The organism is Caulobacter sp. GW822-FHT07D08 (assembly GCF_058798735.1).
Genome location: NZ_JBXAKU010000004.1, coordinates 1 through 56680, shown reverse-complemented (window position 1 = coordinate 56680; position 56680 = coordinate 1). Strand labels below are relative to the sequence as shown.

48 protein-coding genes and 1 tRNA gene are annotated in these 56680 nt (G+C 67.7%); 26 read left to right on the top strand and 23 right to left on the bottom strand.

Annotated elements, in window-relative coordinates; genetic code table 11:
* Positions 1 to 131: 131 nt before the first annotated feature.
* Entirely contained in the window at positions 132 to 2531 is a 2400-nt protein-coding gene (lon, locus tag AC1RJ9_RS09060; RefSeq protein ID WP_492838617.1) for an endopeptidase La, read from the bottom strand.
* A 400-nt stretch (positions 2532 to 2931) separates the two neighbouring features.
* Positions 2932 to 4194 (bottom strand): ATP-dependent Clp protease ATP-binding subunit ClpX, encoded by a 1263-nt coding sequence (clpX, locus tag AC1RJ9_RS09055; RefSeq protein ID WP_492838619.1) that lies wholly within the window; start codon positions 4192 to 4194, stop codon positions 2932 to 2934.
* Between the two features lie 338 nt (positions 4195 to 4532).
* On the opposite strand from clpX, the gene AC1RJ9_RS09050 reads away from it, so the two are divergent.
* Complete coding sequence (locus tag AC1RJ9_RS09050) at positions 4533 to 5204, top strand: HAD-IB family hydrolase (RefSeq protein WP_492838621.1); 672 nt, start codon at positions 4533 to 4535, stop codon at positions 5202 to 5204.
* A gap of 84 nt (positions 5205 to 5288) precedes the next feature.
* On the opposite strand, the gene AC1RJ9_RS09045 is transcribed toward AC1RJ9_RS09050, so the two are convergent.
* The 6 genes from AC1RJ9_RS09045 to AC1RJ9_RS09020 form a co-directional block, all read right to left on the bottom strand.
* Complete coding sequence (locus AC1RJ9_RS09045; protein ID WP_492838623.1) at positions 5289 to 5921, bottom strand: ATP-dependent Clp protease proteolytic subunit; 633 nt, start codon at positions 5919 to 5921, stop codon at positions 5289 to 5291.
* A 176-nt stretch (positions 5922 to 6097) separates the two neighbouring features.
* Entirely contained in the window at positions 6098 to 7456 is a 1359-nt protein-coding gene (gene tig / locus AC1RJ9_RS09040; protein ID WP_492838625.1) for a trigger factor, read from the bottom strand.
* A 188-nt stretch (positions 7457 to 7644) separates the two neighbouring features.
* A tRNA-Leu gene (locus AC1RJ9_RS09035) sits at positions 7645 to 7729 on the bottom strand.
* 12 nt (positions 7730 to 7741) lie between these two features.
* Positions 7742 to 9211 (bottom strand): NAD(P)H-hydrate dehydratase, encoded by a 1470-nt coding sequence (locus AC1RJ9_RS09030; protein WP_492838627.1) that lies wholly within the window; start codon positions 9209 to 9211, stop codon positions 7742 to 7744.
* A 10-nt stretch (positions 9212 to 9221) separates the two neighbouring features.
* A complete protein-coding gene (locus AC1RJ9_RS09025) occupies positions 9222 to 9785 on the bottom strand; it encodes a histidine phosphatase family protein (protein WP_492838629.1) in 564 nt (187 codons plus the stop codon).
* 3 nt (positions 9786 to 9788) lie between these two features.
* Positions 9789 to 11327, bottom strand: a complete 1539-nt coding sequence (locus AC1RJ9_RS09020) for an acetyl-CoA acetyltransferase (protein ID WP_492838631.1) — start codon at positions 11325 to 11327, stop codon at positions 9789 to 9791.
* Between the two features lie 246 nt (positions 11328 to 11573).
* Here AC1RJ9_RS09020 and AC1RJ9_RS09015 point away from each other — a divergent pair, with 246 nt between their 5' ends.
* The 3 genes from AC1RJ9_RS09015 to AC1RJ9_RS09005 all read left to right on the top strand — a co-directional run bounded on the left by AC1RJ9_RS09015 (position 11574) and on the right by AC1RJ9_RS09005 (position 15842).
* A complete protein-coding gene (locus AC1RJ9_RS09015; protein WP_099577548.1) occupies positions 11574 to 11912 on the top strand; it encodes a P-II family nitrogen regulator in 339 nt (112 codons plus the stop codon).
* Between the two features lie 48 nt (positions 11913 to 11960).
* Complete coding sequence (gene glnA, locus AC1RJ9_RS09010) at positions 11961 to 13370, top strand: type I glutamate--ammonia ligase (protein ID WP_492838633.1); 1410 nt, start codon at positions 11961 to 11963, stop codon at positions 13368 to 13370.
* Positions 13371 to 13664: 294 nt separating this feature from the next.
* Positions 13665 to 15842 carry a TonB-dependent receptor gene (locus AC1RJ9_RS09005; RefSeq protein ID WP_492838635.1) on the top strand — a complete coding sequence of 726 codons (2178 nt, stop codon included), beginning with the start codon at positions 13665 to 13667 and terminating at the stop codon, positions 15840 to 15842.
* A gap of 61 nt (positions 15843 to 15903) precedes the next feature.
* Here the strand turns inward: AC1RJ9_RS09005 and AC1RJ9_RS09000 are convergent, their stop codons facing one another.
* Positions 15904 to 16305: a putative quinol monooxygenase gene (locus AC1RJ9_RS09000; RefSeq protein WP_492838637.1), complete on the bottom strand. Its 402-nt coding sequence runs from the start codon at positions 16303 to 16305 to the stop codon at positions 15904 to 15906.
* A 56-nt stretch (positions 16306 to 16361) separates the two neighbouring features.
* Positions 16362 to 16715 carry a Kazal-type serine protease inhibitor family protein gene (locus AC1RJ9_RS08995; protein ID WP_492838639.1) on the bottom strand — a complete coding sequence of 118 codons (354 nt, stop codon included), beginning with the start codon at positions 16713 to 16715 and terminating at the stop codon, positions 16362 to 16364.
* A gap of 124 nt (positions 16716 to 16839) precedes the next feature.
* Here AC1RJ9_RS08995 and AC1RJ9_RS08990 point away from each other — a divergent pair, with 124 nt between their 5' ends.
* From AC1RJ9_RS08990 to parE, 3 genes are all read left to right on the top strand, one after another.
* On the top strand, positions 16840 to 18321 hold the full coding sequence (locus AC1RJ9_RS08990; RefSeq protein ID WP_492838641.1) for an amidohydrolase: 1482 nt from the start codon (positions 16840 to 16842) through the stop codon (positions 18319 to 18321).
* Positions 18321 to 19673, top strand: coding sequence for an amidohydrolase family protein (locus AC1RJ9_RS08985; protein ID WP_492838643.1), 1353 nt, complete (start codon positions 18321 to 18323; stop codon positions 19671 to 19673). Before AC1RJ9_RS08990 ends, AC1RJ9_RS08985 begins: the two co-directional genes overlap by 1 nt.
* A gap of 119 nt (positions 19674 to 19792) precedes the next feature.
* Positions 19793 to 21904, top strand: coding sequence for a DNA topoisomerase IV subunit B (parE, locus tag AC1RJ9_RS08980; RefSeq protein WP_492838645.1), 2112 nt, complete (start codon positions 19793 to 19795; stop codon positions 21902 to 21904).
* A gap of 807 nt (positions 21905 to 22711) precedes the next feature.
* Here the strand turns inward: parE and AC1RJ9_RS08975 are convergent.
* Positions 22712 to 23452 (bottom strand): EcsC family protein, encoded by a 741-nt coding sequence (locus tag AC1RJ9_RS08975; protein WP_492838647.1) that lies wholly within the window; start codon positions 23450 to 23452, stop codon positions 22712 to 22714.
* Positions 23453 to 23628: 176 nt separating this feature from the next.
* On the opposite strand from AC1RJ9_RS08975, the gene AC1RJ9_RS08970 reads away from it, so the two are divergent.
* From AC1RJ9_RS08970 to AC1RJ9_RS08950, 5 genes are all read left to right on the top strand, one after another.
* Positions 23629 to 23973: a hypothetical protein gene (locus AC1RJ9_RS08970; RefSeq protein ID WP_492838649.1), complete on the top strand. Its 345-nt coding sequence runs from the start codon at positions 23629 to 23631 to the stop codon at positions 23971 to 23973.
* 245 nt (positions 23974 to 24218) lie between these two features.
* Positions 24219 to 24893 (top strand): hypothetical protein, encoded by a 675-nt coding sequence (locus AC1RJ9_RS08965; protein WP_492838651.1) that lies wholly within the window; start codon positions 24219 to 24221, stop codon positions 24891 to 24893.
* 257 nt (positions 24894 to 25150) lie between these two features.
* Complete coding sequence (gene hdaA / locus AC1RJ9_RS08960; protein ID WP_492838653.1) at positions 25151 to 25837, top strand: DnaA regulatory inactivator HdaA; 687 nt, start codon at positions 25151 to 25153, stop codon at positions 25835 to 25837.
* Between the two features lie 226 nt (positions 25838 to 26063).
* Positions 26064 to 28202 (top strand): RNA degradosome polyphosphate kinase, encoded by a 2139-nt coding sequence (locus tag AC1RJ9_RS08955; RefSeq protein WP_492838716.1) that lies wholly within the window; start codon positions 26064 to 26066, stop codon positions 28200 to 28202.
* Positions 28199 to 28591, top strand: coding sequence for a hypothetical protein (locus AC1RJ9_RS08950; RefSeq protein ID WP_492838655.1), 393 nt, complete (start codon positions 28199 to 28201; stop codon positions 28589 to 28591). Before AC1RJ9_RS08955 ends, AC1RJ9_RS08950 begins: the two co-directional genes overlap by 4 nt.
* Here the strand turns inward: AC1RJ9_RS08950 and AC1RJ9_RS08945 are convergent.
* Positions 28588 to 29583, bottom strand: a complete 996-nt coding sequence (locus tag AC1RJ9_RS08945) for a phosphotransferase (RefSeq protein WP_492838657.1) — start codon at positions 29581 to 29583, stop codon at positions 28588 to 28590. The two genes, AC1RJ9_RS08950 and AC1RJ9_RS08945, sit on opposite strands and share 4 nt — an antisense overlap.
* A 180-nt stretch (positions 29584 to 29763) precedes the next feature.
* Here AC1RJ9_RS08945 and AC1RJ9_RS08940 point away from each other — a divergent pair, with 180 nt between their 5' ends.
* Together AC1RJ9_RS08940 and AC1RJ9_RS08935 are read left to right on the top strand one after the other, a co-directional pair.
* Complete coding sequence (locus AC1RJ9_RS08940; protein ID WP_492838659.1) at positions 29764 to 31266, top strand: Ppx/GppA phosphatase family protein; 1503 nt, start codon at positions 29764 to 29766, stop codon at positions 31264 to 31266.
* Between the two features lie 156 nt (positions 31267 to 31422).
* The gene (locus AC1RJ9_RS08935) at positions 31423 to 31695 is read left to right on the top strand and encodes a hypothetical protein (RefSeq protein WP_492838661.1); all 273 of its coding nucleotides are present in this window, start codon (positions 31423 to 31425) and stop codon (positions 31693 to 31695) included.
* Positions 31696 to 31755: 60 nt separating this feature from the next.
* Here the strand turns inward: AC1RJ9_RS08935 and AC1RJ9_RS08930 are convergent, their stop codons facing one another.
* The 4 genes from AC1RJ9_RS08930 to rnd form a co-directional block, all read right to left on the bottom strand.
* Positions 31756 to 32154, bottom strand: a complete 399-nt coding sequence (locus AC1RJ9_RS08930; RefSeq protein WP_492838663.1) for a hypothetical protein — start codon at positions 32152 to 32154, stop codon at positions 31756 to 31758.
* Positions 32155 to 32195: 41 nt separating this feature from the next.
* On the bottom strand, positions 32196 to 33485 hold the full coding sequence (locus AC1RJ9_RS08925; RefSeq protein WP_492838665.1) for a serine hydrolase domain-containing protein: 1290 nt from the start codon (positions 33483 to 33485) through the stop codon (positions 32196 to 32198).
* Between the two features lie 129 nt (positions 33486 to 33614).
* Complete coding sequence (locus AC1RJ9_RS08920) at positions 33615 to 35300, bottom strand: response regulator (RefSeq protein ID WP_492838667.1); 1686 nt, start codon at positions 35298 to 35300, stop codon at positions 33615 to 33617.
* A 165-nt stretch (positions 35301 to 35465) separates the two neighbouring features.
* Complete coding sequence (gene rnd, locus AC1RJ9_RS08915) at positions 35466 to 36635, bottom strand: ribonuclease D (RefSeq protein ID WP_492838669.1); 1170 nt, start codon at positions 36633 to 36635, stop codon at positions 35466 to 35468.
* 135 nt (positions 36636 to 36770) lie between these two features.
* On the opposite strand from rnd, the gene purM reads away from it, so the two are divergent.
* The 3 genes from purM to AC1RJ9_RS08900 all read left to right on the top strand — a co-directional run bounded on the left by purM (position 36771) and on the right by AC1RJ9_RS08900 (position 39094).
* Positions 36771 to 37796: a phosphoribosylformylglycinamidine cyclo-ligase gene (gene purM, locus AC1RJ9_RS08910; protein ID WP_492838671.1), complete on the top strand. Its 1026-nt coding sequence runs from the start codon at positions 36771 to 36773 to the stop codon at positions 37794 to 37796.
* Positions 37796 to 38389, top strand: coding sequence for a phosphoribosylglycinamide formyltransferase (gene purN / locus AC1RJ9_RS08905; protein ID WP_492838673.1), 594 nt, complete (start codon positions 37796 to 37798; stop codon positions 38387 to 38389). Before purM ends, purN begins: the two co-directional genes overlap by 1 nt.
* A gap of 72 nt (positions 38390 to 38461) precedes the next feature.
* The gene (locus tag AC1RJ9_RS08900; RefSeq protein WP_492838675.1) at positions 38462 to 39094 is read left to right on the top strand and encodes a DedA family protein; all 633 of its coding nucleotides are present in this window, start codon (positions 38462 to 38464) and stop codon (positions 39092 to 39094) included.
* A 16-nt stretch (positions 39095 to 39110) separates the two neighbouring features.
* On the opposite strand, the gene AC1RJ9_RS08895 is transcribed toward AC1RJ9_RS08900, so the two are convergent.
* Positions 39111 to 39461 (bottom strand): PRC-barrel domain-containing protein, encoded by a 351-nt coding sequence (locus tag AC1RJ9_RS08895; RefSeq protein ID WP_492838677.1) that lies wholly within the window; start codon positions 39459 to 39461, stop codon positions 39111 to 39113.
* Between the two features lie 143 nt (positions 39462 to 39604).
* On the bottom strand, positions 39605 to 40195 hold the full coding sequence (locus tag AC1RJ9_RS08890; protein WP_492838679.1) for a YoaK family protein: 591 nt from the start codon (positions 40193 to 40195) through the stop codon (positions 39605 to 39607).
* On the opposite strand from AC1RJ9_RS08890, the gene AC1RJ9_RS08885 reads away from it, so the two are divergent.
* Complete coding sequence (locus tag AC1RJ9_RS08885; protein ID WP_492838681.1) at positions 40088 to 40318, top strand: hypothetical protein; 231 nt, start codon at positions 40088 to 40090, stop codon at positions 40316 to 40318. The two genes, AC1RJ9_RS08890 and AC1RJ9_RS08885, sit on opposite strands and share 108 nt — an antisense overlap.
* A gap of 9 nt (positions 40319 to 40327) precedes the next feature.
* Here the strand turns inward: AC1RJ9_RS08885 and ndk are convergent, their stop codons facing one another.
* Positions 40328 to 40747 (bottom strand): nucleoside-diphosphate kinase, encoded by a 420-nt coding sequence (gene ndk, locus AC1RJ9_RS08880; protein ID WP_492838683.1) that lies wholly within the window; start codon positions 40745 to 40747, stop codon positions 40328 to 40330.
* A gap of 94 nt (positions 40748 to 40841) precedes the next feature.
* On the opposite strand from ndk, the gene AC1RJ9_RS08875 reads away from it, so the two are divergent.
* Both AC1RJ9_RS08875 and AC1RJ9_RS08870 read left to right on the top strand, forming a co-directional pair.
* Entirely contained in the window at positions 40842 to 42704 is a 1863-nt protein-coding gene (locus tag AC1RJ9_RS08875) for an ABC-F family ATP-binding cassette domain-containing protein (RefSeq protein WP_492838685.1), read from the top strand.
* A 92-nt stretch (positions 42705 to 42796) separates the two neighbouring features.
* Positions 42797 to 43195, top strand: a complete 399-nt coding sequence (locus tag AC1RJ9_RS08870) for a hypothetical protein (RefSeq protein ID WP_492838687.1) — start codon at positions 42797 to 42799, stop codon at positions 43193 to 43195.
* Positions 43196 to 43247: 52 nt separating this feature from the next.
* Here AC1RJ9_RS08870 and AC1RJ9_RS08865 read toward each other — a convergent pair whose 3' ends face one another.
* The 4 genes from AC1RJ9_RS08865 to AC1RJ9_RS08850 form a co-directional block, all read right to left on the bottom strand.
* The gene (locus tag AC1RJ9_RS08865) at positions 43248 to 45722 is read right to left on the bottom strand and encodes an MASE1 domain-containing protein (RefSeq protein WP_492838689.1); all 2475 of its coding nucleotides are present in this window, start codon (positions 45720 to 45722) and stop codon (positions 43248 to 43250) included.
* Between the two features lie 91 nt (positions 45723 to 45813).
* A complete protein-coding gene (locus tag AC1RJ9_RS08860; protein WP_492838691.1) occupies positions 45814 to 46158 on the bottom strand; it encodes a peptidase inhibitor I78 in 345 nt (114 codons plus the stop codon).
* Positions 46155 to 46616: a DNA polymerase III subunit chi gene (locus AC1RJ9_RS08855; protein ID WP_492838693.1), complete on the bottom strand. Its 462-nt coding sequence runs from the start codon at positions 46614 to 46616 to the stop codon at positions 46155 to 46157. Before AC1RJ9_RS08855 ends, AC1RJ9_RS08860 begins: the two co-directional genes overlap by 4 nt.
* Before the next feature lie 121 nt (positions 46617 to 46737).
* A complete protein-coding gene (locus AC1RJ9_RS08850) occupies positions 46738 to 48219 on the bottom strand; it encodes a leucyl aminopeptidase (protein WP_492838695.1) in 1482 nt (493 codons plus the stop codon).
* A gap of 227 nt (positions 48220 to 48446) precedes the next feature.
* On the opposite strand from AC1RJ9_RS08850, the gene lptF reads away from it, so the two are divergent.
* The 6 genes from lptF (at position 48447) to rsmA (ending at position 56517) form a co-directional block, all read left to right on the top strand.
* On the top strand, positions 48447 to 49586 hold the full coding sequence (gene lptF / locus AC1RJ9_RS08845; RefSeq protein WP_492838697.1) for an LPS export ABC transporter permease LptF: 1140 nt from the start codon (positions 48447 to 48449) through the stop codon (positions 49584 to 49586).
* Complete coding sequence (lptG, locus tag AC1RJ9_RS08840; RefSeq protein ID WP_492838699.1) at positions 49583 to 50689, top strand: LPS export ABC transporter permease LptG; 1107 nt, start codon at positions 49583 to 49585, stop codon at positions 50687 to 50689. The genes lptF and lptG overlap by 4 nt, the downstream gene beginning before the upstream one ends.
* On the top strand, positions 50682 to 53114 hold the full coding sequence (locus AC1RJ9_RS08835) for an LPS-assembly protein LptD (RefSeq protein WP_492838701.1): 2433 nt from the start codon (positions 50682 to 50684) through the stop codon (positions 53112 to 53114). The genes lptG and AC1RJ9_RS08835 overlap by 8 nt, the downstream gene beginning before the upstream one ends.
* Before the next feature lie 179 nt (positions 53115 to 53293).
* Positions 53294 to 54661, top strand: coding sequence for a peptidylprolyl isomerase (locus tag AC1RJ9_RS08830; protein ID WP_492838703.1), 1368 nt, complete (start codon positions 53294 to 53296; stop codon positions 54659 to 54661).
* A gap of 11 nt (positions 54662 to 54672) precedes the next feature.
* Positions 54673 to 55674, top strand: a complete 1002-nt coding sequence (pdxA, locus tag AC1RJ9_RS08825; RefSeq protein WP_492838705.1) for a 4-hydroxythreonine-4-phosphate dehydrogenase PdxA — start codon at positions 54673 to 54675, stop codon at positions 55672 to 55674.
* Positions 55675 to 55686: 12 nt separating this feature from the next.
* Positions 55687 to 56517 carry a 16S rRNA (adenine(1518)-N(6)/adenine(1519)-N(6))-dimethyltransferase RsmA gene (gene rsmA, locus AC1RJ9_RS08820; protein ID WP_492838707.1) on the top strand — a complete coding sequence of 277 codons (831 nt, stop codon included), beginning with the start codon at positions 55687 to 55689 and terminating at the stop codon, positions 56515 to 56517.
* Positions 56518 to 56680: the final 163 nt, after the last annotated feature.

Below are 56680 nucleotides of genomic sequence, written 5' to 3'. Positions count from 1 at the left end.
AGCCTGAGCGGCGCCGTTTATTGCTTACGGCGCTTGGCTCGGCGAGGATTATGGCGGTTGAGAAAGCCTCGTCAAACGAGAGCGGCGCGGGAATCTCCCGCGCCGCCTAAGTTATCAACGATTAGTTGCGTTTAGTGGGTGAGTACGGCGTCGCTGTCGCCGTCATCCTTCTTCGCAGTCGCAGCAATCGGCTCGTCCGCCTCACTCCATTCGATCGGTGTCAGCGGGCCCGTAAGGCCGTGCTTGAGCACCTCGTCCATGGTCGAGACCGGAATGATTTCCAGGCCGTCCTTGACGCTCTGGGGCACATCCACGAGGTCCTTCTCGTTCTCCTGCGGGATCAGCACGGTCTTCACGCCAGAGCGCAGAGCCGCCAGAAGCTTCTCCTTCAGGCCGCCGATGGCGGTGACCCGGCCGCGCAGGGTGATCTCGCCGGTCATGGCGATATCCTTGCGGATCGGGATGCCGGTCAGCACCGAGACAATGGCCAGACCCATGGCGGCGCCGGCGGACGGACCGTCCTTGGGCGTGGCGCCATCCGGCACGTGGATGTGCACGTCGGTCTTCTCGAAGATCGGCGGCTTGATGCCGAACTGCACGGCCCGCGAGCGGACGTAGCTGTTGGCCGCCGCGATCGACTCCTTCATCACGTCCTTGAGGTTGCCGGTGATCTGCATGCGACCCTTGCCCGGCATCTTCACGGCCTCGATGGTCAGGATGTCGCCACCGAACTCCGTCCAGGCCAGACCGGTGACGATGCCGACCTGGTCGACTTCGTCGGTCTCGCCGTAGCGGTACTTCTTGACGCCCGCGTACTTGGCCAGGCGCTCGTCGTCGATGGTGATCGTGGTCAGCTTTTCGCGGGCCAGGTCACGCACCGTCTTGCGCGCCAAGGCGCCCAGTTCCCGCTCCAGCGACCGCACGCCGGCTTCCCGGGTGTAGTAGCGGATCAGGTCGCGGATCGCCTTGTCCGGAACGATGAACTCGGCCGGCTTCAGCCCGTGGTCCTTGGCCAGCTTCGGCAGGACGTGCCGCTTGGCGATCTCCAGCTTCTCATCCTCGGTGTAGCCGGGGATGCGGATGATCTCCATGCGGTCCAGCAGCGGCTGGGGCATGTTCAGGCTGTTGGCCGTCGTGACGAACATCACCTGCGACAGGTCATAGTCGACCTCCAGATAGTGATCGCCGAACGTCGAGTTTTGCGCCGGATCCAGCACCTCCAACAGGGCCGAGGCCGGATCGCCGCGATAGTCGCTGCCCATCTTGTCGATCTCGTCCAGCAGGACGAAGGCGTTGGTGGTCTTGGCCTTCTTCATCGACTGGACGACCTTGCCGGGCATCGAGCCGATGTAGGTGCGGCGGTGCCCGCGGATCTCGGCCTCGTCACGCACGCCGCCGAGGCTCATGCGCACGAACTCACGACCGGTGGCCTTGGCCAGCGACTTGCCCAGCGAGGTCTTGCCGACGCCGGGAGGACCGACGAGGCACAGGATCGGGCCCTTCAGCGAGTTGGTCCGGGCCTGGACGGCCAGGTACTCGAGGATCCGCTCCTTGACCTTGTCCAGGCCGTAGTGGTCGGCGTCGAGGATTTCCTCGGCCTCCAGCAGGTCGATCTTCTTGGTCTTGGCCTTGCCCCACGGGATCGACAGCAGCCAGTCCAGATAGTTGCGGACGACGGTGCTCTCGGCCGACATCGGGCTCATGTTGCGCAGCTTCTTCAGCTCGCTCTCGGCCTTGGTGCGGGCTTCCTTCGACAGCTTGGTCTTCTTGATGCGCTTTTCGAGATCGATCAACTCGTCGCGCGAGTCGTCAGGATCGCCCAGTTCGCGCTGGATCGCCTTCATCTGTTCGTTCAGATAGTACTCGCGCTGGGTCTTCTCCATCTGGCGCTTGACGCGCGAGCGGATCTTCTTCTCGACCTGCAGCACCGAGATCTCGCCCTCCATGAGGGCGAAGACCTTTTCCAGGCGCTTCACGACGTCGAAGATTTCCAGCAGGTGCTGCTTGTCGCCGATCTTCACCGACAGGTGGGCGGCGATGCTGTCGGCAAGCTTGCCCGGCTCGGCGATCTGCGGGATCGACGCCAGGGCCTCGGGCGGCACCTTCTTGTTCAGTTTGACGTAGTTTTCGAATTGCTCGACGACCGCGCGCGACAGGGCCTCGGCCTCGGGGCCGGCGCCTTCGTCCTCGCTGACCTCGCCAATCTGGGCTTCGTAGAAGGACTCCTGGTCGGTGAACTTCACGACGGCCGCGCGGCCCTTGCCTTCGACCAGCACCTTGACGGTGCCGTCGGGCAACTTCAGCAGTTGCAGGACGGTGGCCAGGACGCCGACGTCGAAGATGTCGCCCGGCGCCGGATCATCATCCGCCGAGTTCTTCTGGGTGACGAGCAGGATCTGCTTGTCGCCGCGCATCACTTCCTCGAGGGCGCGCACGGATTTGTCGCGGCCCACGAAGAGGGGCACCACCATGTGCGGGAACACAACGATGTCCCGCAGCGGCAAGACAGGAAGCGTACGTAATTCGGACATGTGCTCAATACTCCCGGCCTCGGCGCTTTCGAACGCCTGGCCATGCGGGCCGCCGTAACACCAGACGATGCGCCTGAGTCGAACGACCCGTCCGCCCGGGACTGGGCGGATGGTCGTTATTTATGTGGACGTTTTACAACAGGGTTCAAGCACACTCGCCTCACAGCGGCGACAAGTCGCGTGTGACCGGCGAAGCTGGCGCCTGCATGCCCCCAACGCGACCAACCGGGGCAAGTTCGCCCAAGGCCCGGACTTTTCTGGAGTTTCTCTCGCTCAAGCTGACCGTGGCGCCGAAGCATCATCGGTGGTCCGACAGGTTTGCGAAGCCCGTCGATCCACGAAAAAGGCGCGCCCCCATTCAAAAAGGCGCGCCTCGATTTCGCGATGAAGCTTGAAGGGGTTAGGCCGAAGCCGCCCCGCCCTTCTTCTCGGCGTAGATCAGCAGAGGCTGAGCCCGGCCCTCGACGACCTCGGCGTTGACCACCACTTCTTCAACGCCCTCGTAGCTGGGCAGTTCGAACATGGTTTCCAGCAGGATGCCTTCCATGATCGAACGCAGGCCACGCGCGCCGGTCTTGCGCACGATGGCCTTCTTGGCGACCTGATGCAGGGCGTCTTCCGTGAAGGTCAGGCCGATGTTCTCCATCTCGAACAGGCGCTGGTACTGCTTGACGAAGGCGTTCTTCGGCTCGGTCAGGATCTTGACCAGGGCGGGCTCGTCGAGGTCCTCCAGGGTCGCGACCACCGGCAGGCGGCCGATGAACTCCGGGATCAGGCCGAAGCGCTGCAGATCGTCGGGCTCGACGTTCCGCAGAATCTCGCCCGTGCGGCGCTCTTCCGGATCGGTCACCTTGGCGCCGAAGCCGATCGACTTGGCCGCGCCGCGCGCCGAGATGATCTTCTCGAGCCCGGCGAACGCGCCGCCGCAGATGAACAGGATGTTCGTCGTGTCGACCTGCAGGAACTCCTGCTGCGGATGCTTGCGCCCGCCCTGCGGCGGCACGGAGGCGACGGTGCCTTCCATGATCTTCAGCAGAGCCTGCTGCACGCCTTCGCCCGACACGTCGCGGGTAATCGACGGGTTGTCGGACTTGCGGCTGATCTTGTCGATTTCGTCGATGTAGACGATGCCGCGCTGGGCGCGCTCGACGTTGTAGTCGGCGGCTTGCAGCAGCTTGAGCACGATGTTCTCGACATCCTCACCGACGTAACCGGCTTCGGTCAGCGTCGTGGCGTCCGCCATGGTGAAGGGCACGTCGATGATTCGGGCCAGCGTCTGGGCCAGCAGCGTCTTACCCGTACCGGTCGGACCGACCAGCAGGATGTTCGACTTGGCCAGTTCGACGTCGTTGTTCTTCGAAGCGTGGTTCAGGCGCTTGTAGTGATTGTGCACCGCGACCGCGAGCACCTTCTTGGCGTGACCTTGCCCGATCACGTAATCGTCCAGGACTTCGCAGATCTCACGCGGCGTAGGGACGCCGTCCTTGGACTTCACGAAAGCGATCTTGTGCTCTTCGCGAATGATATCCATGCAGAGCTCGACGCATTCATCACAAATGAACACCGTCGGTCCCGCGATGAGCTTGCGCACCTCATGTTGGCTCTTTCCGCAGAAAGAACAGTACAGGGTGCTCTTGGTGTCGCCGCTCGCGGCTTTCGTCATGATCGCTTCTCACACTATGGCGCCTTACGGCTTAACGCCGTGACGCCCCTCCGAGCGCATACACCGCCACCGAAGCTGACAGGATATACGCCGGGAGTTGTCTAATCCTTGACATTCCCCGATCCGAGCGCGGTTCACAACCCTTGGCGGCTCCTTTGAAGCCTCAAACGTCAAACCGGCCGGATCGTGTCATGGCCTCGTCATCTAATTTGGGCGATTGGCGCGCCGGCGCAAGCGGCGAGCGTCTTGGGTCTTACCGCCGCCAGCGTAACCCCTTATGACGAGGCGAGGAATCGCATGGGAGGTCGAGCGCGGAAGCGCGCTCTTTGAGATGGTGGATGGGCAAGCGTTCGTGGATGGCCAAGGGTTTGAGCGCGTCGCGCCCGATGACCGGCGAGATGAGCCATGAGCTCGCGCTCGTGGCCTTCGACTTCGACGGCACCCTGACGGTCAAGGACAGCTTCAACGCGTTCCTGAAGTGGCGCGCCGGCCGGCGCTGGACGCGCGGCGTCATCCGCCTGACCCCCTCGCTGATCGCCTACGTGTTCGACCGAAACCGCGCCAAACTCAAGGCCGCCGCGATCCGCGAGTTCATGAGGGGCGCGACGGTCACGCAGATCGAGACCGACGCCCGCGCCTTCGCCGAGACCCACGCCCGCACCCTGCTGCGTCCCGACGCCCTGGCCGTCTGGCGCGCGTGGCGGGCCAGGGGCGCGAAGCTTGTCATCGTGACAGCCTCGCCCGAGATCACCGTCGCGCCATTCGCTCGGGGTCTGGGCGCGGACATGCTGATCGGCACGCGCCTGATGACCAACGAGGACGGCCGCATCCTGGGCGGACTCGACGGGAACAACTGCCGGGCCAAGGAAAAGGTGCAGCGCCTGCGCGAGGTCTTCGGCCCGGACGTGCGCCTGACGGCCGCCTACGGCGACACCTCGGGCGACACCGAGATGCTCGCGATCGCCGACGAGAAGGGCTACCGCGTTTTTCGAGGCAAGCCCGCCACCTGAGCGGATTTGTCGCAGGCGACGAGACGACAAAAAAGCCGCCGACCCGGGGGATCGGCGGCTTTCTCGTCTCAGTGAAGCTGTCGCCTATTCAGCGCCAGCCTCGGCGGCTTCGCGCGTGTCGTAGACGTGGTCGACCAGGCCCCAGTCCTTGGCTTCGTCCGAGCTCATGAAATGGTCGCGGTCCAGAGTGCGCTCGACCTCTTCATAGGTGCGGCCGCAATGCTTGACGTAGATCTCGTTCAGACGACGCTTGGTCTTGATGATGTCCTCGGCGTGGCGCTCGATGTCCGAGGCTTGGCCGCGGAAGCCGCCCGACGGCTGGTGCACCATGATGCGGGCGTTCGGCAGGGCGATGCGCTGGCCGGCGGCGCCGGCGGCGAGCAAAAGGCTGCCCATCGAGGCGGCCATGCCCATGCACACCGTCGAGACCGGGCTCTTGATGTATTGCATGGTGTCATAGATCGCCAGGCCAGACGTCACCACGCCGCCCGGCGAGTTGATGTACATGGCGATCTCTTTCTTGGGGTTCTCCGACTCCAGGAACAGGAGCTGGGAGCAGATCAGGCTGGCCATCACGTCCTCGACGGGGCCGGTCAGGAAGATGATCCGCTCCTTCAGAAGGCGCGAGAAGATGTCGTAGGACCGCTCGCCACGGCTGGTCTGCTCGACCACCATCGGAACCAGGTTCATCGCCGTCGAAACCGGATCGTACATCATTGGGGATTACCCTTTTCGTGTGTCTTTGGCGCGAAAACGAATCAGCCCCCGCGCGCCGTCGCTATCGCATATCGCGTGGCGCTTAACAGGTTGCAAGGAGCCGGCGGTTTCGTGGCGGTACGAAAAAGGCGCGACCCTCGCGGACCGCGCCTTGATCATCTCGACTTAATCGGGCCTTAGCCGCCGTAGCCTTCCGGCAGGTCGTCTTCCTCCAGGAGCTCGTCCTTGGAGACTTCCTTTTCCTCGACCTTGGCCTTGTTGAAGATCAGGTCGACGACCTTGTCTTCATAGATCGGGGCGCGCAGGGCGGCCTGCAGGTCGGCGCGCTGGCGGTACATGTCGAACACCTGCTGGGCTTGCGCGCCGTACTGGCGAGCTTCGCGCATGATGGCGTCGGTCAGTTCCTGGTCGGTGACGACCACGTCGTTCTTGCGGCCGATCTCGGCGAGCACCAGACCCAGGCGCACGCGGCGCTCGGCGATCTTGCGGTACTCGTCCTTCAGCTGGTCCTCGGTCTTGTCGGCGTCTTCCGGCGGCAGGCCGCCACGAGCCTTGTCGGCCTCGACCTGTTGCCAGATGCCGGCGAACTCGGCGTCGACCATGCGCGGCGGCAGCGGGAACTCGTGCTTGGTGTCCAGCACGTCCAGCAGGGCGCGCTTCAGCTTGAAGCGCGAGCTGTTTTCATAGCGGCTGCCCAGGTTCGAGCGCAGCAGCTCCTTCAGGGCGGCCAGGTCCGACAGACCCAGGCGCTTGGCCAGTTCGTCGTCGGCCTTGCCGTCGACCGGCGCGCGGACTTCGGTGACCTTGGTGGCGAATTCGGCGTCCTTACCGGCCAGTTCGGCGGCTTGGTACTCTTCCGGGAACTTCACCTTCACGACGATCTCGTCGCCCGGCTTGGCGCCGACCAGCTGTTCTTCGAAGCCCGGGATGAACTGGCCCGAACCCAGGACCAGTTCAGCGCCTTCGGCCTTGCCGCCGGCGAACTCGACGCCGTCGATCGTGCCGACAAAGTCGATCAGCAGTTGGTCGCCGTCCTTGGCCTTCAGGCTCTTGCCCGTGCGCGGCTCATAGGTGCGCGCTTGCTTGGACAGCTCTTCCAGGGCCTCGTCGACTTCCTCGTCACCGACCTTGTAGACCGGCTTGACCAGCTCGATCGTGGTCGGGTCGATCGGATCGAATTCCGGCATCACTTCGACCGCCAGGTCGAACGCCAGGTCGAGACCGCCGTCGATGACCTTGTCCATGTCCGACGTCGGGTTCAGTTCGGGCTGACCAGCCGGACGCAGCTTGTTGTCGTCGAGGACCTTCTGGGTGGTCTCGTTCAGCGCCTGCTCGATGACTTCGCCCATCAGGCCCTTGCCGTACAGACGGCGCACGTGAGCGGCGGGCACCTTGCCCGGACGGAAGCCCTTCACGTTCATCTGCGGAGCGACTTCGGCGATGCGCGCTTCCAGGCGCGTGGCCAGTTCACTCGCGGGCACCGTGACGCTAAAAACGCGGCTGAGGCCTTCGCCCGACTTTTCAACGATCTGCATCGACATTCTTATTTTCTCGGGTCCGGGACGCCGCGCGCCCGAGCTCCGCCCTGGGGGTCCAAAAGATCGACGCCGCCCCGCGAGAGCCGGGGGGCGGCGAAAGACCGCCCTTATGTCACGACGTGCGCGAGCATCCAAGAGCGGCGGCGACAAAACTCATCCGGGCCTGGAGAGCCAGGTGAGAAGAGTGGTGCGGATGAGAGGACTCGAACCTCCACGCCTCTCGGCGCCAGAACCTAAATCTGGTGCGTCTACCAGTTTCGCCACATCCGCGTGGGTGCGGGCTTACGGATTTGAGCCGGGCCGCGCAAGCCCGTAGAGTTCGGCGAGAACCGCGGGCGCGAGGCCCGGCAGGTCCTCGGCGATCAGACCCGGGCCGTGACGGGCGCCGCACTCGGCGTGGATCCAGGCTCCGGCGCAGGCGGCCTCGAAGCTCTCCATGCCCTGGGCGATCAAGCCGCCGATGAGCCCGGCCAGGACGTCGCCCGAACCGGCGGTCGCCAGCCACGGCGCTCCGTTCAGCGACACCGCCGCCCGACCATCCGGCGCGGCGACCACGGTGTCGGGCCCCTTCAACAGCACGACCGCCCCCGCCCGTCTGGACGCCTCCCGCGCGGCGGCGATGCGTTCGGAAGACTTGGCCAACAAGCCTGGAAAGATTCTCTCGAACTCGCCCGGATGCGGCGTCAGCACGTCGTCGCGATCGAGGCAGGCGAACAGGCTGGCCGGGTCGTGCCGGAAACTGGTCAGGGCGTCGGCGTCGACCACCAGAGCCGCGCCCGTGCTGGCCAAGGCCTGCAGGTTGCGGGCGGTCGCCTCCCCCACCCCGGCCGCTGGGCCAATGATCACGGCGTCGGCCTCCTCGGCGGCGACGGCAAGGTCGGCCTCCGCTCCGAACGGCGCCAGCATGATCGCTTCAAGATGCGCGGCGTTCACCGCCAGAGCTCCCGGCGGCGACAGCACGGTGACCGCGCCGGCGCCGACTCGTAAGCCCCCGCGCGCCGCCAGCCGCGCCGCCCCGGTGCTCCACATCTCGCCGCTAATCACCTTCAGCCGGCCGCGCGTATGCTTGTGGGCGTCGAGCGCCGGCCAGGGAAAGCGCTTGGCCCACAGGTCCGGATCGTTCTCGAACAGGTTCGCGCCCTCGCCGGTCCTCAGCCCGATGTCGGCCAGCACGACCTCGCCGCAGGCCTTACGCCCCTCGATCAGCACATGAGCGGGCTTGCGGCGATGAAAGGTGACGGTCAACTCGGCGCGAAAGGCGGCGTCGCCCAGCGGACGGCCGGTGTCGCCATGGATCCCCGAGGGCGTGTCGACCGCGACGATGGCCAGCGGTCGCTCCTGGCTGGCTCGCGCCAGGCGCTCGACCACCCCCTCCAGCGGCCGCGACAGGCCGGCGCCGAACAGAGCGTCTATATAAAGCGCATCCGGCGCGAGATCGGTCGACAGCGACCGCACCTCGCCCTTCCATCGCGAGGCCGCCCAGCGGGCGGCGTCGGTGGATGGCGGATAGGCGGCCTCGACCGCCACCTGCCAGCCGCGTCGGCGCAGATGCCGCGCGGCGACGTAGCCATCACCGCCGTTGTCGCCGGGGCCGCACCAGATCACCACGGGACGGCGGGCGTAACGAGCCCGGACGGCCTGGGCCACGGCCTCGCCCGCGCGCTCCATCAGCACGCGGACCGGCGTGCCGTGTTCGACGGCGGCGCGGTCGGCCGCGGCCATCTGGGCGACGGTCAGAATCTCTCGCGCCACGCCTACTCCTTCAAAGCACCTGGCTCTGAGCTTCGCGCCCTTTCTCCACCAGGATCAAGCGGTCGCCGTCGATCTTGAACACGGTGCGCGAGCAATGATCGGGGCGGAAGGCCACGACCTCGGCCTGACCGGTGGCGACGCCGACCGCCGCGTTCAAGGCGACGAAGTGGCTGAACACCGCCGCGCCAGGGTATTCGCGCAAGGCGGCGCCCACGCCTCGCGTCCAGGCGACATAGTCCAGGTCACCCTGGATCTCGCCCCAACGCCCCTCGAAAGCCCGCTTCAGCCAGGCGGGCCGCTCCTCGTGCGACAACGCCGTCGGAGTCGGGATCTCGCCGACGCGCGGGTCGATGATCAGGTCGACACCCAGCGCCCGCGCCAGCGGCTCGGCGGTCTCGCGACAGCGGCGCAAGGGCGAAGACACCACGCGCGTCGGCCGCTCGGCCAGAGCCAGGATCGCCTCGGCGGCGGCGTCGGCCTGGGCCTTGCCGATCGTGTCGAGACCGGGATCCTCGTCCGCTCCGCCCCAGGTCGCGGCGGGTTTTCCGTGGCGGATCACGTGGACAAGGGTCATGGTTCAATCCGGAATGAAGAGATTGCGGACGCCATCCGGATGCGGGCCGACCACGCCGGTCCGGCCCACGCCCTCCCGACTTTCCAGGTCAAGGAGCACCTCCGGATCGTCCGGGGTCTGGGCCACGAAGCGGTGGCCCCGCGCGTCACGGCCGATCACGATGCCCATCCGCGCGCCCTCGCGGCCGTGGACGACGGTGTAGGTCTCGATGGTCGCGGCCCCTTGCGGCGTCTCGACGATCTCGGGATGCGGCAGGGCGTCGATCCGGGCCTGGATCACCGACGGCGGCTGGCGCTCCCATTTTCCTTCGACGGGCCGCGTCGAATAGATACCCACCGACTGCTTGGTCAGGAACCAGCCGTTGGCGGTCGACAGGCCGTAGGCTCCAGGCCGTTCGCGCAGCTTGCCGACCATCTCGGCGATGGCGTGCAGGGCGTAGTTGTTTCCTGGTCCGCCGAAGTACGGCAGACCGCCGGTGATGGTCAGGCCACGCGGATCGTCCAGCGCCAGCCCGATCTCCTCGGCCCCGATCCGCACAGCGGATGGGAAGCAGGAATAAAGATCGATGAGCTCGAGATCCTCAACGCCGATCCCGGCCATCTCCAGGGCCCGCTCACCGGTCAGGCGCATGGCGGGGCTGGAGTGATAGTCCTGGCGTTCGAGCGGGTACCAGAGGTCCGAGGCGTCGGCGCAGCCGTGCAGGAAGACCCATTTGTCCTCCGGCACGCCCAGCTCGCGCGCCTTGCGGACGCTCGCGATCAGGACCGCCGCCGACTGGTCGACCTCCATGATGGCGTTCAGGTACTTCGGGTACGGATAACCGATCATCCGATTACGGTCGGTCACCGAGACCAGCTCCTCGGCCGAGCGCTCGACCGGGAACCAGGCGTAGGGATTGGCGGCGGCGACCTTGGTGAAGGGCGCGAAGAGCTCACCAAGCTGCTTCTGGTGATCTTCGAGCGATCGCCCGTCCCGCGCCCGCAGCGCATTCTCGAACAAGGGATAGGTGTTCACCGGATAGCCGAGACCGTGCGCGCCCTCCTGCTTGGTCACCCCCGGACGCGGGTCGCCGATCCGCCGCGGCGTGCTGGTAAGGTCGTCGCCCCAGCCCTCGAAGCCTAGGCCGCCCTTCATCCGCTTCATCAGCGATCCCAGGAACTCTGCCCCGGTGACCAGGGCGAACTCCGACTCGCCCCCCGCGATCCGCTCGCAGACGACATTGACCGCCTGCTGGGGGCTGTTGCCACCGGTCTGGGTGTAGACGCTCCAGGCCGGCGAGGCCGAAAACGCCCGCGCCAGGGATGCTGGCGGATCGGCCAACCTGGGCAACGGCAGTTTCGACAACCCTCCCGGCGCATCGATACTGAACGCCACGACCGCCAAAGCGTCCAGATCGGCAAGAACCGACCCTTTGAGCCCGGCATCCAGCACCGCTCGCTCCGCCGCAACTTTCAGCAGTTCCAGCGGGGATGGCGAATTTCCGGCGTCGCCCCGATACGTGAATTGGCCCGCGCCGATCAAAACCGGTGTGTCGTCGCGCATATCCGCCCCCGTTCAAACGATCGTTGGGCTCGATCGTAGGCGCGAAACCGCATGCCGCAAGGCTATTTGGCGGCCATTCCAGAAATGCATATTTCAAAGGCGCCAGGCGCCCAAACTTCAAACACATGCCCGCAAGACAACCAAACGGTCATAAATGTCTCCGGCGCTCGCTTGCGGCGCTGGGGTCAGCGTGATGGTTGCGCGCTCAGTGAAGCGGTTCGCCGCCCGGGCCCGAAAGTGGAACCGATGAAGAAGATCGAAGCCGTCATCAAGCCGTTCAAGCTGGATGAGGTGAAGGAGGCCCTGCAGGACATGGGCGTCCAGGGCATGACCGTGCTCGAAGCCAAGGGCTACGGCCGCCAGAAGGGCCACACCGAGCTGTATCGCGGCGCCGAGTACGTCGTGGACTTCCTCCCCAAGATCAAGGTCGAGGTCGTCGTCGAGGACAGCCAACTCGAGCCCGCTCTGGAAGCCATCACCCGCGCGGCCCGCACCGGCCGCATCGGCGACGGCAAGATTTTCGTCTCGGAGATCGCGGAAGTCATCCGCATCCGAACCGGAGAAAGCGGCCCGGCCGCCGTCTAACTAGGCCGGACCGTCAACACGCTTAAGCGCTCAAGAAGGGGATACGGAATGAGCACCGCCAAGGACATCCTGAACCTGATCAAGGAAAAGGACGTAAAGTACGTCGACGTCCGCTTCACCGACGTGCGCGGCAAGATGCAGCACGTCACGTTCGACATCGACCTGGTCGACGATGACTTCCTGAATGACGGCACGATGTTCGACGGCTCGTCGATCGCCGGCTGGAAGGCCATCAACGAGTCGGACATGAAGCTGCGCCCGGACCTGTCGAGCGCCATCATCGACCCCTTCTACCAGCAGACCACGCTGGCCCTGTTCTGCGACGTCGTGAACCCGGACGACGGCACCCCCTACAACCGCGACCCGCGCTCGATCGCCAAGGCGGCCCTGAACTACGTGAAGTCGGCCGGCGTGGGCGACACCGTCTATTTCGGCCCGGAAGCCGAGTTCTTCATTTTCGACGACGTCCGCTGGTCGACCGCGCCGAACAACACCGGCTACTCGTACGACTCGACCGAACTGCCGAGCAACACGGGCAAGGAATATCCGGAAGGCAACATGGGCCACCGCCCTGGCCCGAAGGGCGGCTACTTCCCGGTGAACCCGGTCGACTCGGCTCAGGACCTGCGCGGCGAAATGCTGGCCGTCATGGGCGAGCTGGGCATGAAGCCGGAAAAGCACCACCACGAGGTGGCTCCGGCCCAGCACGAACTCGGCCTGAAGTTCGACACCATGGTCGTCATGGCCGACCGGATGCAGCTCTACAAGTACGTCATCCACAATGTCGCCGCGGCCTACGGCAAGACGGCCACCTTCATGGCTAAGCCGATGTTCGCCGACAACGGCTCGGGCATGCACGTGCACCAGTCGATCTGGCAGGACGGCAAGCCGCTGTTCGCCGGTGACAAGTACGCCGGCCTGTCGCAGGAGTGCCTGTACTACATCGGCGGCATCATCAAGCACGCCAAGGCCATCAACGCGTTCTCGAACTCGACGACGAACTCGTACAAGCGCCTGGTGCCCGGTTATGAAGCCCCGGTGAAGCTGGCCTACAGCTCGCGCAACCGTTCGGCCTCGATCCGCATCCCGCACGTCGACTCGCCGAAGGCCAAGCGCCTGGAAGCCCGCTTCCCCGATCCGATGGGCAACCCCTATCTGACCTTCGTCGCCCTGCTGATGGCCGGCCTGGACGGCATCATCAACAAGATCGACCCGGGCGCTCCGGCCGACAAGAACCTCTATGATCTGCCGCCCCGCGAGCAGAAGAAGATCCCGGAAGTCTGCGGCTCGCTGCGCGAAGCCCTGGAAAGCCTGGACAAGGACCGCGCCTTCCTGAAGGCTGGCGGCGTCATGGATGACGACTTCATCGACAGCTACATCGAGCTGAAGATGGAAGAGGTGATGCGCCTGCAACTGCACCCGCACCCGGTCGAATTCGACATGTACTACAAGTGCTGATCGCGTAAGCGCTCAGAACAAGGACAAGGGCCGGAGAGCGATCTCCGGCCCTTTTTCTTGCGCCGCGAGGCCAGACCGCTCCGCGAGTAGAATGACTTATTACTTACTGGGCGCCGCCTGAACAAAATTGTCGCAACTTCGCAACATAACCGACGTAATCGGCTCGAAAGAGCTGTTTTCGATCAAGACGAGATATCCCGACGGCCGCTGTTTCGCCTATCGCAGCGCAACAGAAGCGCCGTTAACGCCCCGGTCAGAGTCGGCGAACGGCGCGCTCCATCACAGGATGTCTCCATGCTCCCCAACCGCTCTTTCCGCCGCGCCCTCACGGTGTCGTGCGGCCTGACCGCCCTCGTGGTCTCGCTGGCCGCCGGCTCGGCCGCCATGGCTCAGGACACCACTGTCGGCGAAGTCGTCGTCACCGCCCAGAAGCGTAGCGAAAACCTGCAGGACGTCCCGGTCTCGGTCGCCGCCATCTCCGGCGAGCGCCTGCAGTCGGTCTTCGCCGCCGGCGAAGACATCCTGACCCTGTCGGGCAAGGCCCCAGGCCTCTACGCCGAGTCCTCGAACGGCCGCGTCGCTCCGCGCTTCTACATCCGCGGCCTGGGCAACGCCGACTTCGATCTGGCCGCCTCGCAGCCGGTGTCGATCATCCAGGACGACGTCGTCCTGGAGAACGTCGTCCTGAAGAGCTCGCCGATCTACGATCTCGACCACGTCGAAGTCCTGCGCGGTCCGCAGGGCACGCTGTTCGGCCGCAACACAACGGCCGGCATCGTCAAGTTCGACACCATCAAGCCGAGCGACGAAACCAAGGGCCGCCTGGCGGCCACCTACGGCAGCTACAACACCGTCACCCTGGACGGCGGCTATGGCGGCGCCATCGTCCCGGGCAAGGTCGCTGTCCGCGCCTCGTTCCTGCTCCAGCGTCGCGACGACTACATCGACAACACCTACACCAAGCAGGAAAACGCCCTGGGCGGCTTCAACGAAAAGGCCGCTCGCGTTCAGCTGCTGGTCACGCCGAACGACAAGCTGAGCGCCCTGTTCAACGTCCACGGCCGCGACCTGGACGGCACCGCCGCCGTGTTCCGCGCCAACGTGCTGACCAAGGGCTCGAACAAGCTCAACGCCAACTACGACCGCGACAAGGTCGCCTTCGACAACACCGCCAACAACCCGCAGAAGTACAAGGGCTACGGCGCCTCGGCCAACATCGGCTACGACTTCGACGGCGTGAAGCTGACCTCGATCACCGCCTATGAAAACACCCACGGCTACAGCCTGGGCGACATCGACGGCGGCAACCCGGGCGGCCCGGGCTTCATCCCCTTCCAGTCGAGCACCCAGGACGGCATCAAGAACCTGTTCCAGTGGACGCAGGAAGTGCGTCTGGCCAGCGACACCGACGGTCCGCTGAGCTGGCAGGTCGGCGGCTTCTACTTCGACACCAAGTACGACATCCGCACCGACCCGTTCTTCATGCCAGCCACCACCCTGCGCCAGAAGAACAAGTCCTGGGCGCTGTTCGGTCAGGCCTCCTACGCGGTCAATGACCAGCTGACCCTGACGGGCGGCCTGCGCTACACCGACGACGACAAGGACCTGAACGTCGTGTCGGGCCCGAACCCGGCCCCGGCCGTCTCGGTGTCGGACTCCAAGGTCAGCTGGGATCTGTCGGCCTTCTACAAGATCGACGAGGACGTCAGCGTCTACGCCAAGGTCGCCTCGGGCTTCCGCGGCCCGTCGATCCAGGGCCGCGACATCGCCTTCGGCTCGCCCGCCTCGTCGGCCAAGTCCGAAACGATCATGTCGTATGAGCTGGGCCTGAAGAGCGAGCTGTTCGAACGTCGTGTCCGCCTGAACGGCGCGGTCTTCGCCTACAGCATCGACGACCCGCAGTTCAGCGCCGTTGGCGGCGGCAGCAACTCCAACCGTCTGATCAACGCCAAGAAGGGCGAGGCCTACGGCCTGGAACTGGACAGCGAATTCGTGGTCACCCCGAACTTCGTCGTCACGGCCGGCTACAGCTACGCCCACACCAAGATCAAGGACAGCACCCTGGCCGTCGCCCCCTGCGCCGCCTGCACGGTCACGGACAAGCTGAATGGCGCGGGCCTGGCCCTTGTGGACGGCAACCCCTTCCCGAACGCGCCGAAGTACACCTTCGACGTGACGGCGCGCTACTCCTACCCGGTCGCTTCGGGCGAGCTGTTCGCCTTCACCGACTGGAAGGTCCAGGGCTACACCAACCTGTTCCTGTACCAATCGAAGGAGTTCTACTCGAAGGGCGACTTCGAGGGCGGCCTGAAGGTCGGCTACGCCGACAAGGACGCCGGTTGGGAGCTGGCGGCCTTCGCCCGCAACATCACCAACGAGAGCAACATCAAGGGCGCGATCGACTTCAACAACCTGACCGCCTTCGTCAACGAACCCCGCGTCGTCGGCGTCTCGCTGAACGCCAACTTCTAGGACCTTCGGGTCTTCGAAACCGGAAAGGCCGCGGATCGCTCCGCGGCCTTTTTCTTTGCGTCTACGTTTTCAGGCCGTGGCCAGTGACCGGGATCGTCTCGAAGCGCTGCGGGAAGCCGGCGATGATCGGCCGCCCCTTGGTGATCGCCGCCTGCACCGACGGCAGCTTCAAGGAGGCGGCATGGGCGTCCTTGTCGGTCCAGACCTCGGTGATCCACAGCGCGTCGGCATGGGTCGGATCCTTGGCGATCACGTAGCTGAGGCAGCCGGGCATGTCGTTGGTCCCCTCGCCCAGGATCGCCAAGAGCTCATCGCGCTTGCCAGGCGCGGCCAGCATCTGTCCGATCAGTCCGTACATGGGCGTCTTCTCCTGGGCCAAAACACTCGAGGCGCGAGCGGCGGGCGCGAACGCGGCGACGGCGAGGCCGCCGGCCAGCACGTCGCGCCGGATGATCTGGGTCATGGATTTCTCCCCTCGACCGCACCTTGCGTCAGCACAGTCCGGATAGTGGCAGCAGCCTACTTCGCCTTGCACTCGCCCTGAGCCGAGACGCTGACTCCCGCCGCGCCCGCCTCGCAGGCGTTGCCATAGGTCTTGCCGTCGCAGCCGCAGACCGGCTGGTAAATCCTCATGCAGACCCGCGGCGCCTTGCGGCAGACGCCCGCCGCATCGGCGACCCGCCCGCAGACTCCGGCCTCCATCTGGCAGGCCAGGCCGGACTGGCATTGGAAACCCGCGAAGCCGCCGCACATGCCGCCCTCGGCGACCGGGGCGCGCGGCGACTGTTGCGGCGGTCCCGATGGTCCCGACGCGGTGGGCGCGGTGCAGGCGGCCAGCAGCGCGACGGCGAGACAGGCGAGCAGACGGCGCATGGACGACCTCCGAAGAACAGGCGGAACGATTTCGCCGGCGACCGGCTCCATTCGCTCTCCTTTGACTTGATAACGAGGTTCATTTCGTCTGTCCTTCCCGCCTCTTCGAGAGTCGGGGTTTTTCATGATCAGATGGCGTTACACGGCGATGGCCGTGAGCCTGCTCGCGCTTGGGCTTTCGGCCTGCGCGACGACCGGGACCGGCGGTCCCGCCAAACCGTCCAGCACGACCCAAAAGGATGGCAAGCCGGCCGAGAAGGCCGAGATCAAGCCGCTGCCCAAGGGCCTGGACGGCCAGGCTTCGACGGGCTTCCCGTCGACCTACAAGCCGTTCCCCTCGCAGGCCACGGCCTTTGTCGGCGCCACGGTGCTGACCGCCACCGGCCAGCAGATCGAGAACGGCGTCGTCGTCACCTCGGGCGGCAAGGTCGTCGCCGTCGGCGGTCCCGACACCGCGATCCCGGCCGACGCCGTCAAGGTCGATGCCACCGGCAAGTGGCTGACCCCGGGTATCATCGACGCCCACAGCCACCTGGGCGTCTATCCCTCGCCAGGCGTCCAGGCGCGCTCGGACGGCAACGAGGCCACTGACCCGAACACCGCCCAGGTCTGGGCCGAGCACTCGGTCTGGCCGCAGGATCCGGGCTTCAACCGGGCCCGCGCCGGCGGCGTGACCACCCTGCAGATCCTCCCCGGCTCGGCCAACCTGTTCGGCGGCCGCTCGGTGACGCTGAAGAACGTCCCCGCCCTGACCATGCAGGGCATGAAGTTCCCCGACGCCCCCTACGGCCTGAAGATGGCCTGCGGCGAGAACCCCAAGCGCGTCTACGGCGGCAAGGGTCGTTCGCCCTCCACCGCGATGGGCAACGTCTTCGGCTATCGCAAGGCCTGGATCGACGCGGCCGACTACGCCCGCAAGTGGGACGACTTCCGCGCAAAGCAGCAGAAGGGCGAGAAGGCCGATGCGCCGAAGCGCGACCTGCAACTGGAGACCCTGGCCGGCGTGCTGAAGGGCGACATCCTGGTGCAGAACCACTGCTACCGCGCCGACGAAGAAGCCACGATGATCGATATCGCCAAGGAGTTTGGCTACAAGATCACGATGTTCCACCACGCGATCGAAAGCTACAAGATCGCGCCCCTGCTGGCCAAGGAAGGCATCTGCTCGGCCACCTGGGCGTCGTGGACCGGCTTCAAGATGGAAAGCCTGGACGGCATCGACGCCAACGCCGCCATCCTCTGGAAGAACGGCGCCTGCGTGGTCATCCACTCGGACGACCCGATCATGACCCAGCGGCTGAACCAGGAAGCCGCCATCGCCATGACCGCCGGCAACAAGCTGGGCTACGGCATCAGCCGGGCCGAGGCGATCAAGTGGATCACCGCCAACCCGGCCAAGGCCATGGGCATCGGCGACAAGACCGGCTCGATCGAACCCGGCAAGGCCGCCGACCTGGTGGTCTGGAGCCGCGATCCGTTCAGCGTCTACGCCCAGGCCGAGAAGGTCTTCATCGACGGCGCGCTGATCTACGATCGCAAGGACGCGCGCTTCCAGCCCAAGTCCGATTTCGAGCTCGGCCAACCCGGCCAGGGAGCGTTCAACTGATGATCCGGTCACTGCTTCTCGCCAGCGCCGCCTGCGCACTGGCCCTTCCCGCGGCGGCCGAAACGGTCGCCATCGTCAACGCCCGCATCGAGCCGGTCTCCACCGCCGCGATCCCGAACGGGACCCTGGTGATCAAGGACGGCAAGATCGCCGCCCTGGGCGCCAGCGTCGCCGTGCCGGCCGGCGCCAAGGTGATCGACGCCAAGGGCGGGGTCGTCACCCCGGGCCTGGTCGCCTCGTCCTCGAACCTCGGCGCGTCCGAGGTCAGCGGCGTGCGCGAGACCCGCGATGACGGCACCGGCAATGCGCTCTCCGCCGCCTTCGACATCAGCTACGGCATCAACCCGGCCTCGACCTTCATCCCGTTCGCCCGGGACGGGGGCATCACCAGCTCGGCCGTCGTGCCGGTGCTGTCGGGAACCGGGGGCGGCGCTCACGAGCATGCCGACGACGGCGTGGTCGAGGAGATGACCGCCGGCAAGACCGGCGACGGCGATCCCTCGCTGTTCGGCGGCCAGGCCGCGTTCATCCGCCTGAAGGCCGGGGCGAGCGACATCGTCGAGGCCTCCAAGCTGGCCGTCACCGTCTCGCTGGGCGAGAGCGGCGCGCGGGCGGCCGGCGGTTCGCGCGGCGCCGACCTGATCCTGATCCGCTCGGCCCTGGAGGACGCTCGCGCCTTCGCCAGCCGCCGCGCGGCCTTCGAGCAGGGCGCGACCCGGGACTTCGGTCTCTCGCGCCTCGACCTGGCGGCCCTGATCCCCGTCGTGCAGGGCAAGACCCCGCTGCTGATCCGCGTCTCCCGCGCCGCCGACATCCGCCAGGCCCTGAAGCTGGCGGCCGAGGAGAAGATCAAGGTCATCCTGGAAGGCGTCGAGGAAGGCTGGCTGGTCGCGGCCGAGATCGCCAAGGCCGGCGTGCCGGTCATCGTCGATCCGCAGGCAGACCTGCCCGACAGCTTCGAGACCCTGGCCTCGCGCCTGGACAACGCCGCCCGCCTGAACGCCGCCGGCGTGAAGGTGGCGATCAACGGCTCGCGGGACTTCAATAACCTGCGCCAGGAACGGCTGAACGCCGGCCTCGCGGTGGCCAACGGCCTGCCCTATGCGGCCGGCCTGGCCTCCGTGACCCTGGTTCCCGCCAAGATCTGGGGCCAGGACGGCAAGATCGGCTCGCTGGAGGTCGGCAAGCTGGCCGACGTCGTGGTCTGGAACGGCGACCCGCTGGAGACCACCAGCTGGCCGCTGAACGTCTTCGTGGGCGGCGTCGAGCAGCCGCGGGACAGCCGCCAGACCCAGCTGCGCGACCGCTACGCGGCCACCGACCAGAGCGGCTATCCGCCCGCCTATCGCTAGGCTTTCCGCCTAGCTCTAACGATCCGCCCCCGGCTTAGCTGGGGGCGGATTTTGCTTTTCAGGGGACGGTCACGAGGCCATACGAGGCCCCCGCGTTCGAATCGCCTAGACTTGCCCCAATGTCATCTTCCGATAAGACCCCCTCGCTGTTCGACGACGACGCCCTGGCGCCCGTCCCCGCCGCGCCGTTCCAGACCAGCGTGGAGCCGCACGTCGAACCGACGCCGCGTCCGATCCCGCCGCCGCCCCCGTCGTCCAAGGCCGCCCCACAGCCTTCGCCGGCCAAGGTCAGCGCGCCCGGCGAATATTCGGCCGCCGACATCGAGGTGCTGGAAGGGCTGGAGCCGGTCCGCAAGCGACCGGGGATGTACATCGGCGGCACCGACGAGCGGGCGCTGCACCACCTGTTCGCCGAAGTCCTCGACAACTCGATGGACGAGGCCGTGGCCGGCTTCGCCAAGACCATCGAGGTCAAGCTGGACGCCGACGGCTACCTGTCGGTCAAGGACGACGGGCGGGGGATGCCCGTGGACCCGCACCCCAAGTACCCCGGCAAGTCGGCGCTGGAGGTCATCATGACCGTCCTGCACGCCGGCGGGAAGTTCACCGGCAAGGCCTACGAGACCTCCGGCGGCCTGCACGGCGTCGGCGCCTCCGTGGTCAACGCCCTGTCCGAGCGCGTCGAGGTCACCGTCTGGCGCGACGGCTTCGAGCACCTGCAAGTCTTCTCACGCGGCAAGCCGCTGGGCCCGATCCAGCAGGTCGGTCCCTCGCGCAAGAAGGGCACCATGGTGCGCTTCAAGCCCGACGACGAGATCTTCGGCGAGGGCGTCGGCTTCAAGCCGGCGCGCCTGTACCGCATGGCCCGCTCCAAGGCCTATCTGTTCCGCGGCGTGCAGATCAAATGGTCCTGCGATCCCTCCCGCATCCATGACCAGACCCCGCCCGAGGCCACGTTCCACTTCCCCAACGGCCTGGCCGACTTCCTGGCCGAGCGGACCAAGGGCCTCAACACCGTCACCCCCGAGAGCTTCTCGGGCCGCATCGAGCGCCAGGGCGAGGCCGGCGCGGTCGAGTGGGCCGTCAGCTGGACGCCCCAGGGCTTCGGCGAGCACGACGGCTTCATGCAGTCGTACTGCAACACGGTCCCGACCCCTGAAGGCGGCACCCACGAGAGCGGCTTCCGCGCCGCCCTGACCCGCGGCCTCAAGGCCTATGCCGACCTCAAGGGCGAGAAGCGCGGCACGATCATCACCGCCGACGACGTCGTCGCCCAGGCCGGCGCCCTGATCTCGGTGTTCATCAAGAACCCCGAATTCCAGGGCCAGACCAAGGAAAAGCTCTCCACCTCCGAGGCCCAGCGCTTCGTGGAAGCCGCGCTGCGCGACCCGTTCGACCTGTGGCTGTCGTCCAGCCCGAAGAACGCCCAGGCCCTGCTGGAGTTCGTCATCGAGCGGGCCGAGGAACGCCTCAAGCGCCGCAAGGACAAGGAAGTCACCCGCGCCAGCGCCACCCGCAAGCTCCGTCTCCCGGGCAAGCTGGCCGACTGCGCCGGCGGCGCGGTCGACGGGGCCGAGCTGTTCATCGTCGAAGGCGACTCGGCCGGCGGCTCGGCCAAGCAGGCCCGCGACCGCAAGTACCAGGCCATCCTGCCCCTGCGCGGCAAGATCCTGAACGTGGCCTCGGCCAGCGGCGAGAAGTTCACCGCCAACAAGGAGCTGTCGGACCTGATGCTGGCCCTGGGGGCTCAGGGCGGGAACAAGTATCGCGAGGAAGACCTGCGATACGACCGCATCATCATCATGACCGACGCCGACGTCGACGGCGCCCACATCGCCAGCCTGCTGATTACCTTCTTCTACCGCACCATGCCGGACGTGATCCGCCAGGGGCACCTCTATCTGGCCCTGCCGCCGCTCTACCGCATCGCCCACGGCGGCAAGAGCGAATACGCCCGCGACGACGCCCACAAGGACGAGCTGCTGGCCACGGTGTTCAAGGGCAAGAAGCCCGAGATCGGCCGCTTCAAGGGCCTGGGCGAGATGATGGCCTCCCAGCTGAAGGAGACCACCATGGACCCCAGGAAGCGCACCCTGGCCCGCGTGACCCTGCCGCGCGCCGAGGAGGCGGTGGAAAGCCTGGTCGAGACCCTGATGGGCCGCAAGCCCGAGCTGCGGTTCCGGTTCATCCAGGAGAACGCCGAGTTCGCATCGGCGGATCTGGATCTTTAAGCCCGAGCTGCCCCCCTCCACCGGCTTCGCCGGTCCCCCTCCCCCAACAGGGGGAGGAGAGACAAACCCTGGCGCGGGAGAGGCGGCTTCCTCTCCGCCCCGCTTGGGGGCGGACAGACCCGCGCTAGCGGGTCAGGTGGGGGCCTGTGCCGAGCCAGACATGCCTCCGCCCCCTCACGCGGCCAGCCGCTGAAGTCATGAAAAGGGACACGGAGCGCCGGACAGCGTCCGGAGTGTGAGTAGATAATACCGTTTCGACGAAGCCAGAGCGCTCCGCGTGGTCCGTTATCCGGAAGCCTTCGAGAGCGCGGGGTTTTAACCCGCTCCCGAGGTTTGGGCCCCCGACGGGCGGGCCAGGGCGACGAGCCCCGGTCCCGGACGCATGGGCGATTTCAGCCCACGCCTGCCGCGCTCGCCGAACCTTCGCCGCCAGGGCTTCGCCCCATGTTTCAGGGAACCCGCCGCTGGATCCGTCGCGAAGGCGCCTCCGAAGAGACCCCGACGAGCGCTTCCCGCTCAACCACCCCTGACGGCCGCCCAAGTCGTCGGCCGAACGCCCTTTCCACGCCGTCAGGTGAGAGCAGGATAAGGCAGGTTTTGAGGCCGGGGACGCAAGGGCGCGAATGCTCGTGCGCCACCCAAACCCTCTCTCTTAGAGAGAGGGAGGGGCCCATGCGCAGCATGGGAGGGTGAGTGGTTACACCGCCCGCCGATAAATCCTGAAAACTCAGTGAGATGTGCGAGCTGGGACGGGGCTTCGCCTAACCACTCACCCTCCCACGCCTGCGGCGCGGGCCCCTCCCTCTCTCAAAGAGAGAGGGAATTTCCACCCGTCACCGTCGAAGCACAAGCCCCCTGCTCGGCCCGCATCCGGTACGCCATCACCGCCGTGTGGCCCAGGCGCTCGACCAGCCGCCAATTGACGATCGCCCCCAGCGGCGCGCCGACCACGGGGATGAACTGGGCCAGTTTCGCCAGATCGATGTGGTCGCGGTACTGCTGCTGGAAGGCCCGCCAGTCGAAGTCGTCCAGGTGGGCCGGATGGGCCTTGGCGTCCCAGTCGTCCATCGCCGCCAGCACCCGGGCTCGGTGCGGAGCATCCGAAAACGCCAACTCGAAGATGTGCAGGATATACAGACGCTCGGGCAGCTGCGTCCCGTCGTGCCCGAACACGGCGGCGATCTCGAACAGCAGCTTGATCTTGAAGCTCATCAGCAGCGGGAAGTCGGCCGCCGCCGCCAGGAAGCCGCCGAACCCGGTGACCCCGCCCTCGGCCGCCGCCGCCGCCTTCCAGCCGTCGATCGCCTTGGTCGCCCTGGCCCGGCGCTCGTCCAGGGTAAGACCCATAAGAGGCGAGCCCGTCGCGTAGTCCGACCCGACCAGCAGCGCCCGCGTCATCCCCGCGATGGCGGCGGTGATGGCGGCGTGGACCTTCTCGGGGATGATCCGGTTGATCCGCTGCTGCGCGGCGCGGGCCAGGCCGTTCAGCGGGCCGGCGGGCCTGGTCAGCTCGGCGCGCCAGGCGAGGAGGTCGGGGGAGAGGGGCATGGCTCTGAGGTAGCCCTTCTCCCCCTGCGGGAGAAGGTGGCCCGCGAAGCGGGTCGGATGAGGGGTCACACCGCCCTGCCCGCCTGCGCGCCCCGGCGGCGGCGCCCGCCATCAACCCCTCATCCGGCGCTCCGCGCCACCTTCTCCCGCAGGGGGAGAAGGATCTAAGCTGCGCCATGACCGACGCCCAGCGCCTGACCCTCGTCCGCGCCGCCCACACGGTGATCTATGTGGTGATGGCCAGCGCCGCCCTGGTCGTGCTGGCCGCCGGGATCACCGGCGCGCGCGGTCCCTGGCTGTGGGTCGCGCTGGGCCTGACGGCGATCGAGAGCGCCGTCTTCGCCGCCTGCGGCTTCAAATGCCCCCTGACCGCCGTCGCCGTGAAGTACGGCGCCACCAAGGACGGCGCCTACGACACCTTCTTCCCGGAGCCCTGCACGCGCCACACGTTCCGGGTGTTCGGGCCGGTGATCTTGGTGGGGGTGGTGTTGTTAGTGTGGCGGTGGGCGGTCCGGGGCTAAGGACGTTTCACGCTCATCAGACACACCTCTCCAGCTCCGAAAAGCTAGCATAGGTGTCCACTCAAACTTGGGAGGATCAGCAGTGGGGCGGGCATTCGGTTTCGCCCCATAGTTGCCACTTTGGCCTGGGGATATCTATGCAGTTGTAGACGGAAATCGGTCGGATGACGGAGGCCAGACGAAGAAGGCGCAAGGGTCCAACACTGGCCTTTTTTCTTAGTCTTCTGTCTGTCTTAGCGGCTCACTTGGTGCTGTTCTTCGGTCTAGACCAGTGGCGGCAGACGAAGCCGGCCTGGGACGACTACGAAACGCCTTCAACGTTAGAACTATTGATTCTACCCCGTCCGAAGCCGCCTGAGCAGAAAGCGGCAGAAGTCAGTGTTAAGGCCGGGCGCGCGCAATTTACGCCGCAAGCCGCAGCGGCTTTGGATGCGACGCGCTTTGAGGCTCGGGTCCGGGCAGCGACGGCCGCGCCCCGTCGGCTCACGGATCAATTGAGCGTGCGTCCCTCAGGCACGCCTCCCTTACAAAGCCCGAGCAGCGGCGGAGATGGTCAAGCGATCAACCGTGGCCGTCTCTCTGGCGCCTTGAAGGGGTGGCAAAGATGTCGATTAAACGGTTCTCAAATAAGCGCCGAAGAGCGTCAGCAGTGCGATGAACGGCTCGGCGCGATGGCAAAAGAATCGACTGCGCTTGAAGGTGGGACCATGTCGCCCGAAGCGCGCGCCGAGTTCGATCTCGCATGGAAAGAAGATCACGCTCCAGCCAAATGGGCGCAGTTGGGCTGTCTTGTCCGATTTGGGCAAGGCAAGGTTGTGACCTACAAGCCAACCCGGGGCGTCAGTCTGGGTCCGTGCTTCTTCGCGACGCCGAAAGCGACGCTTCAACCCGTGAAGCCGAAGGCCAAAGGCTTTGACTAGTTAAGAGTGGAGTTCGCAGTAAACGGATGTCGTTGAAAGGTCTGAACCGCCCCGAGTTTGCCGTAGGCCATTTGGTTTGAGTCACGCGGCCATGGCGGGCTCCTGGCGCTCTGCCGCCGCTTTAGAATAAACGCCTCGCCTCCCCATCCACACTCCCTTCCGCCCTATCCCCACTATCCCCAACCGTCCCGCCTCGCCCTTCCCGCCAACGCGCCCTATATCCCTACCCAACCATTCACCACGCCGGGCTCCAGGGATTGTCGACCCAGTTCAGACTGCCGCTGACCGCGCCGCCGACCTACGGCCGGGAGGACTTCGCCGTCTCGGGCTGTAACGCCGACGCCGTGGCGCGGGTGGACGCCTGGCCGGCCTGGCCCGAGGGGCGGCTGGCCCTGGTCGGGCCGGTCGGCAGCGGCAAGACCCACCTGGCGCGGACCTGGGCGGCGCGGACGGGCGCGGTGGTGATCAACGCCGAGGCGACGCAGCCCCCGGACCTCCCCGCCCTGCGCGGCCGGGCCGTGCTGGTCGAGGACGCCGACCGGAGGTCGGACAGCGCCTCTTTGCATGACGAAGACCTGTTCCACATCCTCAACATGGCCGGGGTCGATGGCGGGAGCGTGTTGCTGACCGCCCGCGTCGCGCCGATCGCCTGGGGCTGCGCGGTGCCCGACCTGCGCTCGCGGCTGAACGCCCTGACCGTGGCGGAGATCGCCGAGCCCGACGACGTGGTGCTGCGGGCGGTGCTGGAGCGCGCCTTCCGGGCCGAGCACCTGAAGCCCGATCCGGACCTCTATCCCTATCTGATCGCCCGCCTGCCCCGCTCGGCCGCCGAGGGCCTGGCCGCCGCCAAGCTGCTGGACGAGGCCGCCTCGCAGCAGCACCGCGCGGTCAACAAGGCCCTGGCGCGCGAGGTGCTGGGGGATCTGGAGGGGGAAGAGGACTGACCCCCTTCCCCCTTCCAGGGGGAAGGGTTCAAGGTCGCTGTCGTCACCCCGTCACGGCCCTCCGCCACCATTGGGCCTTCACCCTCCGGAAAAATTCTGCGCTAGACTGAGGCCCATGACCGACGCTGCCGCCCTTCCGAACCCGACTCCGCAACTCGCGCCGCTGGCGCCCGCCGCGCCAGAGATCCCCGTTCCGCAGACCGGCCTTGTGCTCGACGCCGAGCTGATGGCCTCGCCGGAGCGGTTCTTCAACCGCGAGATCTCGTGGCTGGCCTTCAATCAGCGGGTGCTGGAAGAGAGCGGCAATCCGCGCCACCCGCTGCTGGAGCGCCTGCGGTTCCTGTCGATCAGCGCCAACAACCTGGACGAATTCTACATGGTCCGCGTGGCCGGCCTGAAGGGCCAGGTGCGCGAGGGCGTGCGGGTGATCAGCCAGGACGGCCTGACCCCCGGCGAGCAGCTGACGCGCATCAACGCCTCGGCCGCCGAGCTGATGGGCGAGCAGCAGAAGATCTGGCGCCAGGTCCGCACCGAGCTGCGGGACGAGGGGCTGAAGCTGCTCGACGCCAAGGACATCGAAAGCGCCGACCGGGCCAAGGCCGAGGACATCTTCCTCAGCCAGATCTTCCCTGTGATGACGCCGCTGGCCATCGACCCGGCCCATCCGTTCCCGTTCATTCCGAATCTCGGCTTCTGCCTGGCCCTGAAGCTGCGGCGGATCGCCGACGACAAGCACCTCTACGCCCTGGCGCCGATCCCCTCGCAGGTGCGGCGGTTCTGGGAGCTGTCGTCGGTGGTGACGCGCGGCAAGAAGCGCCAGCGCAAGATCATGGCGCTGGAAAGCTTCATCATCCTGTTCCTGGACCACCTGTTCCCCGGCTACGAGGTCGAGGGCCGTGGCCTGTTCCGCCTGATCCGCGACAGCGATCTCGAGATCGAGGAAGAGGCCGAGGACCTGGTGCGCGAGTTCGAGGCGCGGCTGAAGAAGCGTCGCCTGGGCCGGGTGGTGCGGGTCAAAATCCAGACCACCATGCCGCCCGACCTGCGCGACTTCATCATCGAGGGCCTGCGCGCCGAGCCCGAGGACGTGATCCTGGTCGACGGCAAGCTGGGCCTGGCCCAGATGTCGGAGCTGATCCCGCCGGACCGGCCGGACCTGAAGTTCCCGCCCTACAACGCCCGCTTCCCCGAGCGTGTGCGCGACCACGGCGGCGACTGCTTCGCGGCGATCCGCGAGAAGGACATTCTGGTTCACCACCCGTTCGAGAGCTTCGACGTGGTGGTGCAGTTCATCCGCCAGGCCGCGCGCGACCCGAACGTGCTGGCGATCAAGCAGACGCTGTATCGCACCTCCAAGGACAGCCCGATCGTGGCGGCCCTGATCGAGGCGGCCGACAACGGCAAGAACGTCACGGCCCTGGTCGAGATCAAGGCCCGCTTCGACGAAGAGAATAACCTCAAGTGGGCGCGCGACCTGGAGCGGGCGGGCGTGCACGTGGTGTTCGGCTTCGTCGACTGGAAGACCCACGCCAAGCTGTCGGTGGTGGTGCGCCGCGAGGGCGAGGGCCTGCGCACCTACTGCCACTTCGGCACCGGCAACTATCACCCGCAGACGGCGCGGATCTATACGGACCTGAGCCTCTTCACCTGCGACCCGGCCCTGGGCCGCGACGGGGGCAAGCTGTTCAACTTCATCACCGGCTACGCCCAGCCTGGAAGGCTGGAGAAGCTGTCCTTCTCGCCGATGACGCTGAAGCCGGACCTGCTGAAGATGATCGCGGCCGAGGCCGACAACGCCCGGGCCGGCAAGCCGGCGGGCGTCTGGGCCAAGATGAACGCCGTGGTCGATCCGCAGATCATCGACGCCCTCTACGCCGCCAGCCAGGCCGGGGTGCAGATCGAGCTGGTCGTGCGCGGCATCTGCTGCCTGCGCCCGGGGATCAAGGGGCTGTCGGAGAACATCCGGGTCAAGTCGATCGTCGGCCGCTTCCTGGAGCACTCGCGCGTGGTGGCCTTCGCCAACGGCGCGGCCATGCCCGGCGCCCAGACGCGGGTGTTCATCAGCTCGGCCGACTGGATGCCGCGCAACCTGGACCGCCGCGTCGAGACCCTGGTCCCGGTCGAGAACCCGACCGTGCACCAGCAGGTGCTGGACCAGATCATGGTCGCCAACCTCAATGACGAGGCCCAGAGCTGGCGCCTCGACAGCGAGGGCGACTATGCCCGCGACCCGGCCTGGAAGGCCAAGGGCGCGTTCTCGGCCCACGACTACTTCATGACCAACCCCAGCCTGTCGGGCCGCGGCCACAAGACCACCGACATGCCCCGGGCCTTCGACCACGTCGGCACCAAGCGCAAGCGTTGAGGCTTTCGGCGCTTCTGGTCCTGCCGCTCCTGGGACCGCTGGCCGCGTGCGGACCGGAGCCGGGGCGGCAGGCCGAGCTCTGCGCGATCCAGGCCCTGCCCGCCCGCCCCGGCGTCGACCGCTTCGGCGTCCCGCCGGGCGTCGAGCGCAGGGCCCAGGCGGTGGCCGAGGTCTACGGTCCCGGCGTGCTCGGCGACTACCACATCCGCTGGTGGGGCCTGTGCAAGCGTAAGGCCGACACCACCGACATGCTGCTGCTCGGTCCCGCGCCCTGGGCCCTGACCAAGGGCGGCCAGCGCGCCCACGGCCGCCAGGTCAGCTACGGCACCTGCTATCACCGGCGCGAGGGCGAGCGCTGGCGCACGGTGGCGTGCCGGATCAATCCCTAGGTCGCGATCGACGCGGCTTCCACGAAGGCGCCCGAAGCCAGGTTCGCCCTCAACACCCGCAGCCTCGCCAGCCCATAGGCCAGCCGCCCGTCCGGCGTCGCCAGCAGCGGCTCGCCCAGGGCCAGGCGCTGGTGGAGCGCGTCGAGCTCCGGCCCGTCCAGATGCTCCGCCCTCGCCCGCCCCGCCACGCCGGCGACGAACACCGCGGCGTGGAAGACGTGGCTGACCTGCCGGAACAGCCACAGCCGCGCCCGCTCGCTGTCCGTCGCCTCGCGCCCGAAATAGGTCCGCTGCAGCAGGGCCTCGCTGTCCGGATCGGCGGCGTAGGTGTTGGCGATGGCGGCCAGGTCGACATAGCGGTCGGCCCGGAACGCCGCTTCCCAGTCGACCAGCCAGATGCGCCGGCCGTCATAGACGAGGTTGCCGGGATTGAGGTCGTTGTGGCTGGACACCGGCTGCGGCGCCAGACGTTTGCAGACCTCGCGCAGCCGCGCCCAGTCGTCGAACGCGCCGATCGGGACGACGCCCGCGCGCGCCGCCTCATCGACCAGGGCGTCGAGGCCGTCCAGATAGTCGACCAGCGGCGGAAAACCTTCGATGGCGTGCAACGCCCGCACGGCCTGGGCCAGTTCAATCACGAGGTCGGCGCGGGTCCCGGCATAGTCCAGGGCCAGCGAGCGGGCCTCGATGAAGTCGCCGATCACCACCCCGTCGTCCGGATCGGCGTAGCGCACGCGCGGCGCCAGGCAGGCCCGCGCCGCCAGCTTCAGGCAGGCATAGCCGCGACGCGGGTCGCGCGGCCCGTCCCGCCCGGCCTCGATCCGCAGCAGATAGGCGATGCCGCCGACCCGGACCTTGTAGACCCCCGCCCCCGACAGCCCGCCGGACACCGGCGTCCAGCCGTCGAGAACCTCGGTCCCGAACGTGGCGCGCAGGGCCTTGCGGACGCCAGGACGCCGGTCGGGGGACAGCGGGTCGGGGAAAACGGACATCGGCGGAACCTCTTGAAGATCGCCGCCTTATTTACCCGGATAGAATATGAGTCAATATCGCCCGGATAATAATAGCGGAAATGATCAAGGCGTTTTCCGACAAGCCTTTCCGCGCGTTCTTCCTCATCGAAAACGATCGTGACCGCTTCCCCCAACCCGCGAATACGCTAAACCGTCCCCATGCCCTTCCAGGCGCCGCGCGACGCGGCCGTGATCGATATCGGTTCAAACTCGGTCCGCCTGGTGGTGTACCGGCTGGAAGGCCGCGCCATCTGGACCGTCTTCAACGAGAAGGTCCTGGCGGGCCTGGGCCGCGACCTGGCCAAGACCGGCCGCCTGTCGCCCGAGGGCGTCATCCAGACCCTGCAGGCGCTGAAGCGCTTCCGCGCCGTGCTGGAGGCGGTCAATCCCGCCGAGACCTTCGTCGTCGCCACCGCCGCCGCCCGCGACGCCAAGGACGGCCAGGACTTCATCGACCGCGTGCGCGACGAGACCGGCTTCATCGTCCGGGTGCTGTCCGGTGAGGAAGAGGCCCACTACGCCGCCGTCGGCGTGCTGGCCGGCGCCCCCGACGCCGAGGGCGTGGTCGGCGACCTGGGCGGCGCCAGCCTGGAGCTGGTCCGGCTGTCGTCCACCGGCGCGGGCCGGGGCGTGACCCTGCCGCTAGGCCCGTTCAGCCTGGCCGGCCCCAACGGCGCCGCGCATGGCGTCTTCGACGGCGAGCGCGTCCGCCGCCTGGCCCGCGAGCGTCTGGCCCCGGTGGCCGCCGACTTCCGGAGCGACACCTTCCACGCCGTGGGCGGCGCCTGGCGCAATCTCGCCCTGCTGCACATGCGGCTGTCGGGCTACCCGCTGCACGTCGTGCACCAGTACGAGATCAGCGCCGGCGAGGCCCTGGACGCCGCCCGCCTGGTCGCCCACCAGTCGAAGAGCTCGCTGGAGCGCATCGAGGGCATGAGCAAGAAGCGCTCGGAGACCCTGCCCTACGCCGCCGTGGTGCTGGAGGCCCTGATCGAACAGCTGCATCTCAAGCGCATCGAGATCTCGGCCTATGGGGTGCGCGAGGGCCTGCTGTTCGAGGCCATGCCGCCGCGCGTGCGGGGTTTGGACCCGCTGATCGAGGGCTGCTACGCCCTGGGCCACCGCCAGGGCGTCGCCGACGACCTGGGCCAGGCCCTCGACGCCTGGATCGCGCCCGCCTTCCGCACCCTGCCCGCGCTGTTCGGCGAACGCGACAGCATCCTGGTCTCGGCCGCCTGCCGCCTGTCGGACGTCGGCGCGCGCCTGCATCCCGATCATCGCGCCGACCTGGTGTTCGAGCAGGTGCTGCGCGCCCCGATCGCCGGCCAGAACCACGCCGAACGCTGCTTCGTGGCGGTCGCCTCTCACGCCCGTCACGCCACCAACTTTCACCCGCCCGAGCTTCCGACCCTGGAGCGCCTGCTGAGCCCCGCCCAGCTGAAGCGGGCCCGCGCCCTGGGGGCCACGATCCGCCTGGCCTGCGACCTCTCGGGCCGCAGCCCCAGCCTGCTGGCCCGCTCGCGCCTGACCCTGGACAAGACGCATCTGATCCTGGCGGCGGAGCCCGGCTATGCCAATCTGCTGCTCGGCGAACAGACCAGCAAGCGCGCCAACACCGCCGCGCAACATCTGCACCTGAAGCCAAAGATTATCACGGCGTAAATTCAGGTATAGACAGGCCTCTCAACATACTTAATCGGCCATGAACCTCCTCGATACGGGGAAATCGACAAGTTGCCGCAGACTAACAGCGTCGACACTGCACATTTTGTTAGCAATGCTTCCGTAGCTTGACCTCAACGAAATAAACGGAGGTCAGTGATGTTGAAGCGTAAGGTCGACTACCTGGATGCCATCGCTCCGGCTCCCGAGGCCCGCAAGCGTCCCGAGCTGCATGTCGCCAACGATCACGACGCGCCCGTGGCCAGCGCCGCCCGCACCCTGCAATCGGAAATCGGCCGCGTCTTCGCCCAGGAAAACACCTGGTCGGTCCGCCGCACCGTCGCCATCGGCGTCGTCTTCCACCTCGGCGTCTTCTGCGCCCTGGGCCTGGCCGCCGGCGGCGCGTTGAGCCAGCTCGCGCAGCACTAGCCTACCCCGCCAGCGCCCACTTAACGTCTCTCTCTCTCTCTCTGCGAGAGAGGCTTCTATTTAGGTGGGCGGCGGCAAGTGGTGGCCGCGCTCCGCGCACTCGGCCAGGATCCGTGCGGCTTGATGGGCTTGGCTCTCGTATGGCGCGCCCTTGTAAGGCGGCACGGTCAGGACGACGCTCACCGTGGCGAAGAGGCCAGCTTCGGGTAGCGGTTTCGAATAGCGGATGATGTAAGGCACGTGCTTGCGATCGCCGACCGTCGCATAGCCACAGATGGACTGCTTATCCTTGCTGAGCGAAGCGACCTCGATCTTCGTGGGCAGTCGGCTGCGCTCCTCACGCTGGACGAGGTCCAGGGCTTGATCCAGGACGAACCGCTCGGCCTTGGTGTGCCGCTCGCATCCCGCGAGAGGCAGCATCAGGCTCAGTACGACGACGGAAATAACGGTGCGGGCCATTCTGCGACAATTCTAACACGACCTCAGGTCGAGTCCCACCCTCAATCCGACAGCGAAGCCTCCGCGCCCGGCTGGCCAGAGTTCAAATCCAGATAGTCCGTGAACGGGATCCGGTAGACGCGGTCGAAGAACTCGCCCTGGAAGCGGAAAGGCAGGTTGGCGTCGCTGTTCCACAGCATGACGATGCCGGTCTTGGTCGCCGGGTCGAACATCATGGTCGAGCGATAACCCGAGACCCCGCCGCTGTGGCCGACCAGGCGATGGCCCTTGTAGGTAAAGCTGCGCATCCCCAGACCATAGGCGGGGTTCTTCAGCTCGCGAGCGATGTTCAGGCGGCCGTAGGGCCGGCCGGTGGCGACGCGGGGACGCTGCACCTCGTCCAGGACGGTCGACGACAGGACGTTAGGCTTCAGGCCCATCTGGGCCTGCATCCAGGCGGCGAGATCCACGATGGTCGAGTTGACGCCGGCCGCGGCGGGCACGTGATAGTAGGCGTCCGACAGCTTCAGCTCCCGGCGAGCGCGGTCGTGGGGCCGGGCCCAATGCGCGGCCGAGGTCAGGCCGGCCATGCCGATCGAGGCCCCGGTCATGCCCAGGGGGCCGAACAGCTTGCGCTGCACGGTCTGCGCGTAGGGCTCGCCGGTCTTGCCCTGGATGACCTCGGTGATCGTGTCGTAGGCGACGTTCTGGTAGCTGTGGCAGGTGCCCGGCGGGCAGACCGGCTTCAGCGCGCCATAGGAGGCTCGGATCTTGGCCGGATCGACGCCGTCCTCCAGCTGGCCGTCATAGGCGTTCTTGCCAAGGCCGGTGCGCTGCGCCAGCAGGTCCTCGACCGTCAGAGTGTTCTGCGCGTCGCCCGGCAGGCGCAGGCTGGTGTTGAAGGCCACCAGCGGCTCGGTCAGCGACAAGGCGCCGTCGGCCGCCATCCGCGCGCTGAGGGTCGAGGCCACGGTCTTGGACAGCGACGCCCAGCGGAACACGGTGCGGGCGTCGACCTTCGCGCCGCCCTCGGTGGTGCGGCCATAGCCGTGGACGAAGGACAACCGCCCCTTCTCGACGACGGCCACGGCCAGGCCCTCCATGGTCTTGTCGGCGGCCATCGCGGCGATGCGGGCGTTCAGGGCGTCATAGTCGATGTCGCCATGCCAGGCGGACGGCTTTTCGGGCGTGTTCAGCGCCGCCTGCCCGATCGCCTCGGACACCGCCTTGGGCGCTTTCTTCAGGAACGGCAGGGTCGCCAGGCCGCCGACAAGGACGAGGCCCGCCGCGCCGGCGGCGATCCATTTCAGGCGCCGACGCTTTTCCCAGTCGCTTAGCCAGATCCTCGACACGGCGCGTAAACTCTTGAAACTGGATTGGAAACCGATCGCGGCGAGACGCGCGCGGCGACTCGTTCGTTGCGCTTCCTTCTAGCGAGAACGCCCGCGATATGCGCCGAAAAAGGGGCGAGGCGGCAGGTTCTAGCCGAACAGGGCCGTGTAGAGATCACGCGGGTTGACCGGCTTTTCCACCCAGCCCGTCATGCCCGCCTCGCGGCAGGCGGCGACTTCGTCGGGCGAGGCGGCGCCGGTGACGGCGATGATCGGCGTCTGGCGATTGGCGCCGTCCTCGCGCAGCCGGCGAGCGGCTTCCAGCCCGTCCATGCCGGGCATGCGCACGTCCATCAGAATGGCGTCGAAGATCTGCCGCTCGGCCGCCAGCAGGGCCGCCTGGGCGTCCTCGGCGGTCTCCACCCGGGCGCCGAAAGCCTCCAGCATCTGGCGCAGGGCCCGGCGATTGATGTCGTGGTCGTCGACGACCAGAACCACCGGCGCCTCATCGCGCACGGCCAGGGCCTGGACCTCGTCCTCCGCCGGTTCGACCGGCGCGGCGCCGTCGGGCGCGGGCAGGCGCAGGGTGAAGCGCGCGCCGCCTCCCGGAGCGTTGGCCGCCGTCAGCTCGCCGCCCATCAGCCGGGCCAGATCGCGGCTGATCGACAGGCCAAGACCCGTGCCGCCGAAGGCGCGGGCGGTCCCGGCGCCCAGCTGCTCGTAGGGGCTGAACAGCCGTTCGATCTGGTCGTCCTTCAAGCCGGGGCCGGTGTCGCGCACGACGATGGCCACCTGGCGCGGCCGCTCGCGCTCGACGCCGACCTCGACGCTGACCTGGCCCCGACCATCCCCCTTGCTTTCAGGAGTGAACTTGATGGCGTTGCTGAGCAGGTTGTTGAGGATCTGGCGGGTGCGCATCGGGTCGCCTCTCACCCATTGCGGCAGGGTCTCGACACCGGTCAGGGTCAGCGCGACGCCCTTGGCCGAGGCGGCGCAGCGCCAGAACTCGACGGCGTCGCCGACCACGGCCGGCAGGTCGTAGTCGACCGTCTCGACGCCCATGCGCCCGGCCTCGATCTTGGAGAGGTCCAGCAGGTCGTTGAGCATGGCGCGCATCATCACCCCGGCGTCGGTGACCAGGGCGGCCGAGCCTTCGCGGTCCAGGGCCGCCGCGCCGTTCAGTATGGCGTTGATCGGGGTGCGCAGCTCGTGGCTGACCATGGCGATGAAGGCCGACTTGGCGGCCGTCTGGCGCTCGGCCGCTCGCCTCGCGGCGCGCTCGGCGACCATGGTCCGCTCCGACCACAGGAAGACCATCGACAGGGTCAGGCAGAAGAGCCCGCAGCCGATCAGGAAGAACACCGTGATCGGATCGCGCGCGTCGCCGGCGACCAGCGGCGTGACGAACAGGTAGATGATGTGCGGGGCCGCCGCCGCGATGAAGGCGACCAGGCAGCCCTCCGCGCCCATCAGGGCGGTGAAGATCGAGCCGGACAGCAGCAGCACGGCGCCGGCCGAGCCCATCTGCGTATCCATCGCCCACAGCGGGATGGCCAGCCAGCCGAAGATCGCCGCCATCAGGAAATCGCCGACGAGGTTCAGCGCCACGGCGCGTCCCGGGGCCGGCGCGTTCAGGAAATGGCGCAATGCCAGGAACTTGGCCGTCTGGACAGCGACGAAAACGCCCGACCATGCGAACAGGAAGCGCAGGCTTGGCCACACCAGCGCGATCGCGCAGAGGACCAGCACGACGAAGAGGCGAAGGGGGATCAGGCGTCGCCGCGACACCGCGGCGGGGCGGTAGGCGTCCGCCAGGTTGTCCCAGAATGCACTCAACGCAACCCCCGTACACGGCGCGTTCTACTCCCGGGGGAGCGGCGCGGCGGGGCCTTGTACGCCAGCAACCCCTTGCGCGCACGGGAAAATGGCTCGATCCGAGTAGCAAAGGGGCGCGACAACCTTAGCGGTCGCCGCGCCCTTTGATCACTTCGGTCGTAAGGCCTACTCGGCCTTCGGAGCCCGTCGGACCTCGACGACGCGGACCTTGGCGCCGTCCAGCACCAGAGCCAGCTCGCCGCGCTTGATCTTCAGGGCGTCGGCCCCGAAGGCGTCGCGGCGCCAGCCGGTCAGGGCCGGCGTCATGGCGTTGTCGTCGGCGGCGATCTTCTCCAGGTCCGAGACCGTGGCGATCAGCTTGGAGGCGACGCCCGCCTCCTCCGCCCGCGCCTTCAGCAGCACCTTGAGCAGCTCGACCACGGCGCCGGCGTTCTGGGGCGGCGGCGGACCGGGCTTGTCGACGGTCGGGGCGTAGCCCTCCGGATCGGCGAGCGCCGCCTTGATCGCGGCCAGCAGGTCCGGCCCGAACTTGCTGCCGCCAAAGCCCTTGGGCACGCCGCGCAGGTTGTTCAGGGCTTCCAGGCTGGTCGGCGCCTGGGTGGCCAGTTCGTCGATGGCCTCGTCCTTGAGGATGCGGCCGCGCGGCTGGTCGCGGCTTTGAGCGGTGCGCTCGCGCCAGGCGGCGACGGCCTTGAACACGGCCAGATACTTGGAAGCCGTCTTGCGCGGACGCAGGCGACGCCAGGCCTTTTCCGGATCGACGTCGTAGGCGGCGGGATCCGAGATGGCGGACATCTCCTCCTCGACCCAGGCCAGGCGACCCGAGGTCTCGAGGCGCTCACGCAGGGTCGGGAACAGGGCCGCCAGGTGGGTGACGTCGGCCAGGGCGTAGGTCAGCTGGGCTTCGGTCAGCGGCCGGCGGGCCCAGTCGGTGAACCGGCTGGACTTGTCGAGCTCGATGCGCAGCATCTGTCGGACCAGGGCGTCATAGGCGATCTGCTCGCCGAAGCCCGCCGCCATGCCCGCCACCTGGGTGTCGAACAACGGCCTCGGCATGGCCTTCAGGTTGTTGAAGATCTCGACGTCCTGACGGGCGGCGTGGAACACCTTGAGGATGCTCTCGTCGCGCATGACGGCCAGCAGCGGCTCGAGGTCGATGCCCTCGGCCAGTGGATCAATGACGGCTTCGTGCGTGGGCGAGGCGACCTGGATCAGGCACAATTTGGGCCAGTAGGTCGTCTCGCGCATGAACTCGGTGTCGACGGCGACGAAAGGCTCGCCCGCGAGCGCATTACAGAACGCCGCCAGCTCGGCGGTGGTGGTGATCGGCTTCATCGGCTGCTAATAGCCTCGCGCCCCCCCGAGTCTGCAAGCGTCAAGACGCGCTTAGCGGCGCCGGGGAGCGAATTTTCCGCGAGTTCGGACGGGTTCACCGCCCTCCGATAGACCAGAGCGAGCGCCAGAGCGACCATGAGCGATCAGCCGAACGGCCTTACCTACGCCCAGGCGGGAGTCGATATCGACGCGGGCAACGCCCTGGTGGACGCCATCAAGCCCCTGGCCAAGGCCACCCGTCGCCCCGGCGCGGAAGCCAGCCTGGGCGGTTTCGGGGCCCTGTTCGACCTCAAGGCGGCCGGCTATGACGATCCGCTGCTGGTCACCACGACCGACGGCGTCGGCACCAAGCTGCGCATCGCCATCGACGCGGGCATGCACGCCACGGTCGGCATCGACCTGGTCGCCATGTGCGTCAACGACCTGCTGGCGCAAGGCGCCGAGCCGCTGATGTTCCTGGACTATTTCGCCACCGGTAAACTGGACATCGAGGTCGCCAAGAGCGTCGTCGCCGGCATCGCCGAGGGCTGCAAGCTGGCCGGCGCGGCCCTGGTCGGCGGCGAGACCGCCGAGATGCCGGGCATGTATAGCGACGGCGAATATGACCTGGCGGGCTTCTCCGTCGGGGCCGTCGACCGCGACGACGTCCTGCCCAAGCTGGACAAGCAACGCGCCGGCGACATCATCATCGGCCTCGGCTCCTCGGGCCCGCACTCGAACGGCTATTCGCTGGTGCGCCGCGTGGTCGAGCGATCGGGCCTGGCCTGGGACGCCCCCGCGCCGTTCGAAGATGGCAAGACCCTGGCCGAGGCCCTGATGGCCCCGACCCGCATCTATGTGAAGTCGCTGCTGCCCCTGCTGCAGTCGGGTCGCGTCAAGGGCGGCGCGCACATCACCGGCGGCGGCCTGATCGAGAACCCGCCGCGCGCCATCGCCGAAGGCCTGGCGGCCGAGTTCGACTGGAACGCCTGGGCCCTGCCTCCGGTGTTCGAGTGGATGGCCAAGGTTGGCGGCGTCTCCGAGCACGAGATGCGCCGCACCTTCAACTGCGGGATCGGCTTCATCATCATCGTGGCGCAAGCCGACGCCGAGCCCGTCCTGGCCGCCCTGCTGAACGCCGGCGAGGACGCCTTCATCTGCGGCCAGCTGGTCAAGGCTTGATGCTGAAGAAGACCAAGGTCGCCGTCCTGATCTCGGGCCGGGGCTCCAACATGGAGGCCCTGGTCCGCGCCGCGAAGGCGCCGGCCTGCCCGTTCGAGATCGCCCTCGTCCTGGCCAACAAGCCGGACGCCGGCGGCCTGGCCACGGCGGCGGCCGAAGGCGTCGAGGCCCTCTGCATCGACCAGAAGCCGTTCGGCAAGGACCGCGAGGCCCACGAACGCGCCATCGACGCGGCCCTGCGCGAGCGCGGGATCGAGGTCATCGCCCTGTCCGGCTACATGCGGATCCTGACGCCGTTCCTGGTCGACGCCTGGGAAGGCCGGATGCTGAACATCCACCCCTCCCTGCTGCCGGCCTATCCGGGCCTGGACACTCACGCCCGCGCCATCGCCGCCGGCGAGGTCGAGGCGGGCTGCACCGTCCACCTGGTCACGGCCGGCGTCGACGAGGGCCCGATCCTGGGCCAGGCCCGCGTGCCGATCCTGCCCGACGACGACGACCACAGCCTGGCCGCCCGGGTGCTGGAGCAGGAACATCGGCTCTACGCCGACACCCTGGCCGCGTTCGTCACCGAGCGTCTCGCCAAGGCCTGACGCCCCCTGAGACCGCGTGTCACAGGCGGTAAAGGCTGTTGCGTCAGGACTTCGTCACCATATGGCGTCAGCATGCCGGTCATGGACGCCTGGATCGCCGATCTTTTCGAAGTCGCCGCCGACCACGCCGGTTTCGTCGGCGCGGTCCTGTTCGTCATGACCTTGCTGGAGGCCCTGCTGTTCGTGGGCCTGCTGATTCCGATCCTCGGCGTCATGCTGGCCGCGGGAGCCCTCGTGGCCCAAGGCGCGTTGCATCCGGTTGAAGCGATCCTGTGGTGCAGCGCCGGCGCGGCCGTTGGCGACGCCCTCTCCTATCTGATGGGCCGAGGCCTGGGCGGTCGCCGGGCGAGCCGCCTGCTGTTCGGGGGCAAGCGCCGCCTGCTGGCTCGCGCCAAGCTGCTGACCCGCCGCCACGGCGTGCTGGCGATCGCCGCCGCCCGCTATCTGGGGCCCGCGCGTCCTTTCATTCCAATCCTGGCCGGCATGTCGCGCACGCGCGGCTGGCGTTTCCATGTCGCCAATGTGCTGTCGGCTCCGATCTGGGTGATCTCGCTGCTCGCGCCCAGCTACCTGGCCGCGCGGAACCTGCAGATGTTCGGGAACAACTCCGCCCTGACCAGCGGCCTCGTCCTGGGCGCCCTGCTGCTGATCGGCGCCGGCGCCCTGTGGCTCAAGCAGGCCAGACGCAGCGGGGCTGTAGCCTAGTCACGCCCCTGTCGCCTCAAGATGCGGCGACGATGTCCGCGGGCGCGTCATAGTATCGGATCGATTGCTCGTCCCAGGCATAGTCGGCGCTGGCGATCTGTGCGCGATCGTAGCTTGGCGAGGCCTTGAATCGGTCCTTGGAGACATCGACCTGATACGTCTTGACCATGGGATCGTAGCGAACGATCGACCAGGGAACGGGGTGATACCTGCCCGACCCGCCCAGCAGTCCGGCGCCTTCCACCACGAGGAACTCGATCCGCCCGGTATCCAGGTCGACGAACGTCTCCGCGATGGTTCCAAGCTTGCCGCCGTGCTCACCCAGAAGGTCCTGGCCCAGGATGTCTTTGCTTCTCGTCAGGGGCATCGGGTTCTCTCTCGACCAACCGGCGTGGCTCGCCAGGAGACAAAGCGTCTGAGAACGCCAACGGTTTCGGCCGTCCCTAGAGCGCTTTAGGTTTAAGTGTGAGCGGTCAAACCGGTCGAACGCGCTCAAGATCTAAACAGGCGCTAGACCGACCGCCAGCGCCGCTCGGCCCACAGGCCGCCGGCCAGCACGACCGCCACGGCGCCCCACAGGGCGGCCGCGCCGATATGCAGATAGGTCAGCGCGCCCAGGGCCCCGCCGCCCGCCAGGCCCGTCCACAGCAGCACATAGCGCAGCCAGTCCGAGGGCTCGCCGCCGACCAGGGCCCCGGCGATGCGCTGGCCGGCCTTGACCAGGGCGCCGGTCATGTAGGTGAGGCCGACGGCCACGTCGCCGTTCCTCTGGAACACCGCGTTCTCGGCCCCCATGGCCATGGCCACGGCGGTGACGCCAGCGGTGTCGTGGCCCAGCGCCAGCAGGCCCGCGCCCAGGGCCAGCAGCGTGGCTTCCAGGATCAGGACCGGCGAGCGCCGGGTCTCACCCAGCGCCCGGGCCGTCAGCGCCCCCAGCACGACGCCGGCGACGAACGAGGCCACCAGGGTCAGCACGGTCAGCACCGCCGCCCAGTGGGCCGTCGCCAGGCCCACGCCCAGGCGCGTGGAGTTTCCGCTCATGAACGAGACGAAGAACCCGCCCAGCTTCAGGAAGCCGATCGCGTCCACATAGCCAGCCACGCCCGACAGCGTCACCGCCAAGACCACCTCGCCCCGTTCGTAGTGCTTCACCGCCAAGCTCCGCGACAAAAGAAAACGCCCGGATCGTCACCGATCCGGGCGCTTGGCGTCATCCGAAAATGACAGGCTGGATCAGCCGACGATCTGATCGTCCGTGAAGAACTGGGCGATTTCGATCGCGGCGTTCTCTTGGCTGTCCGAACCGTGGACCGAGTTTTCGCCGATCGACAGGGCGAACAGCTTGCGGATGGTGCCTTCGGCGGCGTCCTTGGGGTTGGTGGCGCCCATGACTTCGCGGTACTTGGCGACGGCGTTTTCGCCTTCCAGCACCTGGACGACGACCGGCTCGGCGGTCATCTGGCCGACGAGTTCGCCGTAGAACGGACGCTCGGCGTGGACTTCGTAGAACTTCTTGGCTTGTTCTTCGGTCAGGCGCACGCGGCGCTGAGCGACGATGCGCAGGCCAGCGGCCTCGATCACCGCGTTGATGGCGCCGGTCAGGTTACGACGGGTGGCGTCCGGCTTGATGATCGAGAAGGTGCGTTCAGTCACGGAGTGATCTCACAGAAAAGTTGTGGATTGGGAGGTTGCGGGCTTATAGCCGGGCGCCTCCTCCCCGCCAACCCCGACGCGTAACCTTCATAAAATGCTTCAGATCCGTGACCTGACCTTCAACGCCTGGGGTCGGAAGTTCTTCGACCACGCCAGCGTCAGCCTGCCGCCGGGCGCCAAGGTCGGTCTGATCGGCCGCAATGGCGTCGGCAAGTCGACTCTGTTCAAGCTGATCCTGGGCCAACTTCACGCCGGCGACGACGAGATCAGCCTGCCCAAGTCCGCGCGGATCGGCTCGGTGGACCAGGAGCACCCGGCCACGCCGTTCACCCTGCTGGATACGGTGCTGGAGGCCGACGAGGAGCGCCACGACCTGCTGACCCGGCTGGAGACGGCCGATCCCGAGGCGATGGGCGAGATCTGGGCCCGGCTGATCGAGATCGATTCCGACGCCGCCCCCGCCAAGGCCTCGGAAATCCTGGTAGGCCTCGGCTTCACGCAAGACGATTTGGCGCGGCCGATGAGCGAGTTCTCCGGCGGCTGGCGGATGCGCGTGGCCCTGGCCGCGGCGCTGTTCGCCGAGCCGGACATGCTGCTGCTGGACGAACCGACCAACTATCTCGACCTGGAAGGCGCGCTCTGGCTGGAAGCGAGGCTTCAGAAGTACCCGCACACCGCCCTGATCGTCAGCCACGACCGCGAGCTGCTCAACAACAGCTGTACGCACATGCTGCACCTGGCCGGCGGCAAGCTGGAACTCTACACCGGCGGCTACGACGACTTCGAGAAGCGCCGCGCCGAGAAGGCTCGCCTGCAACTGTCGGCCAAGGCCAAGCAGGACGCCGAGCGCGCCCACCTGCAGGCCTTCGTCGACCGCTTCAAGGCCAAGGCCTCCAAAGCGGCGCAAGCGCAGTCCCGCATGAAGCGCCTGGCCAAGATGGAGCCGGTGGCCACCACGATCGAGGAGCGCGTCGCGCCCTTCACCCTGCCCTCGCCGCCGCGCCCGCTGGCGCCGCCGCTGATCCGCCTTGAGCGGGCCAATGTCGGCTACGAGGAAGGCCGCTCGATCCTCAAGAACCTCAACCTGCGCATGGACCTGGACGACCGCATCGGCCTGCTGGGCGTCAACGGGGCGGGCAAGTCGACCTTCGCCAAGATGATCGCCGGCGCGCTGGGCGTGCAGTCGGGCGAATTCCACCGCGACCGCAAGATGAAGGTCGGCTGGTTCCACCAGCACCAGATCGAGGCGATGGACCCGGCCGACACCCCGCTGGAGATCATCCGCCGGGCCATGCCGGACGCCTCGGAAAGCTCGCGCCGCTCGAAACTGGCCCAGTTCGGCCTCGGCTTCGAGAAGCAGGAGACCACGGTCGCCAACCTGTCGGGCGGCGAGCGGGCCCGCCTGCTGCTCAACATGGTGGCGATGGACGCGCCGCACATGCTGATCCTCGACGAACCGACCAACCACCTGGACATCGACAGCCGCCGCGCCCTGCTGGACGCGCTGAACGACTATATGGGCGCGGTGATCCTGATCACCCACGACCGCTCGCTGATGGAGCTGGTCGCCGACCGCCTGTGGCTGGCCGCCGACGGCACGGTGAAACCGTTCGACGGCGACATGGACGACTACGCCAAGTTCGTGCTGGACCGCGCCAAGCAGGCCGTGAAGCCGACCCAGGTGGCCCGCGAGCCCGAGCCGGCGGCTTCCGCGCCGAAGAAGTCCGTCGCCATCGAGCCCCTGAAGCGCAAGATCGAGGCCGCCGAGCAGGTCGTCATGCGCACGACGCGGCAGGTGAACGAGCTGGAAACCCAGTTGGCCGACCCGCAGCTTTACAAGAACCCGACCAAGGTGGCCGAACTGACCAAGCGCCGCGACAACGCCAAGGCCAAGCTGGACGACGCCGAGGCGACCTGGATGACCCTGGCCGAGGAATTGGCGGCGGCGGAGGCGTGAGCTTCACCGGAGACATCGAGGGCTTAGGGTAAACCCGCGTGAACCAAGAAGTTTAGCGCTTCCGCGACACCTGTGGGCGCAGGGTGCGCGCCATGAGCACCGCCCATCCTCGCAACCATGTCGTGGCCAATCCGGAAGGTTTGTCCGCGTCCGTCGTCCTGGAAGCGTTCGCCGACTGGGTGAACGCCCGGATCGGCGAGGCCATGCGGATCGAGATGGACCTGGCGTTCCGCGACCGTCCGTTCGACATCGAGGTCGGCCGCGCGCCGCCCCTGGTCGGCTGGGAGCATAGGTTCATCCAGCCCGGCGCGGCCGCGCCGAAGGGCAAGATGTGGACCGTCTACCGTCTGCACGACCAGGAAGGCCGCCCCGCTCACCTGCCCCACTCCGGCGACATGGCCGAGGACCTGACGCCGCTGCTGGGCGAGTTGGGCTATCTGGGCGTGTTCGAGGACGGCGTGGCGATGTTCCCGGGCGTCGGCAAGCGCTAGCCGCCTATTGGTCCCAGGGCGGCGTTCCCTTGAACCTCCACGACAACCTCGTCTAGACGGTGGCGGGGATCGGTTCGCTCATGGCCTGGGCCAGGGTGGACAGCAGCGACATCACCGTCAGCGGCTTGGGCGTCGCGCCGTCGAACACCGGGTCCAGCGGTCCCGACCGCACATCGGCCGAGAAGGCGATGATCGGCGCGCCGGCGCTGGGCCCCCGCTCGGCCCGGATCCGCTGGGCGGCCGAGACCCCGTCCAGCCGCGGCATCCGTAGGTCCATCAGGATGACGTCATAGGGCGCGGCGGCGGCGGCGGCGACGCCCTCCTCGCCGTCTCGGGCCTCGGCGACCTCGACTCCGACCGCTTCCAGCACCGAGCGGACCAGTTCGCGGTTGCCGGCGTTGTCGTCGACGACCAGCACGCGGCTGCCCGGCGGCGGCAGCGGGAAGTCGTCCTCGCCCTGGCCCTCCTCGGCGAGCTGGGCGACTTGGGCCGGGATTTCGAACCAGAAGCGCGCGCCCTTGCCCTCCTCGCTCTCGACACCGATCTCGCCGCCCATCAGTTCGACCAGCCCCTTCGAGATAGCGAGGCCCAGGCCGGCGCCGCCGTGCTGGCGGTTCAGGGCCGCGTCGATCTGCGAGAAGCGGGCGAACAGCAGCGCCTGATCCTCGGCCGCCACGCCGCGCCCGGTGTCGACCACGGCGATGCGCAGCCGGTTCCCGTGGTGAACGACGGAAAGGCCGACCTTGCCCGTGTCGGTGAACTTCACGGCGTTGCCGACCAGATTGACCAGCACCTGGCGCACGCGCTCGGGGTCGATCATCACCTGGGCCGGCAACGTCGCGAGGCCGTCGGCGCCCAGGGTCAGGCCCTTGGCCATCGCTCCGGCGCTCGTCAGCTCCAGCACCTCGGCGACCAGATCGGCGACGCCGGTCGGGCGGACGTTCAGCGCGATGCGTCCGGCCTCCAGCCGCGAAAAGTCGAGGATGTCGTTGATCGTCGTCAGCAGGGTCTGTCCCCCGGCGGCGATGCGGTCGAGATAGCGCCGGGCGCGCGGCGACAGGTCGGGCTCGTCGGCCGCCAGGTTGGCGAAGCCGATCACGGCGGTCAGCGGCGTGCGCAGCTCGTGGCTCATATTGGCCAGGAACTCACCCTTCACGGCGGCGGCGGTCTCGGCCTCGGCCCGGGCGGCGCGCAGGTCCAGCTCCAGGGTCTTGCGGGCGGTGACATCGCGGATGATGTCGGTGATGCCGTTGGGAACGCCGGTCAGCGGGTCGCAGGCCAGGGTCGGCCGCGACTCCAGCCAGATCATGCCGCCGTCCTCGCGGAAGGCACGGTACTCGACCGTGGCGGCCGGCGGGGCCGAGGCGCCGTCGAGGCACTCGCGCTGGGCGCGGACCACCTCGCCGATCTTGGCAAGGTCGTCGGGGTGCAGGGTCTTCAGATAGCCCGCGCCCAGCAGGTCCTCGGGCGGATAGCCCATGATCGAACGGGCGGCCGGCGAGATGTAGGTCATCTGCCCGTGCAGGTCGCTGTGGGCGATGATGTCCAGGGCGCTCTCGGCCAGCAGGCGGAACTTGGCCTCGCTGCGTTCGGCCGCGGCGCTGGTCTCGACCAGCTCGGTTATGATCGCGCGGCGCTGGCGCTGGAAGGCGGCGACCGGCAGGGCGACGAAAGTCGAGACGGCCAGGAACAGCTGCAGCACGGCCGACTGCGTGGCCGGGCCCGACAGGATCAGGTGGATGGGTCCGTGGCCCGCGATGGTCAAGACGAGGGCGATCGCCGCCACCAGCACCACACCCAGGACCGCGCCCAGCACCTCCTGGCGCCACGCCGCCAGCAACATGACCGGCGGCACCAGGAACAGGAACGGATACTTGGTCTGGCCGAAGACGGCGGCGGTCATCAGGCCGCAGGCGACGATCGACAGCGCCCCATCGCGGGTCAGGGGGCGCTCGCGCAGATAGAATTTGGCCTTGAACAGGACCAGCAGGCAGGGGCCGACGGTCAACATGCCCAGGATGTCGTTCAGCACCCAGCCGGTGACGTTGCTCAGGAGGTCGCCGCCGCGCAGCAGCGTGTAGATCGACGACGCGGCGCCCCCCACGATCACCGGGGCCATGAACCCGCCCAGCAGGACGAAGGCCAGCATGTCGCGCGGTCGGCCCAGGTCGATCGCCTCGCCCGTCATACGGCGTACGGCGACCGCGGCCAGCAGCGCCTCGGAGATGTTCAGCGTCACCAGGATGGCGTTGATCGTCGGGCTGTCGCCCGCGTGGGCGCCGGCCGCCAGGGCGCCCAGAAGTCCGCCGGCCACCAGAGCCGGCCAGCGCCGCGAAGGCGACGACAGAAGACACGCGGCCAGGAAGCCGTTCGACAGCCAGATCGGCGAGATTTGACTATAAGCGCGGGGGATCTCGACGCAGAGATAGGCTAGGCCGGCAAAGCCAAATGCGACGCCCAAAGCGGCCAGAAGCGTGGCCGCTAAGTCATCGCGAGTCTTGGGCTCGATCGTTGGCTGGTCGACCATGCTCTGAACCGGCCGGTCAGGAATCTCCGGTGGATTCGGTTATTTCATCCGATCCGGGAAAACGCCAGAAAAGCTTGGCATAACGCGATTTCTAACCGCATTTGACCTCTTGGACGACGCCGGTGTCGGCGTTGAACAGGATGTTCAGGCGGTCGGCGCGGTAGTCCATCGTCACCGGACAGGTCGTGCACGCCACGCGCCAGCGGGAGGGGTCGACCGGAGCCGGCAGGCTGGTGCGCGACTTGCCGACGAAGGCCTGGGCCTCCTTCAGTCCGCACTGATCCTTGGCGGCCTCGGCGACCGGCGGCTTGGCGGGCAGCGCGATGGCCGGCGGCGCGGTGGGCGTGCTGGGCGGCGGCGGCGGGGCCGGCTCGGGCGCGCTGGAGCACGAGGCCAGGATCAGACCCAGGATCACCGCCGACAGTACCCGCTTCATGCCTGCTTCTCCCAACCGCGTTCGGCGCCCTGGCGCCAGTAGGACACCGGATGCCCGGCCTTCTTGAAGACGGACCAGCGTCCGCGCGCCATGGCCAGCGCCTGATCATCCCGGCCGTCGAACAGCAGGATGCAGCGCGACACCCCGGTCAGATCGCCCGGCTCGGCGCCGTCGATCAGGAACAGCGCGTCACCGGCGTTCGGGTTGCCGTCCTCGGCGGTCAGCAGCACCGGCTGGCGCTCGGCCATCGGCTCGCTGGCCAGGCCGTGCGGCAGGAAGCTGTCCTCGCGCCAGGTCCAGAGGTGCTGGTCCAGCGCCTCGATGCGCCGAGGATCTCCGCCGCGCACCAGCGCCTTCCAGCCCCTGCCCAGCGTCTTTTCCAGAAGCTCGGGCAGCACCGCCTCGAGCGGCGAGCGCTCCAGGTGGTAGAACCAGACCTCGCAGGGGTTAGCGGTCATCAAATTTCCCTGTCATCCCGGGCGAAGCGTAGCGAAGACCCGGGACCACCACAAACTCAGCGCTTCCCCTGGTCCCGGCTCGGCGCGCTATGCGCTTGGCCGGGATGACAGCTTTCGCGGATCAGCCTTCGTAGGCGTCGGCGACGAGGCGGTTGAGCAGGCGAACGCCGTAGCCGGCCGCGCCGTCCGGCACGGTCGGGTCGGTCGAGGGCTTCTTCCAGGCGACCGAGGCGATGTCCAGGTGCGCCCACGGCACGCCGTTGACGAACTTCTGCAGGAACAGGCCCGCCGTGATCGAGCCGGCCGGACGGCCGCCGATGTTCTTCATGTCGGCGATCGGGCTTTCGATCTGCTTCTCGTAGGCGGCCGGCAGCGGCAGGCGCCACAGGCTCTCGCGCTCGGCCTTGCCGGCGGCAAGGAGTTTTTCCGACAAACCATCGTTATTGCTGAACAAACCGGCGTAGTCATGACCCAGCGAGATGATGATCGCCCCGGTCAGGGTGGCCAGGTCGATCATGAACTGCGGCTTGAAGCGGTCCTGGCAGTACCAGAGGGCGTCGGCCAGCACGAGGCGGCCTTCGGCGTCGGTGTTGATGACCTCGATCGTCTGCCCCGACATCGAGGTGACCACGTCCCCGGGACGCTGGGCGTTACCGTCCGGCATGTTCTCGACGAGACCGAGAATACCGATGGCGTTGACCTTGGCCTTGCGGCCGGCCAGGGCGTGCATGACGCCGGTCACGGCGGCCGCGCCGCCCATGTCCCACTTCATGTCTTCCATGCCGTCGGCCGGCTTGATCGAGATGCCGCCGGTGTCGAAGGTGACGCCCTTGCCGACGAAGGCGATCGGCTGGGCCGATTTGTCGGCCGCGCCCGTCCACTTCATGATGACCAGCTGGCTCTCGCGGCGGCTGCCCTGGCCGACGCCCAGCAGGCTGCCCATCCCCAGCTCGGCCATCTGGGCCTCGCCGAGAACCTCGACCTCCAGGCCCAGGCTCTCCAGGCTCTTGGCGCGGGCGGCGAACTCTTCCGGATGCAGGATGTTGGCCGGCTCGGAAACGAGGTCGCGGCTGAAGACGATGGCGTCGGCCAGGGCGGCCAGCGGCTCGTAGGCCTTCTGGGCCTTGACCGGGTCGGCGGCGGCGACCTTCACCACCTGGACCGAGGGCTTCTTGTCGGCCTTCTCGGTGGTGCGGTACTTGTCGAAGCGATAAGCGGCCAGGCGCGCGCCGAAGGCGGCGCGGGCGGCGCTCTCGGCGTCGGCGCCCAGCTTCAGGACCAGCTCGGTGACGCCCGTGGTCTTGATGGCCTGATAGGCCGAGGCGGCGGCGGTCTCGACCGCTTCCGGCTCCACCGCGCCCGAACCGTCGACGCCGACCAGCACCAGGCGGGCGGCTTCCAGGCCATGGGGCGCGACGACGTCCAGCGTCTGGCCCTTGGCGCCGGTGAAGCGGCCGCCGGCGATGGCGCGCGCCAGGGCGCCGCCGGTCGACTCGTTGGCGGCCTTGGCCTCCGGCGACAGGGCCGCGCCCTCATGGGCCAGGACCGCGAGGGCGGCCGTGGCGCCGGCCTGGGTGTCGACGGGGACGAACTCGATACGCATGCCGCGCTCCTGCATTTGGGCGACTTCTAGGTGGCGCGTCACGACGCGCCGCCACTCAATCTTGAACTAGGCGGCATAGTCCAATGCCGCGCCATAGAAAAGGCTCCGTTGGGCCGCACTCGGCACAGCTAAGTCAGGTCCCCCGTTGTGTCGACGCGAAGCCCCCGTGTAGAACGACCCATCTTCGGGGTTCGTCCCACGAATCCATCCGCCCGAACCCCCACTCGATGCGCCTCATAGAACGCTATCTCTTCCGGCAGTTGCTAGGCCCGACGCTGCTGGCGACGGCGGCCCTGGTGGCGCTCGCGCTGTTGGCGCGCAGCCTGTCGGAGTTCGACGTGCTGGTGGAACAGCGCCAGAGCGCGCTGGTGTTCCTGAAGATCATCGTCCTGGCCCTGCCCCAGCTTCTCGGCATCATGATGCCGCTGGCCCTGTTCGTGGCCGCGCTGGTGGCGCTGAACCGTCTGCATACCGAGCAGGAAATCGTCGTCTGCTTCGCCGGCGGCATGAGCCGCTGGAGCGTCATCTCGCCGGCCATGCGCCTGGCGGTGATCGCGGCCCTGGTGTCGCTGGTCTCGGGCCTGTGGCTGCAGCCCTGGAGCGCCCGCCAGATCCGCGAGACGTCCTTCGACATCAAGACCGACGTCGCCTCGACGCTGGTTCAGCCAGGCCAGTTCACCGAACCGGGTCCGGGCCTGACGGTCTATGCGCAGTCGATCGACCGCGACAACAAGATCCAGAACCTGTTCATCCACCAGGACACGGCCAACGGCGGCGCCTCGACCTATTCGTCACGTGAGGCCGAGATCGCCACCCGCCGGGGCGAGCCGGTGCTGATCATGCGCCATGGCTCCAACCAGCAGTTCTCGCGCCAGGGCGTGCTGCAATACACCTCGTTCGACGAGTACACCTTCGACCTGTCCAGCCTGTCGCACACCGACGAGCTGCTGCACTACAAGATCGCCGACCGCTATCCGCACGAGCTGTTCTTCCCCGACCTGACCCAGGACTGGGAGCAGCGGAACAAGGGCAAGCTGCTGGCGGAAGGTCATTCGCGGTTCGCCGCCCCGCTCTACAACATCGCGCTGATGACCATGGCCCTGGCGGCCGTGCTGGGCGGCTCGTTCAGCCGCATGGGCTATGGCAAGCGGATGGCCGCCGTCGGCGCCGCCGCCGCGGTGGTCCGCATCGTCGGCTTCGGCGTGCAGGCCGCTTGCGAGGACAACGCCTGGCTGAACGTCCTGCAGTACATGGCGCCGCTGGCCGCCACGTGGTGGGGCCTGTCGCAGGTCTTCCGCCAGAAGGTCTCGCCGCGCCGCGCCGCCCGGATGGCCAAGGCCGCCCCCGCCCTGTCGGGAGCCGCGTGATGCTGACCATGGGCATGCTGGAACGCTACGTCCTCAAGCGCACCATGAGCGCCCTGGTGGCGGCCCTGGCCGTGCTGGGCGCGATGGTGATGCTGATCGCCTTCGTCGACATCGCCCGCAACGTCGGCACGCGGGCGGACGCCAGTTTTTTCCAGCTTCTGTATCTGACCTTCCTGCAGGCTCCCGCCACCATCCTGGTGCTGGCCCCGTTCGTCTTCCTGTTCGGCACCATGTGGGCCTTCGTCGAGCTGAACCGGCGCAGCGAGCTGATCGCCATGCGCGCCGCCGGGGTCTCGGCCTGGCGGTTCATCATGCCCGCCGCGATGGCCTCGTTCTTCATCGGCCTGCTGAGCATCACCCTGCTCAACCCGCTGACCACGGCCATGACCGCCAAGTTCGAGACCGAGCGCGATCGGGTCATGAACGGCTACCTGAAAGAGGCCCCCAAGGGCACCTGGCTGCGTCAGGGCGACGACAAGACCCAGATCGTCATCCGCGCCCGGGACCGGGACCTGATCGACGGCTCGGTGCGCCTGCGGGGCGTGTCGCTGTTCGTCTACACCCTGAACAACAAGGGCGTGATGGACTTCACCCGCCGCATCGAGGCCAACGAGGCGCGGCTTGAGCCGGGCTTCTGGCGCCTGACCGGCGTGCGCGAGGCCACGCCCGGCGCCGGGGCGATCCGCTCCGACAGCCTGTCGATCCCCTCCAATCTCGACGACCGCACCGCCTCGGAGCGCTTCAATACGCCCCAGGCCGTGGCCCTGTGGCGGCTGCCCGCGACGATCCAGCGTACCGAGGACGCCGGCTTTTCGGCCGCGCCGTTCAAGCTGCGGCTGCAGCAGGACCTGGCCACGCCGATCCTGTTCGCCGCCATGTCGGTGCTGGCGGCGGCCTTTTCGCTGCGCCTGATGCGGCTTGGCGGCCTGGCCGCCCTGGCCGGTTCTGGCGTCGCGCTGGGCTTTGGGTTCTTTTTCTTCAACGAGCTATGCAGCACCTTGGGCAAGGCCGACGTTCTGGCCCCGTTCATCGCCGCATGGACACCGCCAACCGTCGCGCTTTTGGCGGGCTTCACTTTGCTTTGCTATACGGAAGATGGGTGAGTCATTGCTGCCAGGGTCATTCATGACTGAAACGCGTCCCAGCGTCCCGTCCGCCTGCCGCGCGCTGCTGTTCAGCGGCGCGGCCTGGCTGGCGTTCGCCTGCGCGGGCGCGGCCCACGCTCAGCAAAGCCTGGCCACGATCCCGCCGACGCCGGTGGTTCCCGCCGCCCCTTCCGACGGCCTGACGGACGAGGGCTATTACCTCGAATCCGACCTGCTGATCCGGGACGACGTCAACCAGATCATGACGGCGCGCGGCAAGGTGCAGAGCCGCTATCAGGGCCGCACGCTGCGCGCCGACGAGGTGATCTACAACGCCAAGACCGGCGAGATCACGGCCAACGGCCACGTCCAGCTGATCAATCCGGACGGCACCGCCGAGTTCGCCGACCACATGGAAGTCGACAAGGACATGAAGGCGGGCTTCGCCCAGAACTTCGCGGCCCGTCTCGACCAGAACATGAAGATCGCGTCGGTCACGGCCGTGCGGCGCAACGCCAACATTCAGGAACTGAACCGGGCGATCTACACGCCCTGCGAGGTCTGCGCCGAAAAGCCGACGCCGACCTGGTCGGTCTCGGCCGACAAGATCGTGCAGGATAAGCAGAAGCAGCTGATCTACTACAAGAACGCCACCATCCGTCTGTGGGGCGCGCCGATCCTGTACATGCCGCTGTTCTGGCATCCGGATCCGCAGGCCAAGCGCAGCTCGGGCTTCCTGGCGCCGAAGATCGACTTCTCCAAGGGCCGGGGCACCTCGTACAACCAGCCCTACTATTACGTGATCTCACCGTCGTCGGACGTGATCATCGCCCCGCAGATCAGCACGGGCGTCAATCCGTTCCTGAACGTGAACTACCGCAAGCGCTTCTACTCGGGGGCGATCGAGGCGCGCGGCGGCTTCACCTACGACAAGGATTTCGACATCCACGGCGACCGATTCGGTCAGTCGACCGCCCGCAGCTACATCCTGGCCAACGGCAAGTTCGACATCAACGAGAAGTGGAAGTGGGGCTTCACGGCCGAGCGCGTCTCCGACGCCCTGCTGTTCGACAAGTACAAGATCAACGACGTCTATGTGCAGCGCGGCCTGTTCACGAGCGACGACCACCGTCTGACCTCGCAGATCTACGCCACCCGCCAGGACGCCCGGTCGTGGTTCTCGGTGACGGCCGTCTCGATCCAGGGCCTGCGCGTCGTTGGCATCAATCCGACGACCAACTCGGCAAACGCCTTCGAGAACAGCGGCGCCTTCCCGTTGATCGGCCCGCTGGTCGAAGCCCGCTGGGAACCCGACACCCCGGTCCTGGGCGGTCGTCTGCGCCTGCAAGGCTCGGGCGTCATGCTCAACCGCTCGGAGTCGCAATACGGCGAACCGCCCTACTACCTGCCCGACTACAAGGGCCAGAACGGTGTCGATTCCAGCCGCGCCAGCTTCAAGGCCGACTGGCGCACCAGCACCATCGTCGGCAACGGCCTGAAGATCTCGCCCTTCGCCCAGGCCCGCGGCGACGCCTATTCGATCAAATCGTACATCACGCCGGCCGCGGCGGCCTTGGGCGACAGCGACAACGACACCTACACCCGCGCCCTCGGCGTGGGCGGCGTGGACCTGAGCCTGCCGTTCTACAAGCCGCTGAAGAACGGCGGCAACGTCGTGCTGGAGCCCCTGGCTCAGGTGGCCGTGGGTTCGGACAGTTCGCGCGTGCCCACCATCGTGGCCCGCAACGGGACCACGACCTACCTCTACAACGAGGACAGCGCGACGCTGGAGTTCGACGAAACCAACCTTTTCTCGGCCAACAAGTCGCCGGGCTTCGACCTCTATGAGGGCGGCCAGCGCCTGAACCTCGGCGGCCGCGCCACCTACACCCTGCCGGGCGGCCGCAGCGGCAGCATCCTGGTCGGCCGCAGCTTCCGCTCCGAGTTCGATCCGCTGATCCCGACCCGCACCGGCCTGCAGAGCAAGTCGTCCGACTGGATCGTGGCCGCGACGGTCACGCCGGTCCGCGGCATCACGGCCTTCGCCCGCACGCGCCTCGACTCGGACACCCAGGAGATCAAGCGCCTGGAGACCGGCGTCGACGCCTTCACCACCCGTGGCTACGCCTCGGTCCGCTACCTGAAGGACGAGCTCGATTCCAACGGCAGCCGCCAGGAGAGCTTCGAGGCCCGTGGCGAGCTGAAGCTGACCAAGCACTGGTCGGTGACCACCTACGGCGCGCGCGACATGGTCGCCGACGTCTGGCGCCGCCGCGACCTGGGCGTCGCCTACCAGGACGACTGCATCCGCATCGACGTGATCTACCAGCAGCAGGACCGCTACGCCTCGACGGCCACCGGTCTGCGCCTGCAGCCTGACCATACGATCGTGTTCAGCCTTTCGTTCGCCACATTGGGCGCAGCAGGATACGTCTCCAAATGAGTGAACACGTCTTGGGGGGGCGTGCCGCGTCCGCGCGCGTCCGCCCGGTGTGTCTCGGGGGCGACGACCGCTTGGTCGACCAGGGGGAAACGTCAGATTTGGCGTTCGTCACTTCGGAAAACATGCTAACCGACCGCGCCCGCCGGGTGCGGCCAGGGACTAGAGGAACGACACTATCCATGCGGTCTGCGCGTAGCGTCACGACTTTCGCGGCCGGCGCCGCGTCCATTCTCGCCCTGACCGTGGCGAGCCTCGGCCTGCCCGCGCAAGCTCTTCAGGCGCAAGAGGCGGCTCCGCCTCAGGTCGCGGCCCCGCCGGCTCCGGCCGCCGCGCCGCCGGCGCCCGCCAACCCGCTTTCGGAAAGCGTGGCGGCGGTCGTCAACGACGAGATCGTCTCCAGCTATGACCTGATGCAGCGCATGCGCCTGCTGATGGCCACCTCGGGCATGCAGGCCACCCCGGAGAACCTGCCGCAGATCGAGCAGGAAGCCCTGCGCTCGCTGATCGACGAGCACCTGCAGATGCAGGAGCTCAAGCGCGTCGAGAAGCAGCAGAAGATCACGATCATCTCGACCGACAAGGAAGTCGACGAGCAGATCGGCGACATCGCCCAGTCCAACAAGATGACCGCCGAGCAGCTGAAGCAGTCGCTGGTCCAGCAAGGTATCGGCCTGGACACTTGGCGCGCCCAGCTGCGCGCCGACTCTTCGTGGCAGGGCTGGATCCAGGGCCGCTACGGTTCGCGCCTGCGCATCGGCGAAGACCAGATCAAGGCTTATCAGCGCCGCCTGGCCGACGCGGCGGCCAAGCCGCAGTACCAGGTCAGCGAGGTGTTCCTCGACGCCGCCCGCGTCGGCGGCATGGAGGTAGCCACCAACGGCGCCGCCCAGCTGATCAACCAGATGCAGCAAGGCGCGCCCTTCGCCGCCGTCGCCCGCCAGTTCTCGGGTTCGGCCACGGCCGCCAACGGCGGCGACGTGGGCTGGGTCAGCCCGGGCGAGATGCCGCCGGAAGTCGACGCCGCGCTCGAAGAACTGCGCCCCGGCCAGCTGTCCAAGCCGATCGCGGTCAAGGACGGCGTCTATATCGTCTATCTGCGCGACAAGCGCGCCGGCTCGAAGACCGCGATCGTCGACCTCAAGCAGGTCGCCGCCCCGCTGGCCGCCGACGCCACCGAGGCCCAGGTCGCCGCGGCCACCAAGCTGCTGACCGACCTGAAGCCCAAGATCGCCAACTGCACGAGCCTGGAAGCCACCGCCGGCAAGGTGGACGGCCTGGTCGCCGGCGACCTCGGCGAGGCCGAGATCACCGACCTGGCCCCCGCCTTCCAGGAAGCGGCCAACAAGCTGGACGTCGGCCAGATCTCGGATCCGATCCGCACCGACGCCGGCATGCACCTGATCGCGGTCTGCGGTAAGCGCCAGGGCGGCGCCAACGCCCCGTCGCACGACCAGATCGAGAACCGCCTGCGCGGCCAGCAGCTGGCGCTGATCTCCAAGCGCTACCTGCGCGACCTGCGCAACCAGGCGACCATCGAGACCCGATAGGCCAGAACCCAGTGACACTCCGCCCGCTCGCCCTCAGCGCTGGTGATCCCGCCGGCGTCGGCGCGGAGATCATCGCCAAGGCCTGGGCCGCCCTGCGCCAGGACGGCCCCGCCTTCGTGGTGGTGGGCGACGCCCAACTGCTGGCCTCGGCCGGCGGCGGGGTGAAGGTCCGCGCCGTGACGGGTCCCCACGAGGCCGCCGGCGTCTTCGCGCAAGCCCTGCCGGTCATCGACATCCCCCTGCTCTCCCCGGTCGTCTCGGGCCAGCCCTCGCCGACCTATGCGCCGCAGGTGATCCGCTGGATCGAGACCGGCGTGGGCCTGGCCTTGTCCGGCGCCGTCTCGGGCCTGGTCACCGCGCCGATCGCCAAGGCCCCGCTCTACGAGGCCGGCTTCAAGTTCCCCGGCCACACCGAGTTCCTGGCCGAGCTGACCGCCGCGGCGACCTTCGACGGCGCGCGCGGCCCGGTGATGATGCTGGCCGCCGGCGACCTGCGGGCGACGCTGGTGACCATCCACACCGCCATCGCCAAGGTCCCGGCCGCCCTGACCGTCGAGAGCATCGTCAACAGCGGCCTCGTCACCGCCCAGGCCCTGCGCCAGGACTTCGGCGTCGAGCGGCCCCGCCTGGCCGTCGCCGCCCTGAACCCGCACGCCGGCGAAGGCGGAGCCCTGGGCCGCGAGGAGATCGAGATCATCGCCCCGGCCGTCCGCGCCCTGAAGGACCAGGGCGTCGACGCCTTCGGTCCGGCCCCGGCCGACACCCTGTTCCATCCGGAAGCCCGCGTCCGTTACGACGGCGTGCTGTGCATGTATCACGACCAGGCCCTGATCCCGGTCAAGATGCTGGACTTCTGGGGCGGCGTGAACATCACCCTGGGGTTGCCGATCGTACGCACCTCGCCCGACCACGGCACCGGCTTCGACATCGCTGGACGCGGCCTCGCCCGTCCCGATAGCCTGATCGCCGCCATCAGGCTGGCGGCCGACATCGCCGCCCGCCGCGGCGGCTGAAAGATAGAGACGATGAGCCTGGCCGACCTGCCGCCCCTGCGCGAGGCCCTGGAGCGCCATGACCTGCTGGCGCGCAAGAGCTTCGGCCAGCACTTCCTGCTGGACCTGAACATCACCCGCAAGATCGCCCGCCTGGCGCAAGTCGGCGAAGGGGATGTCGTGGTCGAGGTCGGTCCGGGCCCCGGCGGCCTGACCCGCGCCCTGCTGGAGACTGGCGCCAGGGTCGTGGCCATCGAGAAGGACAGCCGCTTCCTGCCCCTGCTGTCCGACCTCGCCGAGGTCGCCGACGGCCGCCTGGAGCTGGTCGAGGGCGACGCCCTGAAGGTCGACGCGCTGAAGGCCGCCGGCGGGCCGGCCCACGTCGTCTCCAACCTCCCCTACAACGTCGGCACCCAGCTTCTGATCAACTGGCTCACGGGGCCCTTCAAGCCGCTGTCGATGACCCTGATGTTCCAGAAGGAAGTCGCCGACCGCATCGTCGCGCATACCGACGACGACGCTTACGGCCGCCTGGCCGTGATCTCCCAGGTGCTGTGCGACGCCAAGACGGTCATGGACCTGCCCGCCAAGGCCTTCACACCGCCGCCCAAGGTCGCCTCGGCCGTGGTTCGCCTTGTGCCCAAGGCGGACCCGCCGCCGGCCGACCTGATCGCCGCCCTCGAACGCGTCACCGCCGCCGCCTTCGGTCAACGCCGCAAGATGCTACGCTCCAGCCTCAAGGGGCTGGGCGGCGGCGAGCTGTGCGAAAAGGCCGGCATCAGCCCCGACGCCCGCGCGGAGGTCATCGACCTGGCCGGCTTCCTGGCGCTGGCGCGGGCGAGCCTGAGCCAAGCTTCAGCTTAGAGCGTGCTTGGGTTTGATTGAATCGCGGGATTCCGATTTTGGGCGGATCGTGATTCAAGATGCGAGCTGGGTGGAGGCCAGCTCGGATGGTTCGACCTTACTCGATGGACTTGCGAGAGCGTCTAGTGGCGGCGGTGGAGGCTGGCGAGAGCCGGCGTTCGGC

Bases quoted from the DNA above. Each gene is read 5' to 3' on its own strand.
- lon (WP_492838617.1), bottom strand. From the start codon at position 2,531: ATGTCCGAATTACGTACGCTTCCTGTCTTGCCGCTGCGGGACATCGTT.
- clpX (WP_492838619.1), bottom strand. From the start codon at position 4,194: ATGACGAAAGCCGCGAGCGGCGACACCAAGAGCACCCTGTACTGTTCT.
- AC1RJ9_RS09050 (WP_492838621.1), top strand. From the start codon at position 4,533: ATGGGCAAGCGTTCGTGGATGGCCAAGGGTTTGAGCGCGTCGCGCCCG.
- AC1RJ9_RS09045 (WP_492838623.1), bottom strand. From the start codon at position 5,921: ATGATGTACGATCCGGTTTCGACGGCGATGAACCTGGTTCCGATGGTG.
- tig (WP_492838625.1), bottom strand. From the start codon at position 7,456: ATGCAGATCGTTGAAAAGTCGGGCGAAGGCCTCAGCCGCGTTTTTAGC.
- AC1RJ9_RS09025 (WP_492838629.1), bottom strand. From the start codon at position 9,785: ATGACCCTTGTCCACGTGATCCGCCACGGAAAACCCGCCGCGACCTGG.
- AC1RJ9_RS09020 (WP_492838631.1), bottom strand. From the start codon at position 11,327: ATGCGCGACGACACACCGGTTTTGATCGGCGCGGGCCAATTCACGTAT.
- AC1RJ9_RS09015 (WP_099577548.1), top strand. From the start codon at position 11,574: ATGAAGAAGATCGAAGCCGTCATCAAGCCGTTCAAGCTGGATGAGGTG.
- glnA (WP_492838633.1), top strand. From the start codon at position 11,961: ATGAGCACCGCCAAGGACATCCTGAACCTGATCAAGGAAAAGGACGTA.
- AC1RJ9_RS09005 (WP_492838635.1), top strand. From the start codon at position 13,665: ATGCTCCCCAACCGCTCTTTCCGCCGCGCCCTCACGGTGTCGTGCGGC.
- AC1RJ9_RS09000 (WP_492838637.1), bottom strand. From the start codon at position 16,305: ATGACCCAGATCATCCGGCGCGACGTGCTGGCCGGCGGCCTCGCCGTC.
- AC1RJ9_RS08995 (WP_492838639.1), bottom strand. From the start codon at position 16,715: ATGCGCCGTCTGCTCGCCTGTCTCGCCGTCGCGCTGCTGGCCGCCTGC.
- AC1RJ9_RS08990 (WP_492838641.1), top strand. From the start codon at position 16,840: ATGATCAGATGGCGTTACACGGCGATGGCCGTGAGCCTGCTCGCGCTT.
- AC1RJ9_RS08985 (WP_492838643.1), top strand. From the start codon at position 18,321: ATGATCCGGTCACTGCTTCTCGCCAGCGCCGCCTGCGCACTGGCCCTT.
- parE (WP_492838645.1), top strand. From the start codon at position 19,793: ATGTCATCTTCCGATAAGACCCCCTCGCTGTTCGACGACGACGCCCTG.
- AC1RJ9_RS08975 (WP_492838647.1), bottom strand. From the start codon at position 23,452: ATGCCCCTCTCCCCCGACCTCCTCGCCTGGCGCGCCGAGCTGACCAGG.
- AC1RJ9_RS08970 (WP_492838649.1), top strand. From the start codon at position 23,629: ATGACCGACGCCCAGCGCCTGACCCTCGTCCGCGCCGCCCACACGGTG.
- AC1RJ9_RS08955 (WP_492838716.1), top strand. From the start codon at position 26,064: ATGGCCTCGCCGGAGCGGTTCTTCAACCGCGAGATCTCGTGGCTGGCC.
- AC1RJ9_RS08945 (WP_492838657.1), bottom strand. From the start codon at position 29,583: ATGTCCGTTTTCCCCGACCCGCTGTCCCCCGACCGGCGTCCTGGCGTC.
- AC1RJ9_RS08940 (WP_492838659.1), top strand. From the start codon at position 29,764: ATGCCCTTCCAGGCGCCGCGCGACGCGGCCGTGATCGATATCGGTTCA.
- AC1RJ9_RS08930 (WP_492838663.1), bottom strand. From the start codon at position 32,154: ATGGCCCGCACCGTTATTTCCGTCGTCGTACTGAGCCTGATGCTGCCT.
- rnd (WP_492838669.1), bottom strand. From the start codon at position 36,635: ATGAAGCCGATCACCACCACCGCCGAGCTGGCGGCGTTCTGTAATGCG.
- purM (WP_492838671.1), top strand. From the start codon at position 36,771: ATGAGCGATCAGCCGAACGGCCTTACCTACGCCCAGGCGGGAGTCGAT.
- purN (WP_492838673.1), top strand. From the start codon at position 37,796: ATGCTGAAGAAGACCAAGGTCGCCGTCCTGATCTCGGGCCGGGGCTCC.
- AC1RJ9_RS08900 (WP_492838675.1), top strand. From the start codon at position 38,462: ATGCCGGTCATGGACGCCTGGATCGCCGATCTTTTCGAAGTCGCCGCC.
- AC1RJ9_RS08895 (WP_492838677.1), bottom strand. From the start codon at position 39,461: ATGCCCCTGACGAGAAGCAAAGACATCCTGGGCCAGGACCTTCTGGGT.
- AC1RJ9_RS08875 (WP_492838685.1), top strand. From the start codon at position 40,842: ATGCTTCAGATCCGTGACCTGACCTTCAACGCCTGGGGTCGGAAGTTC.
- AC1RJ9_RS08870 (WP_492838687.1), top strand. From the start codon at position 42,797: ATGAGCACCGCCCATCCTCGCAACCATGTCGTGGCCAATCCGGAAGGT.
- AC1RJ9_RS08865 (WP_492838689.1), bottom strand. From the start codon at position 45,722: ATGGTCGACCAGCCAACGATCGAGCCCAAGACTCGCGATGACTTAGCG.
- AC1RJ9_RS08860 (WP_492838691.1), bottom strand. From the start codon at position 46,158: ATGAAGCGGGTACTGTCGGCGGTGATCCTGGGTCTGATCCTGGCCTCG.
- AC1RJ9_RS08855 (WP_492838693.1), bottom strand. From the start codon at position 46,616: ATGACCGCTAACCCCTGCGAGGTCTGGTTCTACCACCTGGAGCGCTCG.
- AC1RJ9_RS08850 (WP_492838695.1), bottom strand. From the start codon at position 48,219: ATGCGTATCGAGTTCGTCCCCGTCGACACCCAGGCCGGCGCCACGGCC.
- lptF (WP_492838697.1), top strand. From the start codon at position 48,447: ATGCGCCTCATAGAACGCTATCTCTTCCGGCAGTTGCTAGGCCCGACG.
- AC1RJ9_RS08835 (WP_492838701.1), top strand. From the start codon at position 50,682: ATGGGTGAGTCATTGCTGCCAGGGTCATTCATGACTGAAACGCGTCCC.
- AC1RJ9_RS08830 (WP_492838703.1), top strand. From the start codon at position 53,294: ATGCGGTCTGCGCGTAGCGTCACGACTTTCGCGGCCGGCGCCGCGTCC.
- rsmA (WP_492838707.1), top strand. From the start codon at position 55,687: ATGAGCCTGGCCGACCTGCCGCCCCTGCGCGAGGCCCTGGAGCGCCAT.